At 58.4% G+C, this 57,671-nt stretch carries 51 protein-coding genes and 2 pseudogenes (1 of these 53 running past the window's edge); 17 read left to right on the top strand and 36 right to left on the bottom strand.

Translation table 11 applies throughout. From position 1 onward, the window contains the following. The 4 genes from IPM39_09040 to IPM39_09025 form a co-directional block, all read left to right on the top strand. Positions 1–12, top strand: partial view of a hypothetical protein gene (locus IPM39_09040; GenBank protein MBK8986211.1) — the end only. It extends 285 nt beyond the left edge of the window; 12 of the gene's 297 nt are visible here — the last part of the coding sequence; the start codon falls outside the window, past its left edge; the stop codon is at positions 10–12. 473 nt (positions 13–485) lie between these two features. Then, entirely contained in the window at positions 486–1,148 is a 663-nt protein-coding gene (locus IPM39_09035) for a Type 1 glutamine amidotransferase-like domain-containing protein (GenBank protein ID MBK8986210.1), read from the top strand. 200 nt (positions 1,149–1,348) lie between these two features. Further along, positions 1,349–2,941, top strand: coding sequence for an aspartate aminotransferase family protein (locus tag IPM39_09030; GenBank protein ID MBK8986209.1), 1,593 nt, complete (start codon positions 1,349–1,351; stop codon positions 2,939–2,941). Then, complete coding sequence (locus IPM39_09025; GenBank protein ID MBK8986208.1) at positions 2,917–3,321, top strand: DUF1801 domain-containing protein; 405 nt, start codon at positions 2,917–2,919, stop codon at positions 3,319–3,321. The genes IPM39_09030 and IPM39_09025 overlap by 25 nt, the downstream gene beginning before the upstream one ends. Before the next feature lie 330 nt (positions 3,322–3,651). Here the strand turns inward: IPM39_09025 and IPM39_09020 are convergent, their stop codons facing one another. The 5 genes from IPM39_09020 to IPM39_09000 form a co-directional block, all read right to left on the bottom strand. Continuing rightward, the gene (locus tag IPM39_09020; protein ID MBK8986207.1) at positions 3,652–4,758 is read right to left on the bottom strand and encodes a metal ABC transporter permease; all 1,107 of its coding nucleotides are present in this window, start codon (positions 4,756–4,758) and stop codon (positions 3,652–3,654) included. After that, positions 4,755–5,666 carry a metal ABC transporter permease gene (locus IPM39_09015; GenBank protein MBK8986206.1) on the bottom strand — a complete coding sequence of 304 codons (912 nt, stop codon included), beginning with the start codon at positions 5,664–5,666 and terminating at the stop codon, positions 4,755–4,757. Before IPM39_09015 ends, IPM39_09020 begins: the two co-directional genes overlap by 4 nt. Before the next feature lie 2 nt (positions 5,667–5,668). After that, entirely contained in the window at positions 5,669–6,466 is a 798-nt protein-coding gene (locus tag IPM39_09010) for a metal ABC transporter ATP-binding protein (GenBank protein ID MBK8986205.1), read from the bottom strand. 89 nt (positions 6,467–6,555) lie between these two features. Further along, positions 6,556–7,458: a zinc ABC transporter substrate-binding protein gene (locus IPM39_09005; protein ID MBK8986204.1), complete on the bottom strand. Its 903-nt coding sequence runs from the start codon at positions 7,456–7,458 to the stop codon at positions 6,556–6,558. A gap of 125 nt (positions 7,459–7,583) precedes the next feature. Continuing rightward, positions 7,584–7,847: a hypothetical protein gene (locus IPM39_09000; protein MBK8986203.1), complete on the bottom strand. Its 264-nt coding sequence runs from the start codon at positions 7,845–7,847 to the stop codon at positions 7,584–7,586. Here IPM39_09000 and IPM39_08995 point away from each other — a divergent pair. The 4 genes from IPM39_08995 to IPM39_08980 all read left to right on the top strand — a co-directional run bounded on the left by IPM39_08995 (position 7,846) and on the right by IPM39_08980 (position 13,043). Then, positions 7,846–8,109 carry a hypothetical protein gene (locus IPM39_08995; GenBank protein ID MBK8986202.1) on the top strand — a complete coding sequence of 88 codons (264 nt, stop codon included), beginning with the start codon at positions 7,846–7,848 and terminating at the stop codon, positions 8,107–8,109. The two genes, IPM39_09000 and IPM39_08995, sit on opposite strands and share 2 nt — an antisense overlap. Before the next feature lie 35 nt (positions 8,110–8,144). Beyond that, positions 8,145–8,825, top strand: coding sequence for a hypothetical protein (locus tag IPM39_08990; GenBank protein ID MBK8986201.1), 681 nt, complete (start codon positions 8,145–8,147; stop codon positions 8,823–8,825). A gap of 237 nt (positions 8,826–9,062) precedes the next feature. Further along, positions 9,063–12,332 carry a tandem-95 repeat protein gene (locus IPM39_08985; protein MBK8986200.1) on the top strand — a complete coding sequence of 1,090 codons (3,270 nt, stop codon included), beginning with the start codon at positions 9,063–9,065 and terminating at the stop codon, positions 12,330–12,332. A 108-nt stretch (positions 12,333–12,440) separates the two neighbouring features. Beyond that, a complete protein-coding gene (locus IPM39_08980) occupies positions 12,441–13,043 on the top strand; it encodes a hypothetical protein (protein ID MBK8986199.1) in 603 nt (200 codons plus the stop codon). On the opposite strand, the gene IPM39_08975 is transcribed toward IPM39_08980, so the two are convergent. The 5 genes and pseudogenes from IPM39_08975 to IPM39_08955 all read right to left on the bottom strand — a co-directional run bounded on the left by IPM39_08975 (position 13,036) and on the right by IPM39_08955 (position 17,335). Next, positions 13,036–14,181, bottom strand: coding sequence for a HAMP domain-containing protein (locus tag IPM39_08975; GenBank protein ID MBK8986198.1), 1,146 nt, complete (start codon positions 14,179–14,181; stop codon positions 13,036–13,038). The genes IPM39_08980 and IPM39_08975 overlap by 8 nt on opposite strands. 24 nt (positions 14,182–14,205) lie before the next feature. Beyond that, positions 14,206–14,880: a response regulator transcription factor gene (locus tag IPM39_08970; GenBank protein MBK8986197.1), complete on the bottom strand. Its 675-nt coding sequence runs from the start codon at positions 14,878–14,880 to the stop codon at positions 14,206–14,208. Between the two features lie 83 nt (positions 14,881–14,963). Continuing rightward, a complete protein-coding gene (locus tag IPM39_08965; protein MBK8986196.1) occupies positions 14,964–16,142 on the bottom strand; it encodes a hypothetical protein in 1,179 nt (392 codons plus the stop codon). A 150-nt stretch (positions 16,143–16,292) separates the two neighbouring features. After that, positions 16,293–16,772 (bottom strand): annotated as a pseudogene (locus tag IPM39_08960) (DUF411 domain-containing protein). 32 nt (positions 16,773–16,804) lie between these two features. Continuing rightward, complete coding sequence (locus IPM39_08955) at positions 16,805–17,335, bottom strand: FixH family protein (GenBank protein MBK8986195.1); 531 nt, start codon at positions 17,333–17,335, stop codon at positions 16,805–16,807. Positions 17,336–17,620: 285 nt separating this feature from the next. Between IPM39_08955 and IPM39_08950 the strand changes: the two genes are divergently transcribed. Both IPM39_08950 and IPM39_08945 read left to right on the top strand, forming a co-directional pair. Beyond that, positions 17,621–23,416 (top strand): DNRLRE domain-containing protein, encoded by a 5,796-nt coding sequence (locus IPM39_08950; protein MBK8986194.1) that lies wholly within the window; start codon positions 17,621–17,623, stop codon positions 23,414–23,416. Between the two features lie 28 nt (positions 23,417–23,444). Next, positions 23,445–23,630 (top strand): hypothetical protein, encoded by a 186-nt coding sequence (locus IPM39_08945; GenBank protein MBK8986193.1) that lies wholly within the window; start codon positions 23,445–23,447, stop codon positions 23,628–23,630. Between the two features lie 105 nt (positions 23,631–23,735). On the opposite strand, the gene IPM39_08940 is transcribed toward IPM39_08945, so the two are convergent. The 22 genes and pseudogenes from IPM39_08940 to IPM39_08835 form a co-directional block, all read right to left on the bottom strand. Continuing rightward, positions 23,736–24,098 (bottom strand): hypothetical protein, encoded by a 363-nt coding sequence (locus IPM39_08940; protein MBK8986192.1) that lies wholly within the window; start codon positions 24,096–24,098, stop codon positions 23,736–23,738. 12 nt (positions 24,099–24,110) lie between these two features. After that, entirely contained in the window at positions 24,111–24,395 is a 285-nt protein-coding gene (locus tag IPM39_08935; protein ID MBK8986191.1) for a hypothetical protein, read from the bottom strand. 83 nt (positions 24,396–24,478) lie between these two features. Next, positions 24,479–25,243: a dienelactone hydrolase family protein gene (locus tag IPM39_08930; protein ID MBK8986190.1), complete on the bottom strand. Its 765-nt coding sequence runs from the start codon at positions 25,241–25,243 to the stop codon at positions 24,479–24,481. A gap of 232 nt (positions 25,244–25,475) precedes the next feature. Next, positions 25,476–27,584, bottom strand: a complete 2,109-nt coding sequence (locus IPM39_08925) for an AAA family ATPase (GenBank protein ID MBK8986189.1) — start codon at positions 27,582–27,584, stop codon at positions 25,476–25,478. Positions 27,585–27,697: 113 nt separating this feature from the next. Further along, positions 27,698–28,135 carry a hypothetical protein gene (locus tag IPM39_08920; GenBank protein ID MBK8986188.1) on the bottom strand — a complete coding sequence of 146 codons (438 nt, stop codon included), beginning with the start codon at positions 28,133–28,135 and terminating at the stop codon, positions 27,698–27,700. Between the two features lie 220 nt (positions 28,136–28,355). Further along, positions 28,356–28,973 (bottom strand): hypothetical protein, encoded by a 618-nt coding sequence (locus tag IPM39_08915; protein ID MBK8986187.1) that lies wholly within the window; start codon positions 28,971–28,973, stop codon positions 28,356–28,358. A 192-nt stretch (positions 28,974–29,165) separates the two neighbouring features. After that, positions 29,166–30,212 (bottom strand): hypothetical protein, encoded by a 1,047-nt coding sequence (locus tag IPM39_08910; protein MBK8986186.1) that lies wholly within the window; start codon positions 30,210–30,212, stop codon positions 29,166–29,168. A gap of 13 nt (positions 30,213–30,225) precedes the next feature. Then, the gene (locus tag IPM39_08905) at positions 30,226–30,720 is read right to left on the bottom strand and encodes a hypothetical protein (protein ID MBK8986185.1); all 495 of its coding nucleotides are present in this window, start codon (positions 30,718–30,720) and stop codon (positions 30,226–30,228) included. Continuing rightward, the gene (locus IPM39_08900) at positions 30,717–31,598 is read right to left on the bottom strand and encodes an ABC transporter ATP-binding protein (protein ID MBK8986184.1); all 882 of its coding nucleotides are present in this window, start codon (positions 31,596–31,598) and stop codon (positions 30,717–30,719) included. The genes IPM39_08905 and IPM39_08900 overlap by 4 nt, the downstream gene beginning before the upstream one ends. Beyond that, positions 31,582–32,166 (bottom strand): hypothetical protein, encoded by a 585-nt coding sequence (locus IPM39_08895; protein ID MBK8986183.1) that lies wholly within the window; start codon positions 32,164–32,166, stop codon positions 31,582–31,584. The genes IPM39_08900 and IPM39_08895 overlap by 17 nt, the downstream gene beginning before the upstream one ends. A gap of 11 nt (positions 32,167–32,177) precedes the next feature. Further along, positions 32,178–32,384 carry a hypothetical protein gene (locus IPM39_08890; protein ID MBK8986182.1) on the bottom strand — a complete coding sequence of 69 codons (207 nt, stop codon included), beginning with the start codon at positions 32,382–32,384 and terminating at the stop codon, positions 32,178–32,180. Between the two features lie 89 nt (positions 32,385–32,473). Continuing rightward, on the bottom strand, positions 32,474–33,049 hold the full coding sequence (locus IPM39_08885) for a hypothetical protein (GenBank protein ID MBK8986181.1): 576 nt from the start codon (positions 33,047–33,049) through the stop codon (positions 32,474–32,476). Next, positions 32,958–33,950, bottom strand: a complete 993-nt coding sequence (locus tag IPM39_08880; GenBank protein ID MBK8986180.1) for a cyclic nucleotide-binding domain-containing protein — start codon at positions 33,948–33,950, stop codon at positions 32,958–32,960. The genes IPM39_08885 and IPM39_08880 overlap by 92 nt, the downstream gene beginning before the upstream one ends. Before the next feature lie 118 nt (positions 33,951–34,068). Next, positions 34,069–34,659: a DUF3267 domain-containing protein gene (locus tag IPM39_08875; protein MBK8986179.1), complete on the bottom strand. Its 591-nt coding sequence runs from the start codon at positions 34,657–34,659 to the stop codon at positions 34,069–34,071. A 15-nt stretch (positions 34,660–34,674) separates the two neighbouring features. After that, entirely contained in the window at positions 34,675–35,391 is a 717-nt protein-coding gene (locus tag IPM39_08870) for a beta-lactamase family protein (GenBank protein MBK8986178.1), read from the bottom strand. 226 nt (positions 35,392–35,617) lie between these two features. After that, a complete protein-coding gene (locus IPM39_08865; GenBank protein ID MBK8986177.1) occupies positions 35,618–36,415 on the bottom strand; it encodes a CPBP family intramembrane metalloprotease in 798 nt (265 codons plus the stop codon). Positions 36,416–36,597: 182 nt separating this feature from the next. Beyond that, a complete protein-coding gene (locus tag IPM39_08860; protein MBK8986176.1) occupies positions 36,598–39,204 on the bottom strand; it encodes a hypothetical protein in 2,607 nt (868 codons plus the stop codon). A 528-nt stretch (positions 39,205–39,732) separates the two neighbouring features. Next, positions 39,733–41,229 (bottom strand): xylulokinase, encoded by a 1,497-nt coding sequence (gene xylB / locus IPM39_08855; protein MBK8986175.1) that lies wholly within the window; start codon positions 41,227–41,229, stop codon positions 39,733–39,735. Positions 41,230–41,352: 123 nt separating this feature from the next. Next, complete coding sequence (locus tag IPM39_08850) at positions 41,353–42,522, bottom strand: xylose isomerase (protein ID MBK8986174.1); 1,170 nt, start codon at positions 42,520–42,522, stop codon at positions 41,353–41,355. A 133-nt stretch (positions 42,523–42,655) separates the two neighbouring features. After that, positions 42,656–43,861 (bottom strand): sugar ABC transporter permease, encoded by a 1,206-nt coding sequence (locus IPM39_08845; GenBank protein ID MBK8986173.1) that lies wholly within the window; start codon positions 43,859–43,861, stop codon positions 42,656–42,658. A gap of 14 nt (positions 43,862–43,875) precedes the next feature. Beyond that, entirely contained in the window at positions 43,876–45,417 is a 1,542-nt protein-coding gene (locus tag IPM39_08840) for an ATP-binding cassette domain-containing protein (GenBank protein MBK8986172.1), read from the bottom strand. Positions 45,418–46,735: 1,318 nt separating this feature from the next. Further along, positions 46,736–47,899: pseudogene (locus IPM39_08835) on the bottom strand (substrate-binding domain-containing protein). Positions 47,900–48,323: 424 nt separating this feature from the next. Between IPM39_08835 and IPM39_08830 the strand changes: the two are divergent. After that, positions 48,324–49,559, top strand: coding sequence for an ROK family transcriptional regulator (locus IPM39_08830; GenBank protein MBK8986171.1), 1,236 nt, complete (start codon positions 48,324–48,326; stop codon positions 49,557–49,559). A gap of 409 nt (positions 49,560–49,968) precedes the next feature. On the opposite strand, the gene IPM39_08825 is transcribed toward IPM39_08830, so the two are convergent. Then, on the bottom strand, positions 49,969–50,130 hold the full coding sequence (locus IPM39_08825; GenBank protein MBK8986170.1) for a GTP-binding protein: 162 nt from the start codon (positions 50,128–50,130) through the stop codon (positions 49,969–49,971). 362 nt (positions 50,131–50,492) lie between these two features. Here IPM39_08825 and IPM39_08820 point away from each other — a divergent pair, with 362 nt between their 5' ends. From IPM39_08820 to IPM39_08795, 6 genes are all read left to right on the top strand, one after another. Beyond that, entirely contained in the window at positions 50,493–50,672 is a 180-nt protein-coding gene (locus tag IPM39_08820; protein ID MBK8986169.1) for a hypothetical protein, read from the top strand. A 9-nt stretch (positions 50,673–50,681) separates the two neighbouring features. After that, positions 50,682–51,149 carry a flavodoxin domain-containing protein gene (locus tag IPM39_08815; protein MBK8986168.1) on the top strand — a complete coding sequence of 156 codons (468 nt, stop codon included), beginning with the start codon at positions 50,682–50,684 and terminating at the stop codon, positions 51,147–51,149. 137 nt (positions 51,150–51,286) lie between these two features. Continuing rightward, the gene (locus IPM39_08810) at positions 51,287–51,553 is read left to right on the top strand and encodes a hypothetical protein (protein ID MBK8986167.1); all 267 of its coding nucleotides are present in this window, start codon (positions 51,287–51,289) and stop codon (positions 51,551–51,553) included. 78 nt (positions 51,554–51,631) lie between these two features. Continuing rightward, the gene (locus tag IPM39_08805) at positions 51,632–52,072 is read left to right on the top strand and encodes a nitroreductase family deazaflavin-dependent oxidoreductase (GenBank protein ID MBK8986166.1); all 441 of its coding nucleotides are present in this window, start codon (positions 51,632–51,634) and stop codon (positions 52,070–52,072) included. Positions 52,073–52,132: 60 nt separating this feature from the next. Then, positions 52,133–53,026 (top strand): alpha/beta hydrolase, encoded by an 894-nt coding sequence (locus IPM39_08800; GenBank protein ID MBK8986165.1) that lies wholly within the window; start codon positions 52,133–52,135, stop codon positions 53,024–53,026. Positions 53,027–53,057: 31 nt separating this feature from the next. Continuing rightward, a complete protein-coding gene (locus IPM39_08795; protein MBK8986164.1) occupies positions 53,058–53,456 on the top strand; it encodes a hypothetical protein in 399 nt (132 codons plus the stop codon). A gap of 322 nt (positions 53,457–53,778) precedes the next feature. On the opposite strand, the gene IPM39_08790 is transcribed toward IPM39_08795, so the two are convergent. The 3 genes from IPM39_08790 to IPM39_08780 all read right to left on the bottom strand — a co-directional run bounded on the left by IPM39_08790 (position 53,779) and on the right by IPM39_08780 (position 57,322). After that, complete coding sequence (locus tag IPM39_08790) at positions 53,779–55,065, bottom strand: DUF3179 domain-containing protein (GenBank protein ID MBK8986163.1); 1,287 nt, start codon at positions 55,063–55,065, stop codon at positions 53,779–53,781. A 270-nt stretch (positions 55,066–55,335) separates the two neighbouring features. Beyond that, the gene (locus IPM39_08785) at positions 55,336–56,151 is read right to left on the bottom strand and encodes a response regulator transcription factor (GenBank protein MBK8986162.1); all 816 of its coding nucleotides are present in this window, start codon (positions 56,149–56,151) and stop codon (positions 55,336–55,338) included. Continuing rightward, the gene (locus tag IPM39_08780) at positions 56,144–57,322 is read right to left on the bottom strand and encodes a GAF domain-containing protein (GenBank protein ID MBK8986161.1); all 1,179 of its coding nucleotides are present in this window, start codon (positions 57,320–57,322) and stop codon (positions 56,144–56,146) included. The genes IPM39_08785 and IPM39_08780 overlap by 8 nt, the downstream gene beginning before the upstream one ends. Between the last annotated feature and the right edge of the window lie 349 nt (positions 57,323–57,671).

Here is a 57,671-nt window from a genome sequence, read left to right as displayed (position 1 = left end):
CTAAAGAATTAGCGCCTGTCCAGGAGGAAGTTGGGTCACAGAATAGGTATAGGATATCCGTGTGTGACTGGCGTGGCGAGGAGGTTTCTCTGGTGGGGGAATGCCCCGCCAGGCATGGGAGGCTCCCGTTGACGGCCTGTCCTGAGCAGCGCCGAAGGGCTGGCGCGAGTCCTCAGGTGGTTGGCTTGTTAGCTGCGATTGAGATTTTGGCTGACCGCGCCAGCGCGGCTGAACCGGGCGTAGGGCGGGCAGACATAGCAAAGAAAGAATTTCTGAAAAGAAATGGTATTTTCTCCCTTGAAAATGGGAGCGCGGACGTCCCGTCCGCCCCGGCAGGCGAGACGCCTGCGCTCCCAGGGTTTTCATTCGTGGTGGTGAGTGCAGCCCACTCATGAGGTCTCTTGTGTTATTGGAAATGTTGATTGTCGTACAATTCAAGCGGGATGGGCCGTTCGGGCCTCATTCTATTGGCAAGGAGTGTGATCATGAAACTTCTTCTCACTTCCGGGGGTATCACAAACAGCAGCATCCACGATGCGCTGGTCGCCCTGCTGGGCAAGCAGATCGACGAGTGTCACGCCCTCTGCATCCCGACCGCACAGTGGGGGCACCCGATGTGCGGTCCAGCATCGGTGCGAGGCTTCATAGCCGCCGAGACCGAATTCCGATACTTGTCCGGCCTAGGCTGGGCATCGCTCGGTGTCCTCGAACTCACCGCGCTGCCCACCATCGGCATGGAGCGATGGATCCCCTGGCTCCAGGAGGCAGACGTGCTCCTGGTTGACGGCGGCGACGCGACGTACCTGTGCCACTGGATGCGGGAGTCCGGGCTGGCCGATCTGCTGCCTTCGCTGCCCGACACGGTTTGGGTGGGAGTGAGTGCTGGAAGCATGGTGATGACGCCCCGGATCGGAGCTTACTTTGTCGAGTGGCCGTCCGCGCCGGACGACCGCACCCTGGGAGTCGTCAACTTCTCAATCTTCCCGCACCTGGACGCTTTCCCGACGAACACCCTGGCTGACGCAGAGCGGTGGGCGGCCGATATTGGCATCCCGTCCTATGCCATTGACGAACAGACAGCCATAAAGGTTGTTAACGGAACCGTCGAAGTTGTCTCTGAAGGCCATTGGAAGCAGTTTACATCCTAATTGGGTGTGGGAACTTGTTCATTTTGAATGCCAAACGAACGAGAGGCGGCGCAAGATTCCATTTAGCAGGAGAAGGCGAGCAAACACTCTAATGAAAAGCCCAACAGCCGCCCAAAATCCGCTAACGCAATCCGTTGGGCGGCATACTTACTTTGCGCGTCTGTCCCTAAATCGGTCACCATTATTTTAGAGGAGCGAAAATGAACTTTAGCAATCAAACACCTAATCTACGCAATCGGGAAGCGCCGCTAGAAATTCACGGCGACGAATTTCGCAAGCTTGGCCGTCAGCTTGTAGACCAAATCGCAGAATTTCTTGATGAATTACCTCAGCGACCTGTGACAACCGAGGAGTCTCCTCAAGCGATACGGGAGCTGCTAGGCACAGACATCCTGCCTGAGCGCGGTTCGCCCGCCAATGACTTGTTTGGTGAAGTAGCAGACCTACTCTTTGACCACTCGCTGCTCAACGGCCATCCGAGATTCTGGGGATATATTACATCGTCTGCGGCACCCATCGGCGCACTGGCTGATTTATTGGCGGCGGCAATTAACCCAAACGTCGGAGCATCTATACTGTCGCCGATTGCAAGTGAGATTGAAGCCCAGACGATTCGCTGGATTGCTGATCTAATGGGTTACCCAAGAGCCTGCGGCGGACTGCTGGTAAGCGGCGGCAATATGGCAAATTTTGTCTGCTTCCTGGCCGCTCGCAAATCAAAAGTTACATGGGATATTAACAGTGAAGGCTTGTCTGTAGGCAACCAACGTCTCATCGCGTATGTTTCGAAAGAAACCCACACATGGATAGATAAAGCGGCCGAACTCTTCGGTCTGGGCGCAAAATCTATTCGCTGGATTGCCACCAACGCCAATCAGCAGATGGACATGGATGCTCTTGAAAAGCAGATCTTAGCAGACCGCGCGGATAACCACCTGCCTTTCCTCGTCGTCGGCACAGCAGGTACAGTCAGCACGGGTGCAATCGATCCGCTGCCTGAAATTGCGGCCATTTGCAAAAAGTATGATCTATGGTTCCATGTAGATGGTGCGTACGGTGCTCCTGCCGCCGTATTGCCCGAAGCCTCCGCCCAGCTGCTGGGATTGCGCGAAGCGGACTCTATCGCGCTTGATCCACACAAATGGCTGTACAGCCCACTTGAAGCTGGTTGTGCGCTGGTCCGCGATCCTCATCATCTGGTAGAAACCTTCAGTCATCATCCTGCATATTACAACTTCGATGGAACGCAGGATGATCCGCCAATCAACTACTACGAATTCGGTTTACAAAACTCGCGTGGTTTCCGCGCCCTGAAAGTCTGGCTTGGATTGCGTCAGGTAGGGCGAGAAGGCACCATCCAAATGATCAGTGATGACATCGCACTTGCGCAAGCGTTATATAAGATTGTTGGCACATATCCAGAATTGCAGGCTGTAACCCAGAGCCTGAGCATCACAACTTTTCGCTTCGTTCCGCTGGATATGCCGAATGACGTAACGGCCGTTGAAGCTTATTTGAACAAACTCAATGAAGAATTGCTCAATCGCCTGCAAAAAAGCGGCGAGGCTTTTATTTCAAATGCAGTGATCGAAGGCAAATATCTCTTGCGTGCATGTATCGTCAACTTCCGTACAACCTTGTCTGATGTTGAAGCATTACCAGAGATTGTTATGAGACTCGGAAAAAAACTTGATTCCGAAATACGTCCTAAGGAGTTAATAGAGGAAGTGAACTATAATTTGTCTTCAATCAATGCAAGGAGTCAAAAATGGCCGAGATTAAAACGAAGGTGAACGATGCGAGCGTTGAGGAATTTCTGAATGAAGTCGAAGACGAGCAAAAGCGCAAGGATAGCTTTGAGATCGTAAAGATCATGAAGCAGGTGACGAAGGAAGAGCCAAAAATGTGGGGACCTGCCATTATCGGCTTTGGCTCATATCATTACAAGTATGAAAGTGGGCGGGAAGGCGATATGCCGCAGATCGCCTTCTCCCCCCGCAAACAGAACCTCACGCTCTATATTGGGGTAGGCGACAACTCGGACAACCCACTGCTCAAGAAACTTGGTAAATATACAACGGGCAAGGTTTGCTTGTATATTAAGAAACTGGCCGATGTGGACAGGAACGTTTTGCAGGAACTGATTGCCGACTCATTTGCAAGGGCTCCTTGATCTGGGTACGCTGTCATTTTTGAAGGTTTATGGTCGTAGTTCTTTTGCAAAATGGCGGCTGGTTCTCGTGGTATAGGTTTGGCGAGGGGCAAACGGTTTGGAAAGGAAACGGCCGTTCGCTTTTTTCCTGTTTTCTCGTGGCGTAGGCTATGTTGAGAAACGGCCGTTTACATCGCCGTCAATTTCTGGTGGTTGACGTTGTTGGGAGTTGCAAAGGGGTTGGATGGAGAACGGTGGAACCACCTTAACAAAAATGAGTCAATCCATGACAGTCAGATCAAACAGCCAGCCGGAGAATTTGATTGAGACATCATGCCTTCCACCACCAGCCTAATACACCAACGCCTGCTCCGCCAGAGAACGGCCGTTTTCCGTTAACCGCAGCAGCCCATTTTCCCGGCTGATAATCTGCCCCTTCTGCGCCCGCTCCAACACCTGCGCGGCAAATGCGGCCTCCCAACGCAGATGGTCTTGCAAGTGGGCGGCGCTGCACTCCACGGCAGCAACGGCCGTTCCCTCATGATTCAGCAGATGGATGGCCAGCGCTGCCTGGGCAAAGGCCCACTTTTGCCGCTGCCGCCGTCGGGCGATGGCCACGATCCCCCGCTCCGGCGCGAAAACAAAAGCCAACAAAAAGAGCAGCCCGGTCATGGTCGCCATCGCCCCGGCGATGTTGGCGTCCAGGGCGCGCGCCAGCCAGTACCCGCTGATGGCGCTGGCCGCGCCGATTCCGGCCGCCAACGCCAACATCCGTGGCAGGTTGTCGGTCAGTAAATAGGCCGCCGCCGCCGGAGCGATCATCAGAGCGACCACCAGAACAGAACCCACGGCGTCGAAAGCGCCAACGGCCGTTACCGACACAACCCCCATCAACCCGTAATGGATCAAGGCCGGGGAAAAGCCCAATGCCGCCGCCAGGTTGCTGTCAAAAGTCGCCAGCTTCAACTCTTTATAAAACAGGCCGATGAACAGGATATTCAGCAGCAAAATACCGACCATTACCGCCAACGAGCGGGGCAGTTCCAACCCCAAAACGGTTAAACGCTCGAACGGGGCGAAGGCCAGTTCGCCCAACAGCACCGCGTCCACGTCCAGATGCACCCCACTAGCAAACCGGGAGATGAGGATCACCGCCAGACTGAACAGAGCCGGAAAGACCAAGCCGATGGCGGCGTCTTGCCTGACCAACTGCGTTTTGTGCAGCATTTCCACCAAGGCGACAGTGATCAATCCCATCGCCGCCGCGCCAAAAATCAGCAAGGGCGATTCGAGCGATTGGGTCACAAAAAAGGCCAGGACAATGCCCAACAACACCGTATGGCTGATGGCGTCGCTCAGCATCGCCATGCGCCGCAGCACCAGGAAAACGCCGGGCAAGGCGCAAGCCACCGCCACGACCACGGCGATCAATTGAATTTCTAACTGCGCGCTGCTCATCGCCTGCCTCCTCCCGCCTCAATCAGGGCCAGAGGTCGGCGCGTTTGCCGCAATCTGGCCCAGAGCAAACCGCGATTGGCGGCAAAAAAGAGAGAGAAGAGGACGATGGCGCTGGCCACCAGCACCACCACCGGCCCGGTGGAAAGGCCGCGCCCCAGGCTGCTGATCGTCGCCCCCACCACTCCGGCGAAGGCCCCGAACAGCGCCGCCAGGGCCACCATCCAACCCAGGCGATCGGTCCACTGCCGGGCGGCGGCGGCCGGGGCCACAATCATAGCACTCATCAGCACCACCCCCACCGCCTGCAAACCGATGACGATGGCTACCACCAACAGTCCGGTCAACAGCACGTCGAGCAGGCGCACTGGCAGCCCCAGGCTGGCGGCGAAATCAGCGTCAAAGCTGAGCAGCTTGAACTCTTTCCAGAATAGGGCCATCAGCGCCAGCGCCCCGCCGCCAAAAGCGGCCATCACCATCACGTCGCGCATCAGTAAGGTGGCCGCCTGGCCGAAGAGGAAAGTGTTCAGGCCGGCCTGCCGCGCCTGCGGATTTTGCTGCAAAAAGGTGAGCAGCATCAGGCCAAAGCCAAAGAAGGCGGAGAGGATGATACCCAGAGCGCTGTCTTCTTTGATGCGGGTGTAGCGCGTGATGCCCATCATCAACAGCGTGCCGAGCAGACCGGCAGCCGCCGCCCCCAGCAGCAAAACCAGCGGCGACTTGCTGCCGGTGAGCATGTAGGCAATGACGACGCCGGGCAGAGCAGCATGGGAGATGGCGTCGCCGAGCAAGCTCTGGCGGCGCAGCACGGCAAAGGAGCCAAGCGCCCCGCTGACCAACCCCAGGATGGCTGCGCCCAGGGCAACGGTGCGCAGGGTGTAATTGAAAAGGAGATCGGAAAGAATGTCCATTATTACTCTACGGGGGTCAGAATCGGGCTGATTGGTGCGGAGACAAAACGGCCGTTTTCCCCCTTCCCCAGCGGCAAAAAAGCCATGCGGCCGCCATAGGTCCGGCGCAAATTCTCTTCGGTAAAAACCTGTGCCACCGGTCCGCTGGCGATGCGCCGCACGTTGAGCAGCGTCACCCAATCAAAGTATTCCGCCACCGTCTGCAAATCGTGGTGGACGACGACCACCGTTTTGCCCGCTTCGCGCAGTTCCTTGAGCAGGGCGACGATGGCGCGCTCCGTGATCGCGTCTACCCCCTGAAAGGGTTCGTCCATAAAGTATACCTGGGCGTCTTGCACCAGGGCGCGCGCCAGGAAGACACGCTGCTGCTGCCCGCCGGACAACTGGCTGATTTGTCGCCCGGCGAAGTCGGCCATGCCAACGCGCTCCAGGGCGGCCAGAGCAGCCTCTTTTTCGGTGCGGCCAGGGCGGCGGAACCAGCCGAGGCTGCCGTAACGCCCCATCATCACCACGTCGAGGACGCTGGTGGGAAAGTCCCAATCCACGCTGCCCCGCTGCGGCACGTAGCCGACGAGATGGCGCTGCTGTTGGTAGGAACGGCCGTAAATCTGCACCCGGCCGGCGGCCGGTTTGAGCAATCCCAAAATCGCCTTAATCAGCGTGCTTTTGCCCGCCCCATTCGGCCCGACAATGGCCAACAGCGTCCCTTCCGGCACATGCAAATCCACGTCCCACAAAACCGGCTTTTCGTTATAGGCCAGGGTCAAATCTTCAACTTCAATGGCGTAGGGTTGTTTCATTAGTTTCTCCAGAAGGTGACTGGGAGCTGGTATCTGGTGGGTGTTAAACTTCTCTAACCAGCAACCAGCAGCCAGCGTCCAGCGTCCAGTTACCGGCTTAACGCCTCCACAATCGTGTCTATGTTGTGCCGGACCATGCCTACATAGCTGCCTTCCGGTGTCTCCTGGTCGCCCAGGGCGTCGGAGAAGAGTTCGCCGCCGATGGCTACCTGGAAGCCCTGGGCGGTGACGGCCGCCTGTACCGCTTCAACGGTGCGCACCGGCACGGATGACTCAATAAAGATGGCCGGTATTTGGTTGGCAGCAATGAAATCGGCCAATGATTGCACGTCGGCGGCGCTGGCTTCGGCTTCGGTGCTGATGCCTTGCAGCCCCATCACCTCGAAACCGTAAGCCCGGCCAAAATAGCCAAAAGCATCGTGGGCAGTGATCAGGACGCGCTGCGCCGGGGGGATGCGTGCTGCCTGATCCTGCACATATTGCTCCAGTTCGGCCAGTTCGCTCAGGTAAGCGGCGGCATTGGCCTCATACAGCGCGGCGTGATCGGGATCGGCGGTGATGAGCGCGTCGCGCACCGCCGCGACGACGATTTGCCACAACTTTACGTCGAACCAGACGTGGGGATCGTAGGCGTCGGCATATTCCTGGGAGAGCAGCCGCTGTGTCTCTGGAACCGCCTCGGCCACCGCAACAGCCGGTTTTCCCCGGCCGATTTGCTCCAACACATTGCTCATCCGTGCCTCCAGAAAGAGGCCGTTGTAGAGAATCAGGTCAGCGTCGCTCAGGCGGCGCACGTCGCCTTCGCTGGCGACGTAGAGATGGGGGTCGAGGCCCGGCCCCATCAGAGAAGTAACACGCACCCGCTCGCCGCCGATGATTTTGGCGGCATCGCCGATATGGCCGGTGGTGGTGACGACGTTGAGACGGCCGTCGGCAACGGCCGTTTCCCCGCCTCCGCCACACGCCGCCAATAGCAGCAGCACAGTTATCATGAGAAAAATAGAAATCAGTTGTTTCACAGCGGAAACTCCATAAATAAATAATTTAGATTCATCTAAATTATATATTTATCAATTCTAATGTCAAGCAGGTGCGCTGGCTTCTCATTTTGAGTCCGCTACAGCAGTGCCTGCCGCAGCCGCCAGGCCAGGTTGGCGTTGCTGGACTCGTCGTCGCTATCGGTGTTGTCGGCAATATCCACCAGGCTATAGTCGCGGGCGACCAGTGATTTCCAGCCGCCGTTCAACCCGCGTTCGGCCAGTTCTACGTCCATCACCCGCCGGGCGTCTTCGCCAACGGCCGTTCCCCCACACAATTCAGTCGCCATCGCCACACCTCCATCGGCCACAAAAAAGGCGAGGACACGGCCGTTACCGTCCATGTCCTCGCCTGACGTCCCAAGGCTTTCGCCCCATCCGGCGCCCACCCCCTGGCGTGGGCCGCCCGCAGCGACTGGTCAGATGGCGGGGGCGGTGGGCAAAACGGCCGTTTTCGCGGTACACTACCGTCGTTCAGAAACGCCCGTTCAAGCGACGCCTTACCCGATCAAGGTCGCCAAACACCCCGACAGCCGCCAGCCCCTCGCCGTTTCCCCGGACACGCCGGAGCGGGCTATCTGCCCCCACTGCGATGGCTGGCTGTAGCTACAATAGACTGCGAACGAAGGAGCTTACTGCCGATGAAGTTTCTTGTTAACAACTGTCTGCTGACCAATGCCCGTACCGCTCTTAGTCAACGCCACAATCTGTACTGGCTCTTAGGTGGGGCAGGAGCGGGCAAGACCACAGTTTGCCACCTGCTGGCCGAACAGACAGGTCTGCCCATCTACGATATGGACGCCCATATTTACGGCAGCTATCACGACCGTTTCACGGCCAACCACCCTGTCAACGGCGCCTGGACCGCCGCACCCAATGGTCTGGCCTGGTTGTTGCAAATGTCCTGGGAGACGTTTAATCAGTTCAACCAGGCGGCGCTGCCGGAATACCTGGATTTGTTGGTCGCCGACCTGGAGGGGCCGGAATATGCGCGAGGTGTCCTGATTGACGGCGGCATTTGCAACCCGGCCTTGCTGGCCCAGGTCATCCCGCCAACGCAACTTGCCTGCCTGGCCGCGCCAGAACAATCTAGCGCCCAGGTCTGGGAAGCAGGCGGTGAGCGGGGTGAGATGAAGTTGTTTATTGACCAACTGCCACATCCAGAAGAATTGTGGCGCAAATTTCTGGAATTTGACATGCGCATCACCGAGACGCTCTGGCAGGAAAGTCGGGCCTGCGGCATTCCTGTCTGTATCCGCAGCCGCGAAGACTCGACAAAAGCCTTCGCCTACTGCGTCGGCCAGACGTTGGGTATCATGTGAGTTTTGCTGCTGTCACCGGTACAATACAGTCACAAACAGGAGATGACCCATAACCCGCGAAAAAAGTGCGCCCCCGTCGCGTCTTATGGACAGTTGAAGCTGGCGGAAACGGCCGTTGCTCTGCCGATTTCGGCGCTTCTCTGCTAAACTAGATTAGGCAGTTCCTCTTTTCATGGCTGCCCTCATAACGGATCACGTGGCGCGGTCAACCGCCAGCGCCCCCAACAAAGGAATCCCATGCGCCAATCCGCTTCTTTCCTGCTTATTGCCCTTACCCTCTGCACCCTCAGCCTCGTGTTCAGCGCCACATTTCAGGCTACGGCCATGCCCAACGCCCCCACTCTGGAGTGGGATGCCGCCTTTGGCGGTCTCGACGCCGATTTTGCCAATGATGTACAGCCCACCAGCGATGGCGGCTATATTGTCGTTGGCGTCGGCAGCCAGGGCAATAATCAAAATATGTATGTCGTCAAAACTGACAGTCTGGGGCAGCTTCTCTGGCAGCATAGCTTCAGCCTGGGCAATCACGCCGAGCGCGCCTACAGCGTCTTGGAAACGCAAGATGGCGGTTACCTGGTGCTTGGCAGCGCCTATCTGCCAGCCGCCGCCGCCTTCCGCCCCTGGCTGGTGCGCTTAAACAGCGAGGGCAGTCTGCTCTGGTCTACGGAAAACGGGTTGACAACGGCCGTCACCGTGCGGTCTGGTATTGTGCGCGGCCTGGAACTGGCCGACGGCCGTTTTCTCATCGCCGGCGCCAGCAACAGCTTCAGCAACGTCCAGGAGCCGTGGATCATGACCGTCACCCCCACCGGAGACCTGGAAAGCCTTACCCTTTATGACCCTCTTGCCTTCGGTTACGGCACGGGCACTTACTTTGAGGACCTGATCCCCACTGCCGACGGCGGCTTTGCCCTGGTCGGCGCCTCTTCTCCCCCGGCGACGGGGGAAGCGTTCCTGTGGAAGTTCGACGCCGCCGCGCAGCCGGAGTGGAGCCGCCTGTATGGCGTCAGCGAACCCTATTACTTGCGCGCTGCTTTTGGCGTCACGGCGCAGAGTGATGGCGGATACCTGCTGGCTGGCTGTGAATTGCCCAACTGCAACCACGCCGTGCTGCTAAAAACAGACGCACAAGGGGATGTCGTCTGGACACGCCAATACCTCACAACCGATTACAGCCAGGCGCGCGCCGTCTTGGAACGCGACGATGGCTCGCTGCTGCTGCTGCGCGTGCGCTACGCCGCCGCTGGCTCCACCAGCTACCGCAGCGAACTACTGGAGCTAGACGCCGACGGCGCGCTGCTGGGCGTGACCCCCATCCCCGGCGGCGCCTTCAGCACGTCCCTCACGCGCCTGCGCCCCACGCTGAATGGCGCTGGCTTTGTCGCTGCCGGCAATAAATCGGAGACGAATGGCTATGCCCTGGACCTGTATCTGATTAAAGGATCATTCGCCGCCGGTGGCAACACGCCGCCAACGGCCGTTGCCGATGCCTTTACCACCTCTGAGAGCAGCCCGCTCATCCTGCCCGCACCCGGCGTGTTGGGTAACGACAGCGACGCCGACGGGGATGAATTGACGGCCGTTCTCATCGCCCCACCCGCGCAAGGAGAGCTAGAGCTATGGCCCGACGGCAGCTTCAGCTACACCCCCACCCTGGGTTTTGCTGGGCAGGCGGTCTTCCTCTATCGCGCCGCCGATGGCAGCGCCGTGAGCGCCACGACTCCGGTCACCATCACCGTGCAAGAGGCGCTCAACAATGTGCCCAATCCACAACCCGACAACTACGAAACTCCCTTTGCCACGCCGCTGGTTGTTACCGCCCCCGGTGTGTTGGGCAACGATAGTGACCCTGATGGGGATGCGCTGACGGCCGTTCTCATCACGCCACCCGCGCAAGGGGAGCTAGAACTGTGGCTCGATGGCAGCTTCAATTACACGCCCACCCTCGGCTTTTTTGGCGACGACTTCTTCGCCTATGCCGCCGCAGATGGCACGGCCGTTAGTGCGCCCGTGACCGTCACCCTGCGCACTGGCCCGCCCGCCGGTTATGCCCTGGCCTGGGAAGCGACCTTTGGCGACGCGGATGCGGACCTGGCCTATGACGTCTGGCCCACCAGCGATGGCGGCTTTCTCGCCACCGGCGTTGGCAGCGCTGGCAACCTGCAAAGTCTGTATGTGGTCAAAACCGATGCGCTGGGTCAGCTTCTCTGGCAGCAAATCTTTAGCCTCAGCAATTACCGCGAAGCCGGATTTAGCGCCATGGAAGCGCCCGATGGGGGTTATGTGATCATTGGCAGCGCCTACCTGCAAAGCGCCGTTGCCATCCGTCCCTGGCTGCTTAAGCTAGACGCCACAGGCAACCTGCTCTGGTCTACCGAAAATGGTTTAACGCAAACGCTCGATGTGGATTCGGCCGTCGTGCGTGGTCTGGCGCTGCCCAATGGCAACATTGTGGTTGTGGGGGGCAGCAATACCTTCAGCAGTGTGCAAGATCCCTGGCTGGCGCTGGTTACGCCGCAAGGGGAGGTGTTCAGCTTCACGCCGCTGCCGCCCCTAGTCACCGATTATGGCGCGGGCACGTTCATTGAAGCCATTGCGCCTGCGGCCGATGGTGGCTTTGTGCTGGCGGGCACGGCCTCACCTCCGCTGTTGGGATATGCCTTTTTGTGGAAATTCAGCGCCACGGCCGAGCCGCAATGGGCGCAACTTTATGGCGCGGCTGGCTTTCGCGTGGCGCATGGCGTACAGCAAACGGCCGATGGCGGCTACATCCTCACCGGCTGCGAACTGCCCAACTGCACGCGGACGATGGTGGTCAAGACCGATGCGCAGGGACAACCTGCCTGGGTGCGAAGCTATGCCGGGGAGGGCAACACGCGCGGCACAGACGTTGTGCCCCGGCCAGACGGTGGGTATTTGCTGGTACAACTGCGCCAGACGGCCGTTGGCGCAATAGATGTGGCCAGCGACCTGTTGGAACTGGATGAGGCGGGTAATGTGTTAACAGCGGCCCAATTGGGCAGCGCGGCGTATGCCACGCAGGTGGCGCGCCTGCGTCTGTCTGGGGGCGGCGATGGTTTTGTCCTGGCCGGATATCGCCGCGAAACGGCTACTGCTGCGCCGCAACTCTATCTGGCACGCGGCCTGTTTGTGGCGCTGCCGCCGCTGCCGCCGCAAGCGATGCCGGACAGCTTCGCCGCGCTCACCGACATCCCCCTGACCGGCCACAATGTGCTGTGGAATGACCACGACGCCAACGGGGATACGCTGACGGCCGTGCTGGTGAGTGACGCAGCGCATGGCGCGCTCCAGCTTTGGCCCGATGGTACATTTAGCTACCGTGCGCCCGCCGCTTTTGTGGGCGTAGATACGTTTAGCTACCGCGCCAGCGATGGCCTCCACATGAGCGCGCCGGTACTGGTGACATTGGGGGTAACGGCCGTTGCCGACCCGCCGCCCACTTATTCCCTTTATCTACCTTTTCTCAGCGCCATACCTGGCGAGTGACCAACTACCCAACCTGCAATAGAAAGACGCACCGGACTGCCCATTGCCCTGGAAGGCTTTTATAAATGGATTGCCTTTCTCCCCTCAAAAATGGATGTGCGGATTCCAGTGCCCAACCGGTACTTCGGGGCCTTTGAGGATGGCGCCCTGAAAGTGCGGGGCATCGAAATGCGGCGGCACGATACCCCGCGTTTTATAGCCGATATGCAGCAATATGTTTTGGAGCAACTGGCAGGCGCCGCCGATATGGATACCTGTTTAGCGCAGGTGATTGCCTCTATTCGCGGCCGTTTGGCTGCTTTGCGCGCTCGCCAAATTGACCCCTCAACCCTGCTGGTCTCACAGATATTGAGCCGCCCGCTGGAGGAATACGCTGTCTCATCGCCGACAGCAAGCGCTGCTAAACAATTGCATGAAGCGGGTAAATTGAGGTTTCCCGGTCAGCGGATTCAATTTATATGGACAATAGGGGAGCCGGGCGTGTTTGCCTGGGATTTGCCGGAACGCCTGGATCCCGCGCGGATTGACGCCGCCCGTTACACAGAACTGTCTCTGCGCGCCATGTCCACCATTTTGCAGCCCTGGGGCATCCAGCAGGAATGGCTGGCTGAAAGTGTTTTGCATGATTGGCATCAGGCGTGTTTGCCCGACTGCCTGGGTCCAGAAGGAAAGCTTATCATGGCCGCACAGGGAAAAGACGCCCTCACCTGATGGGCAGCGTAAAGGTAAACCGGCTGCCCTGCCCCACCCCGTCACTTTCCACCCAGATACGTCCCCCATGCGCTTCTACCAGATGGCGGGCAATCGTCAGGCCGATGCCGCTGCCGCCACTGGCCCGCGCCCGCGATTTGTCTACGCGGTAGAAGCGGGTGAACAGGTGGGGCAGATGTTCGGCGGGGATGCCTTCCCCCGTGTCGGCGATGGTGATGCAGACGTTGGGCTGTTGGCGAACGGCCGTTACCACCACTTCTCCCAGCGCCGGCGTATATTGCAGCGCATTGCCGATCAGGTTAATCAATACCTGAGCGATCCGGTCGCTGTCCGCCTCGACCATGAGCAAGCCGGGCGGGAGCTGCACGCGCAGACGTACCCCTTTGTCGTCAAACTGGCGGTGCAGACCGACACCTACGTCGGTGATCAGTGCGCCCAGGTCCAACGGACGGCGATGCAAATCGTAGCTGCCAGCCTCTACCCGGCTCAGTTCCTGCAAATCGGCCACCAACCGCTGCAAACGAGCGGCTTCTTGCTGGATTTGCTGGAAAGTGGCGGCGTCCGGGGGCAGCACCCCATCTATCAGCCCTTCCATCGAGCCTTTAATGACGGTCAGCGGCGTACTCAACTCGTGGCTGACGTCGCCGATGAGTTGGCGGCGCAGGGTGTCGGACTCGGCCAACTGCCCGGCCATCTGGTTGAAGCTGTGGGCCAACTGCCCCATCTCGTCCAGGTCGGCCAGGGGACGGTCGGGCAGCGGCACGGTACGGCTGTAATCGCCCTGAGCGATGTCGCGGCTGGCTTCCATGATCTGGCGCACGGGGCGCACAATGCGGCGGCTCATCAGGGCGCTGAAGGCCAGGGCGACGAGGCTGGCGGCTGTCAGGGCGATGAGGGTGGCTTCGGTAACGGCCGTTCTAAAGTTAATCACCAGATCGTCTGCCAGATGCCCATCGCCCACCATCTCATGGCTGCCGTTGGACAAAAGGGCCATCTCCATCGCTGCCAGGTGGCGCGTGAAAGCACGCGGCAGCGTAAACTCCATCGCCGCTATCAACACAGCCGCGCCCAGCAGCACCACTGCCAGATACGAGAAAAACAATTTCCAGCCCAAACGACGACGTAACGGATTGATCATGTTAGATATAGTCCGGCCTTCGGGTTATGGCTCAAAACGATACCCGACGCCGCGCACCGTGACAATGGCGTGATGCGGCCCTAACTTTTGGCGCACATGCCCCAGGTGAACGTCTACCACACGGATTTCGCCGAAGAAATTTTGCCCCCATACTTTTTCCAAAAGCTGTTCCCGGCTGATGACCAGACCGCGATGTTCGGCCAAGACTTTGAGCAGGTCGAATTCGGTGCCGGTCAGCTCAACTTCTTGCCCATCAGCCCAGACGCGGCGGGCGGCGATGTCCAGGCGCAGGTGTGCAAACTGCATTACCTGGCTTTCCGGGACGCCGCCGCCGCTTTGCAAACGGCGCAGGGCGGCCTTGATGCGGGCCACCAATTCACGCGGGCTGAATGGCTTTGTCAGGTAATCATCCGCGCCAACAGCCAGCCCCACCAGCTTATCGGTCTCCTCGTTTTTAGCCGTAAGCAGGATAACGTACACATCGGATTCGCGGCGCAGTTGGGCCAGCAGTTCCAGCCCATCCATGCCGGGCAGCATGATGTCCAGCACCACCAGGTCAGGCTGGAAGCTGCGAAAGAGGGGGAGGGCAGAACGGCCGTTCACGGCCGTTTCCACCTCATACCCCTCTGGCCGCAAATAAGCCGTCACCAGATTGAGAATGCTTTGTTCATCGTCAACAATCAATATTTTTGCGGACATCATCCCTCGGAAGCTAGAGTATAGAGCAAGAGCTAGAGGCAGCGATTATATCAGCCTCTAGCTCTTGCTCTGTACTCTCGCTCTTACTCATTCAACGTCCGCAAAAAGGCCAGCAGTTGGTTTAATTCGGTGGCGGTAAGGGCGAGGGGTTCCAGTTCGCTGTGACCGGCGGGGGCGGCGGGCGCGGCGTTGTAGTGCGCCAGCGTTTCTTCCAGGGTGGCAAACTGACCGGCGTGCATGTAGGGCGCCCGTTGGGCTGCGCCGCGCAGACTGGGCGGTTTGTAGGCGCGCATTAACTGCTCCCCTTCACTGAGCATAAAGCGCAGTTCGGCGCACTGCTCCGGCGCGGCGTCGCTGTAGGGGCTGAGGCAGTTGAACTCGTCGGCCAACACCTGCACGGCGCCGGCGGCGCGGCCTGTGTCTTCCGGCAGATTGGGGATGGCAGGAACGGCCGTGTTGTGAAAATCATTGTCGGTCAGCAAAGGGCCGTTGTGGCAGCGGATGCAGTTGGCTTCGCCCATGAACAGGCGCAGTCCAGCCGCTTCGTCATCCGTGAAGGCGGCGTTCATTGCCCGTGTATCTCCGGCCAACACCGCCGCCACATAGGCGTCAAAGCGGGTGGGGGCGGGCAGCAACGTGCGCTCGTAGGCGGCAATGGCTTTGCCCACGTTGACAAAGATGCGGGTGATGGTCTCCTGGTCGGCGGAGGACAACGCTTCCCAGGCGGCGCGGGCAGACGGTTCGTCCACCGGGCCGGCAGCAGTGGGCAGGCCGCTTAGATTGGGCAGCGGGCCAAACAGCGCTTCATATTCGGCGCGGTAATGGGCGGCGATGAGGTGGGCGTATTGCGCCCGCGTGCCGCCATGCTCCACCGGATTTTCCAGCGGACCCAGCGCCTGCGCCCACTGGCTGTCTTTACGGCCGTCCCAAAACAGCCACGGGCTGTAGGCGGTTCCAGCGATGGGCATGGTGCGCCGGTTGGCTGTGCCCACGCCCTGCGCCAGCGGCAGCCCATCCTGAAAACCCAACTGCGGCAGGTGACACTCGCCGCAAGAGACTTGCCCATTACTGCTGAAACGCACATCAAAAAACAGGCTTTCGCCCAGAGCGGCGGCGGCCGGATTGTCGGCGAATTGGTTGGAGGGATCGGCGGGCAGCGGCGGCAGGCTGCCGAGCCACAGGGTGCGCAGCGTGGCGGTTTCGGCCTCTGTCCAGCGGTCAGCACGCGGCCAAAAAGCGTAGAGCGCCGCGCCTATACCCATCACGATAAGGATGGCAAGCAGAATAAGTGTTAATTTGGATCGGAGCATGAGGGTTTACCGGCAGTTACCAGGTCTGGCGTGGCAAAGATTGGACCAATCTCCAAGATTGGTCCAATCTAGAAAAGGGTATGTTGTTCTTACGACGATTGTTTACTGTCCATAACTGGCATATACCTCGGTATTGCCGTTTTGGTCGAAGGTGAACACATCATACGGCTGCACTTCACCGCCGGGAACTTCCATGCCGGGTGAACCAATCGGCATTCCGGGCACGGCCAGGCCCGCTACAGCGGGTCGTTCAGCCAGTAAGCGGTTTATTTCAGCGGCGGGAACATGTCCTTCTATCACGTAGCCATCGACGATGGCGGTGTGGCAGGAATAGAGTGTCTTTGGAACCTGGTGTTGTTCTTTAATGGTGTTGGCGTCTTGCACCGGAATTTCTTCTACATTAAAACCATTTTCCAACATGTACGCTATCCAATCGCCACAGCAGCCTCAGGTGGGTGGGTGGAAAACCTGTACCACCGGCCCATCCGGGTTGCTGACAGGTTGCGGTTGGTCAGCGGCGCAGGCGGCCAACAGCGGCGCTGCCAGCAGCAGAAAAGCGAATAAACGGAGCAATTGTTTCATATGTTTTTCCTTGTGGGTTATTCGAAAATAATTTATCCAGCCAAAGCGAGGTTGAAGGTGATGGCGTCGTTTTGGTCAGCGGCGGTGATGTCGAACTTGACTTCCCACCAGCCGCCCATCTGGAAGCGCAATCCTTCGACGCGATAACGGCCGTTTCCCAAATATTCCGTCACCTGCGGCTGCGTCGGTAGGCCGTGACCGTGTTGGGGCATACCGCCGTCTACCAGGATGATGGCGTCTGCCACCGGCTGTCCGTCGGGCGTGGTCACCAGCAGCGTCCAACTGTGCATCTGGTTGATGGCGATGGGGTCGAGGTCGCTGCTGTAGGAGACGTTGAACAGGCCATTGTCGGTGAGGCGGTCGGCGGCGGTGTCCAGTTCGGCCGGCGCGGCGCTGTTCATCATGGCGGCCATGGCCGCTGGCCTGTTTTCAGGCATATTTCCGGCCATCAGGGGGTGCATAAAGCGCGGGCCGAGGGTGGGCATGAGGAAGATAAAGAGGATGAAGAGGAGAACGGCCGTTACGGCCGCGGTGACAAAGATGGTCAGAGCTGATTTTTTCATGCGGGCAGTATACGTCCTCTGTTTAAAGAAAAGGGCAAGCGTTTTTAAAGATTGTGTAAAGAATCGGAACTGAACTCTCGAAACAATTCCTGTGACCGCGCGGAGGAAGGCGGCAATACCGGGCCAAGACAAAGATCGGATTTGACGATTCTTTGACGACAACTTGTTAATCTAACCGCATACTTGCTGTTTACTGTCCGGTCAGGGAGCGCCGGTGTGTACGGCCATCCCCTTGACCTGCAACTTATCGCCGCCATCTGATGGTTGGCCCAGGAGGATGCCTGCATGAAACAAACCCGCTTTCTGCTCTGGTCTGCTGGTTTTTGCGCCTTTGTAGCGTTGGTTCTATGGAGTTTTTTTGTCACGCCTGCCAGCCAGGCGCAAACCATCGCGCCGCCGCCTGTTAACGAGACAACACCGGCAACGGCCGTTCCCCTCTCCCCCACCGCGCCCCAATTCCAAACCACCCTCTTCGCCACCGCCGATACCTACGTCTCTTCAGCCAATCCCAACACCAACTACGGCACGGCCGCCGACCTGCAAGTGAGTCTCAGCGGCGTTTTCCCCGCCAATGTCTTCAAACGCACCCTCGTCGCGTTTGACCTGAGCGAACTGCCGGAAAATGCCGTGATCCTCACTGCGACCCTGCGCCTCTATTCTGAGTTTAATATGGCGCAAACGGCCGTTCCCCACTCCCCCGCCGACTCCACCATCAACGTCTACGCCATAGACGCGCCCTGGAGTGAGACCACCGTCACCTACGGCAATCGTCCTGCAACCTCTTACCACGGGGACCCGCCTGCCAGCTACGTCCTCACCGGCTGGACCGAATGGGACGTGCGCAACACCGTCGCCGGCTGGGCGGCCGGCGACTATCCCAACTACGGTTTCTGGTTGACGACCGGCCTGCAAGAATCCGCCTACTGGCAGTCGCGCAACGCCGGCACGCTCAACATGCCCCGCCTGCAAATCACCTACACCACCGCAGGCTCGCCCCTCTGGGTTCCGGTGCAGGCCGACACCTGGGTCAACCAGGCTGCGCCATCCACCAACTACAACGGCGATACCACCGTGCGCGTCGGCCGCGTCAGCAGCACCGGCAGCCAGTCCCACACCCTGCTCAAGTTCAACCTCGCCGATCTGCCCGCCAACGTGCAGGTCACAGACGCCCGATTGGAGCTGTACTCGGAGCTGAATCTGGCCTCCGCGCCCGATGCGCCGCTGGCGCTCAGCGTCTACCCGGACGCGGTCCTGGCCGATTGGAACCCGGCGACCGTGACCTGGAACAACAAGCCAACGGCCGTTAACGTCGGCGACCCGCCCACCACGCCCATCTACAACAGTTGGAGCCAGTGGGACGTGACCAACATCGTGGATGGCTGGGCCAGCGGGCTGCGCCCCAACTATGGCCTGCTGCTGCGTCCCGGCGGCAGCGACGACCATATCCACTACTTCTACGCCCTGCCCGCCGTCAAATCGGCGCGGCTCATCGTCAGCTATGAGCCGATTTGCAACCCGCCCACCGGCGTCACCATCAGCGGCGTCACCCAGGGCAGCACGGGCGTGGCCTATACGTTTGACACGGCCGTTACCGGCGACCCCACCCTGCCCATCACCTACACCTGGAGCGCCACCGACCAGACGCCCAGCAGCGGGCCGGAAACGGCCGTCACCTACACCTGGAACAGCCCCGGCGCAAAAACCGTCGCCGTCACCGTCACCGGCTGTGGCGGCAGCGTCAGCGACAGCCACGCCGTCACCATCAGCACCCCGCCGCCGGCCTGCTCTACCCCCCTCACCGATTTAAGCCTGAGCGGGCCAACGCAGGGCATCACCGGCACGCTCTATACCTTCAACGCCGCCGCCAGTCCGGCCGGCGCTACCCTGCCCGTCACCTACACCTGGGCCGCCACCGGCCAGACGCCGCAAACCATCGTCGGTGGCCTCACCGCCGACAAGCAGTACACTTGGCCCGACGCGGGCAGCAAGGAGATTGTCGTCACCGCCGCAAACTGCGGCGCGGCCTTCCAGCGCACGCACACCATCGCCGTGCAGTCCCGCGCCGACCTGCCCGACCTGACGACCGGCAGCCTGTGGTACGACAGCGCCGCGCAGCGCGTGGGGTTGATTCTGGGCAACGTGGGCGGCTCGGCGGCCCCGGCCGGCCACGTCGTCAAGCTGTTCCGCAATAACGTGGAGGTGGGGCAGAGTGTGTACACGGGCCTTATCCCCGCCGGCGGCCTGCGCGATGCTTACGTGGACTATGCCTGGCAGTGCACCGGCACGACGGCGCAAATCAAAGTCTGCGCCGACGCCACCGGCCTGATTGACGAAGGCAGCGAAACCAACAACTGCCGCGAAGAAACCTGGGCCTGCGACCTCAACCCGCCGGCCTTCATCAGCGGCCCCACCGTAGACCAGATCACCGAACACACGGCGCGCATCACCTGGCAAAGCAGCGAAGCCACCACCGGCGAAGTTTACGTCAGCGGCCAGGGCTTTAGCTACGGCCCGCCCGTCCTCAGCAGCACGCCGGGTTTGTCCCATCAGGTCGTCGTCAGCGGCCTGCAAGCCGACCGCGATTACCGCTTCCAGGTGATTCTGGTGGATGGCGGGCAAAATCGCAGCAACAGCCCGGAGCAGTTCTTCCGCACCGCCACCCTGTGCAGCGACGCGCCGGTCGTCAGCTCCCTGACCATGACCAAATATCTGGACACCCCCTACGAGTTCTGGGCTTTGCGCGCCAGCGTCACCGATCCCGCCTGCATGGACCGCCTGAGCTTCTTCTGGGATGGGCAGGTGGTCGGCCGCGACTACAGCCCCGACGGCGACGTATTCGAGGTGTACCTGTCGCCCCACGCCTTGGGACTGACCCCGGCCCAATTCTTCGCCCAGAGCAAAGATCTGCGCGTCCAGGCGTACAGTTTGGGCGGTGCTGTAACGGTCCAGACGACGACTGTTGTTGTGCCCAACCGGCCCGCCCCGGCTACCGTCCACGGCCCGGCCGATGAACAGTTGGTCTACACTCCCGACCCCACCACGCCCGCCGACGCCCGCCTGCCGGTGACGGCTTATGGGGCGAAGTTTGCCTGGGGCTGCACGTCGCCTTACGTTCCGGTGGCTAATACGCCGCCCGGCGTGTCGCCGGTGCTGTGCAGCGAAGTGGTGTCGCCGGTGAACTCGCTCCGCTTTAAGCTGAATGGCGTGACGCAAAGCACGCAATCGCCCGCCGGCCTCATCACCACCTACGACCTGAACGTGGGCGGCCTGAGCCTGGGCGACCACACGCTGGAAGTGTGCGGCCTGGTGGGCAGCGGCAGCGATTGGCGCTGCGACCAACAGGTGCTGCACGTGGAACAGGGGTCGGCCAATCTGGTGGTTTCGCGCAGCGTGACCCGCGTGGGCAGCTATTTTCAGGTAGCCGTGCGCCTGCGCAACCAGGGCGTGATGGCGGCCTACATCGAAAACGTGTTCGACAACGCCACCGGTTTCCAGCACGCCAGTAAAGCCTTTAGCGGCGATTATGCGGCACGGCCGTATACCTACACCCCCACCACCCGCGCCAGTGTCATCAACCTGGAAGCCAGCGGCAGCCCGGTGCGCATTCTGCCCGGCCAGGAATACATCTTCCAATATATCATGTCGCCGCTGCTGTTTGAGAACAGCGCCAGCTACGCCATCGGCAGCCAGCCGATGCTGATTGTCTGGCGCAATGGCAGTCCCACTGCCACCGTGCAGCACAAAAGTCTGGTGCGCGTGAATCAGTTCGTCTACGATGGCGACGGCGGCCCGCTGACAGCCCTGACCGACATGGTGGCCGCTGCCTTCAGCGGCAGCGACTACGTACTGGTGACAAATCCCGCCCAACTGCTGTCCCTGTACGGAATCAATCAGGTTCCCGCCTTGCTGGGGCAGATGGCCCACCTGGCCTCGCTGAAAAACGGCGTCTTGGGCTACCTGGACAGCCAGAACAGCTTGCTGCTGGACCGGCTGGTAGACCCGCGCAAAGGGCTGCATTGGACCGCCAGCCTGCATCCCAACTTCGGCGTGAAAAACAAAGGCTACATGCTCATCGTCGGCGAGACGGAGATTGTGCCCTCCTTCTACGTGGGCGAGAGCCACTTCACCACCTACGCTGGCATCCCCGACCACGTGTACGAAAGCGACCTGCCTTATGCCAACACCGGCGGCAACACGGCGCGGCCGGAACTGGTGGTGGGGCGCATCATCGGCAACGATGCGGCGGCGCTGCAAACGCCGCTGAGCCTGATCATCAACGTCTACGAAGGCACGGGCGGGCGCACCTTTAACCGCTCCCACGCCCTGCTGGTCAGTGGCAGCGGCGATGGCGATGAGAGCCAATTTATACCGACGGTCAACATCATCCGAGACATTCTGCAAGGCGAAGGTTGGGCGGTGACGCGCTTCCACGCGGCGCAAAACCCTGGCGGTGATGAAACCGACTTCAACGTCTGGAAGCCGTGGGCCATCAACCAGGATGTGCTGCTGTTCCGCGACCACGGCAATACCGACAATTGGGGCGGGATGCTGACGTCGGGCAATGTCTCGTCGCTGAATCTGGCCCAGGGCAACAGCGCTCCCTTTGGCTTTGGCGTGGCCTGTCTGGCGGGCAACTACGAGCGAGACGGCGATTACAACCTGGCCGAAGCGTTCCTGGAATATGGCGGCGCGGCCTATATCGGCTCGACGGAGATTTCGGAGCGGAGTACCAACAGCTATGCGGCCAAGGCGTTTTTCCGCCGCTGGCCGGTGACGGATTCCATCGGCGTGGCCTTCAACAATACCAAGATCGCCGTTTGGGACACCGACAGCGGTTGGGAATCGTTTGACCACGAGAAGTTGTGGGCGTATGAGTACAACCTGTATGGCTGCCCCAAGTATGGGCAGACGAGCGGGAGTGTGCTGGCAGCTGTGACCCCCACTTCGGCCCCCGCCGCCCAACTGCCCCTCCAAATCCCCAACTTCACCGTGACGACGGTGGACGGTTACGACCAGGTGGAAATCCCTGGCGGCCTGCTGCGGCTGACGCCGGGCGGCTTCCAGACCCCGTACTGGAGTGCGCGGGTGGATTATCCGGCGGGGCAGCGGGTAACGGCCGTTCACCTCACTACCCTGGGCACGCCCACCGTCATCAGCGGGCTGAATCTGCCAGTGACCGCGCCGGGCATGGACTGTGAAGGCTGCCCTGTGCTGCCCGCGCCCGACCCGCTGGACACGGCCGGCTGGGTTCCCGACCTGGCGCAAAAGTTTGACTGGCAGGTGGAAGAAAACAGCGACGGCAGTTCGACGTTGTGGCTGGCAGTTTATCCCTTCTTCTACAACGTGGACACAACCGACGCCCTGTATTACCGGGACTTCCTCTTCACCGTGGACACGCTGGCCGCCGACGTGCAGATTGACGCCTGGCTGGCGGAAATTGACGCGGTGGGGGTGGGGGAAACGGCCGTGTTCAACCTCAGCCTGCACAACGACGGCGCGGCGCAGGACGTGGTGGTGGAAGCGGCAATCAAACCGCTCGTCATTGAGGAGAGCGTGGGAGGGCTGCCGCTGCGCCTGCTGAGCGACCTCAGCGGTCCGGCCAGCCTGGACCTGGCCTGGGACGCCGCCGGCGTCACGCCGGGCGTGTATCGCGCCGAAGTGCGGCTGCGTGACTTGCAGGGCAATCTGCTGGACAGCGAAACGACGGAGTTCCGCGTGGGCGTGCTGGCGGGTGAAGGGGTGGCGCTAACGGCCGTTCCCGACTTCTTCCAGCCCGGCGATGACATCATGCTGGCGTTTAGCTTCCGTAACAGTGGGGATGTGGCGTTGACGGGAACGGCCGTGATTCAGGTGCAAAGCGCCGACGGCCTGCTGGTAACGGACGAGTTCACTCATACCATCACGGCGCTGGCTCCAGGGGCAACCCTGAACCTGAGCGATATTTGGGATACAACGGCCGTCGCCGGTGGCAATTACCGCGTGGCGGCCTACGTGAAATATGGCGGCGGCGTTTCCGAGCCGCTCCAGGCGCAGATCAGTACGCAGCGGCGGGTGTATCTGCCTCTGATAGTGCGCCCCTAGCAGTCTGTCGGAGAACTCGCGTGGGATTTTGGAAAGCCGCACGCCTATTCCGGCTATCTTGCATAAAAGGCTGAGTATTGACTGGTCGGATAAGGAAAAACGCCCTCCCCTGCCTCGCGCCAGCGGTATGGCCGGGGGTAAACTGCACTGGTTGGATCGGTTGGAAGCTGGCGTGAAGGCCCACATCCAGGCGATGCAGGCAAAGCGAGATTAACTTGTTAGTCAGGCACGGCCGCCGCAGGTAGTGCTGGATGCGGCGCTGGCCGATTCGGAGGCAGTGCAGTTGGGTGCGGGCTTGAATAAAGCGTACGTGGCTGCCTTACGGTTGGGTTAGGGCCAATATGCCAACGTGTTGGAGCGGGCAAAGGTTTCGGCTGAAGATTATCTGGCCCATTTTCCTCCACAACAGCGTGGCGCGATTTTGCTGGGTGCATTGGCCAGTGTGTATAGGAAGGAGGATGGTGGGTCGGATACGGCCGTTTGGCTGGCGAGAGATAAGGAGCTGCCCGTCAGTGATTCGTTGGCACACCAGACGATCCTGGCCCTGCGGGCGATTGGACTGATAGGGCGTCACAATTTCCTTCCGCTCATTGTGCAAGATGCCCCGGTTACCCATGAACAAGCCCCGTTCCGATGTGGCAATCATCGTGCCAAAAGGCGTCACGCGATTTTGTCTAGGCATGGTCATGTACCGTTACAACGCCACCGCTACCTCATCCAGATGGCCGCCAGCTTCAGCCTGCGCCAGAACGGCAAGAATTGTCTCGGCCAGCGACCGGGCTGCGGCGGCACTCAGTTCCACTGAGACCCGGGCGCCCAAACCCTGCCCTTCGTTGACAAAATCAATGTTCAGAGCATGTTCCAGCGGCACGTGAAAGGGATGATCATAGGAAACGTTCGCCTGCCGAAGCGGGAACCAGCCCCCTGCCCCCTTACCGCTGCCGTCAATGGTCGCTTGCTGCACAATCATCGTACACATCATCACACTCCTGTTTGGTCCTGGGATTAGGCAATCCGCCGAAAGGTTTTGTCCCGGAAATGGCCCCCTTCCCCAGGTTTTGCTCAAGCCGGCGCACCCAGATGTTTTTCCAGAAAGGCAAAAATCTTTTGCCAGCCATCAACCGCCTGTTCCTGCCGGTAATTGGGCCGGTGGTAGTAGAAAAAGCCATGCCCGGCGTTGGGGTACATGTGAAACTCGTATGGCTTGCCATGTTTTTGCAGTTCCTGTTCGTGGAGGGCCACTTGCTCAGGTGTGGGATTGTGATCTTCAGCGCCAAAGAGGCCCAGCAGCGGGCAGGGCAAGTCGGCGGTGTAATCGAGAGGGGCAACAGGGCGTTTGGGCGACAGATCTTTCGGGGCCATGACCACATGCCCACCCCAACAGTCCACCACGGCCGTAAAACCGGGAATGCGGCAGGCGGCCAGGTATGCGTGGCGACCGCCGGAACAGGTGCCAAACACGCCGATTTTGCCGTTCAGGTAAGGCAGGGATTGTAAATAGGCCAGTGCGCCGGCCATATCGCCCACCGCCTGATCGTCGGCCACGCCGCCTTCGGCGCGCACTTTGACGGCGACGTCTTCCGGCGTGCCGTGCCCGGCACGGAAATATAGATTGGGTGAAAGAGCGGCGTAGCCGTGGTGGGCAAATTTGCGGGTGGCTTCCCGATACCACTCGTCCCAGCCGGGCATATGGTGGATAACAACCATGCCCGGAAAGGGGCCGGGGCCTAAAGGCCGGGCAAAATAGGCGTTGATAAGGTCCCCGTTCATTCCGGGAATCATGACGGTTTCGGCGAGCATGCCTTCGTACATATCTGTCTGGTACATAACTGCCTCCTCAAGCAATGGGGGACGATGGCCCTTCATCGTTTCTTTCCGGCCAGTTTACCACCATTTGACGTTGGGCGGTTGTCTCTGGAGATTGTTTCGTGCCTTGACGCCAGGCGGGTGTAATTGCCCGCTTCGGTCAAATTCAGGAAAAAGGAGACGCCGCAGTCGGTGGTGAAGTCAGAGTAGTCGAGGAAAGGATCTGTCTGCGGGCGCCACGTGATACCCACTCTCAGGCCAGCTCTTCCCAGACCGAGCGATACGCGCCGATGGCGTCAAAATAGTCCAGCAAACGGCCGTAAAACAAATCCCCACCAATCGTCGCGCTGTCGCCAACAACGATCAGCTTGCGCCGGGCGCGGGTGAGCGCCACATTCATGCGCCGCGTCTCGGCCAGAAAGCCCACCTGCCCTGCCCGATTCGACCGCACCAACGAGATGATAATCGCCTCCATCTCGCGCCCCTGAAAGCCATCTACCGTGCCAACACGAATGCTGTCGGGCAGCAGTTCGCGCAAACGCTGCACCTGCGCCGAATAAGGGGTGATGATGGCGATGCTGGCGGCGGGAACGTTGGCCGCCAAAAGCTGGCGCACCTTTTTGGCCGCCAACGCCGCCTCTTCCGGGTTGTGGCGGCTGTCGCTGTCGGCGGGCTGGCTGTCGTCGTAGCCGGCGCCGGCGGTGTCTATGAAGGTCACGGCCGTTGCCGTCAACTCATTGCGCTCCACCCCCGGCAAATCACACAGCAGATGATCTTGCACCGAAACGTCCGCTTGCAAAGCGCCATCGTAAAACACCGCCGAACTGAAAGCCATGATCTGCTGGTTCATGCGGTACTGCACGTCCAGGCGGCGGGCCAGGTGTGCGCCACCCTGCCGCATAAGTCGCTCCAGCAGGCTGACGCCAAAACCCTGCTCTTGGGCTGGCCGCGAGACAATCGTCGGCGGCAGTTGTTGATGATCGCCGGCCAGCACCAGCCGGTCGCTGCGCGTGACCGGAATCCAGGCCGCCGGTTCCGTGCTTTGCCCCGCTTCGTCAATGACGCACAGGTCGAACTGCCGTTGGCCTAAAATGGCGCTGTCTATGCCGGTGAGCGTGGACAAAATCACCGCCGCGCCGTCCAGCGCCTGCTCGATGGCGTGGGCTTCAAGCTGGCGCGCTTCGTCGAGCATCTGCGCGGCCTCCTCGCGCAAGGCTTGCTTTTCGCCGGGCGCGGGTCGGGCGCGGCGGAATTTGCCCGCCTGGTCGCGCAGGCCAAACGCCTGACGGCGCAGTTTTTGCGCCTGGCGGTAGCTCTCTTGCCGCTCGACCAGCGCGTCCAGGGTGTGCGCTTGCAGTTCAGGCAAGATGCGCGCCGGATGGCCCAATCGCGCCAGCGACACACCGGCGGCGGCCAACTGTTCGGCCAGATTGTCAACGGCCAGATTGCTGGGGGCGCAGGCCAGCACGCGGTCGCCGCGAGCAACGACCGTATGAATCAGCGCCGCCACCGTGGTTGTTTTGCCCGTGCCCGGCGGCCCGTGAATGATGGCGATGTCCTCGGCGGCCAGCGCATGGCGCACGGCGGCCTGTTGGGAAGGGTTAAGATGGCCGGTATAGGCGGCGGTGTTGGCGGGGATACGGCCGTTGGCGAAGGTGGCCGGTTGCTCGCCCAACAGGATGTCGCGCAGAACGGCCGTGCGGTTCCCCCGCGCCGTCTCCACCCGCGTCAGGGCGCGCTCCATCCGCTGCCGAGCAATCTCATCGTTCGCCAGGGCGATGCGAAACGATTTGGCCGCCGATTCCGGCGACTGGTTGAGGGCGATTTCGCAGTTTTTGCCGCTCAGTCGGCTGACAACGCCGCGCCACGATTGGGGCTGGCTCTCCCCTTCCTCGCTGAGCATGATGGGCGAGCCGGTGGACAGGCGGCTGAAAGGCAGCCGCGCCTGTTCGTTGCGCGGCGACAATTGCAGCAGGATGCGCCCACCCAACCCCACATCCTCGCTGCGGATGACCAGCCGGGTGAGGGTGTGTTCGGCCTGGGTCTGGGGGTCTGTCTGGAGCTGCTGCTGTTCCGCGTCGGCTTCCAGCGCCAGCCAGTGGCGCAGTTGGGCGAAGTGGGGCTGGCTTTGTCCATCCACTTGCTGCCAGGCGCGAATGTGGCGCGTTTCGAGGGAACGGCCGTCTAACAGGTGGGCCAGACGTGACGCACGGCCGTCGGCGATTTCGATGGTTGCCAGGCCACCACTAAGGGTGATTTTGCCGATGTGGTTTTCGTTCAGCCGGCCCACTTCGATGAGCAGCCGCACGATGCCGCCTTTGCCAACGGTGGGCGGCAGTCCATCAATGAAGAGAAGTTCCATGCCGGGAACTGTAGCGGAAAATGGGTGATGCTGCCAGAGGGAACGGCCGTTTCTCCCCTACCCCAACGCCAGCGCCCGAATCCACACTGTCGTTCCGGTAGCAGATGGCGCGTTCAACGGCTGGCTGGCTGCGTCAACATCTCTGGCAGCGGCCCGACATAGGTGATCACCAGCCGCTGCCCGGCGCGGGTAATCGCCATATACAGCTTGCGCGTATTGTCGCGGATCAGTTCCGCCCGCTCCTCGTCCGCAAGACGAATGCTCTGTTCCTGTTCATACAGTTCGTGCGCCCCCATCAGGAAGACGATGGGGCTTTCCAGGCCGGTGGCAGCATCGAGGGAGCAGACGCGAATCTGGTTTTTAGGATCGGTCTGGCCGGGGTCAACGGTCACTTCGAGGCGCTCAGTGCTGGCCGTTCCCGCCCCAAACGCCCTGTTCACCCGCGCCAAAATCGGCCCAATTTCCTCGCGGCTGGCATGGATGAGCAAAATATCCCGCCAGGGCACGTCACCCTGCGCCAGTTGGCGGATTTCATTAATTATCCGCGTCACCTCGTCTTGCGGGCTGCTCAGGGGAATGACCACCGGCAGGACATTGGACTTTTGACAATTTTATTGACATAAAAGTGTCAAAAGTCCAATACCAGTCATTGCCCAGGAAAATGTATCAGAAGGCATTGTTGGGCGCGACATCTTGAATGACTTTGTATTGACACTGAACGGACTGGCTCATGTGACAGAAATCCCGATGGAATGATAGGGCAGCCGTCCCTCACTCCGTCGAGCGCGTTAGCGATGTCGTTGAAGCAGGCAGAAGGCCAGCAGACTCGGCCGCTTTCTCCTGGGACCGACCGAACAAAGCCAGGCCAAAGAGCAGCTTAATACCCCCATCCACCAGCCCCAGGTACAGAAATGGGATTTCAGGCAGCAGGATACCGGTAACGGCCGTTACCGCCAGCGGCACCGCCATCACCACCATCGCCGGGCCATGAACCAGGGCGAACGGGATAAAGTGGACGGCTGTGGCCAACAGCGCGCCCAGCCAGATCATCCGAAAATCGAGGGTAGCGAAGGAGCGTCCGGAAAACAGCCCCATCAATACAAACATCAGCACAATCGCAAAGTTGGAGACCTTTTCCTGGAAGGGAGACGCTGGCCCCAGCGAATACCGTTGCGCCAGAGCTTTGGAATTGAAAATGATCGCCATCCCCGCTGCATAACCAACCACAAAAATAACGGGCTGGATGCCATATTCGCCTCCCAACAGCGTACCCACGATGATGACCAGGCCAATCCAGATCAGCCACAGACCCGCCAGCCGCTTGTTAAGAAATTGCAGCGGTTCCGTCTGCCGGTAATTCAGTTTTGCCAAAATTTGTTCAAACAACATGTCGTTCACCTCACATTTGATTTAGATGTTTACTAGAGTTGTTCCTATTTAATAAATACCCATGATTGTCATGCCTGCGAAGGCAGGCATCCATCTTCACTACAAGAGTGGATTCCCGCCTGCGCGGGAATGACAAGAGCGAAATTTTATAAAGGAACAACTCTACTAAAGACCCGAAGGGTTGTTTTTCCGTCAAGACATCTGCCGCCACCGGATGAGCAAGCTCAGGCCGAACAGGATGGGGGTGAGGGCCAGGTAGAGCCAGGGCACACCCTGGGCCAGCGCCGCGTGGGTCGCGCCGGTAATGTCAAAGAAGGCCAGTCCGTTCAGCGGGCCGAGATACCAAAAAACAAGCAGTACAATTTGCAACGGCCGTTCCGTCCCCCCCATCACCCCCAAAAACAGCGCCAGCGACGGGATAAACAGCGCCCCGGCCACAAAGCCGATCAGCAGTTCCGGTACGGCCAGAAAGCGGAGGAGCGCGCCGCTGCCCAGAACGACGGCCATAACCACCCCGGCCGCCCAGGCCGCCGGTAACTGCCGCCACAGCGGCGCAGGGGCGCTGAAAAGCAGCTGATCCACCCGGTAACGCCTTTCGCGCACCCCCATTTCCGACCAGAGCAGCAGCGGCCAGAGCCAGGCCAGCGGCAGCAGCCAGCGCTGCGTCGTCTCCAAGGGGGCCAGCAGGCAAGCCAGGATCAGCCCCACAGCCCCGGCATACCAGAAAAAGGCGCGGCCTTTGAGCAATAACTTAAGTTCGGCGGTGACAAGCGCCGTGAACAGGCGCAGTGGGGCAGCGGCCGCAGTAACGGGGGTGAGTTGGTCGGGCGTAACCGGGGACATAACGGCCGTTTCCCCCCTATCACCTGGCTGCCATATCTGGCTGAGTCGCTCACGGACAAAGCGGGAAATAAGTGGTGACCGGGCGCGGGCGCGGGCCGGATCGAAACGCTCAAACGGCACAGAGGCCAGCCCCACCAGCAGCAGCGCTGCCGCCAGGTAAGGCAGACGTGTGGCGGCGACGGCCGTCCAGTCGAAACCGGTCCAGAAAAAGGTCTGCATTTCGGCTGCCTCGGTCGCGCCCAGGACGATGCCGCCCTGGTAGTCGGCGCCCTGCGCCCGGAGAGCGACGGTCATCCCCTCTTCCACAACGGAGAAGGCCAGCAAATCGCCGCCAATGGCCGGTACCATGAAGAGCCAGAGGAAGAAAAAGATGACATTCCCAGCGGGTTGGCGCAAAACGGGGGTGCATTCAAAAAACGGCCGTTGCCGCCACCAGCAGCGCCACTGGCCCGGCAAAAACCAACAGCGGCAGCAGCAGTTGAGCCAAGTCGAGTGTCTTGTCCTCGCCGTGAATCAGCAGCATGGCCAGGGACGCCAGGCCCAGCACACCCACGATAACGAGCAGAACGGCCGTGTTGCTGCCAAATTTGCCCAGGACATAGGCCAGTTTGCTCAGGGGCGTAGCCGTCAAAATCTGGCCAACACCCGTCTGCCGGTCTTGTTCGATGTTGCCGCGCACCAGGTAAAAGCCAACCAGCGACAGAAAAAAAGCAAGGGTGAGACCCATCAGCGTGCCGATCCAGGCGGCGTTGAGCAGGCCGCGATAGCTGCCCAGGCGCAGCTCAAACAGCCCGCCAATCACCTGGTAGCCCAAAAAGGCGGCCAGGGCGATGACGATCAGGAAGCTAAAGCGGCGCACTCGCTCGCGGAAGTCAGCCAGGGTCAGGTGGGTGATGGCATTCATGCGCTGCCTCCCGGCTGGTCGGCGATCAGATAGAGGTAGGCGTCTTCCAGCGTAACCGGGAGCGGTACGGCCGTCGGGTGCGGCGGCGTGTCGCTGACGATGCGGGCCAGAACGCCATCGGCGCGGCGGGTGGTGTTGGCGATGAGGTGGCGGGCTTTGACGGCCGTTACCTCATCACCGGGCACAACCCAACCCCATACCTTGCCCTCTACCGCTGGCAGCAGTTCTTCGGGCCGGGCGTGGCAGCGGAGACGGCCGTTGTGAATCAGGGCAATGCTCGTCGCCGTCGCCGCCACGTCGGAGACAATGTGGGTGGAGAGCAGCACGATCCGCTCACCCGCCAGATCGGAAATCAGGTGGCGGAAGCGCACCCGCTCTTCTGGATCCAGGCCAACGGTTGGCTCGTCCACAATCAGCAGGTGGGGGTCGTTGAGCAGCGCCTGGGCAATGCCCACCCGCTGCCGCATGCCACCGGAAAAGCCGCCGATGGGCCGGTAGGCGGCTTCGGCCAAATTGACCAGTTGAATCAACTGGTCAATGCGCCGCCGCGCCTGCTTCGGGTTCAGCCCTTTCACCGCCGCCAGGTAGGTGAGGAACTCCATGGTGTTCAGATTGGGGTAGACGCCAAAATCCTGCGGCAGGTAGCCCAACACCCGGCGCAGGGTGTCTGGCTGCGCGGCAATGTCAGCGCCATTCCAGTAAATTGCACCGCTGCTCGGTCGAGTGATGGTGGCGATGATGCGCATCAGGGTGGATTTGCCCGCGCCGTTAGGGCCTAGCAGCCCCAGCACGCCTGGCCCCAAGTGCAGGCTAAAATCCTGTATACCCCATAGGTTACGGCCGTACTGTTTGCTCAGGTTCTCAATTCGCAATTCCATCAGGTGTTCCTTTTGGTTGTGTCACTGGCAGCTTTAGCGTCCGACGGGACAGCGTGTAGATTGAATAGCCGTAGGCGACCACGACACCCAGAGCAACGGCCGTAATGGGATTGGTCGGCAAGAGCCACCACAACGCCGTTGCCAGCACCGTGCGCAGCACGGCATGAATGGTGCCCACCGGATGGCCGATAATCCAGGAAAAAACGACCCAATGCAGCCCCAGCCCAATTCCCAGACTGAGCGGGAAAAAGCTGCCCCCGCTGAACAACAGGGTCAGGTGCAAGGCCCACAGCAGGTTAACCATCAGCACACACAACCCCATCAGGCGGCTGAGTGGATTGTTATTGGCCATTGGATTTTCGCCCAGGAGCCGGGCTGCCACCAGGCCTATGGGGAAAATTGCACCGGAGCCGAACAGCAGAGCATAAGTGGCTATATCGGCCGGCAAAAACAGAGCGGCAATACCAACAATAAACCAGACAATTGCCCCGGCAATAGGCAGCGCCAGGGAGCGGCCAGCTTCTTTTTCAAATTCAGTGCGCAGGGTGAGCAAAGCCTGTTCATTCATCATTCCCTTCCTTATGGTTCAGATTTTTGTACGGTTATGAGAGGCAATCCCAGATCGCGGATGCGGGCCAGGATGCCGTGCAGGGCGGCCTGGTCGGCCACCGCGCCTTGCAGCAGGGTCGTGCCATCCTCCAGATGGCTCAGGATCAGGCCGTCAAACTCGGCGGCCCAATCCGGATCCAAATGACCCTTGATGCGAATTTGGTAAATTTCGGTCATCGTCTGTTTCCTCAAGTTAAGGTCTAGGGCGGCGGCTTCAAGCCCGGTCGCCATCTACGAGCTAAGACTGGCCCAATCTAAAACGGGAGTCACGAGGCCAGCGATTCCTGCGGCCGTTCCCGGATAGGCTTTTCGGCCACCAGCTGGGTTCGCGGCGCACGGCGCAGTTCCAGAAAAAATGCCCCTGTGCCCAACAGGCTCACAACCAGGCCAATCAGGAAACCTATGCCAAAAGGCAGGGCGCGCAGAAGCATCAATATCACGACGCCCACAAGCAGGGCCACAAAATCCATCCCCGACAGGGCCTTGGGCAACGGCCGTTGCCTCAACAAACGCCCGCCCAGATAAGCCACGATGATCTTGCTAACCATGCCCACCAGAAAGACGAAGGCCGCAGTGGCAAAACTTAAGCCCGTCAACCCCAGGCCGAGTACCGGGATGGCCAACTGACCCACACCAAGCCAACCGGCAACAACGGCCAGCAGGATAATCAGCCCCAGCAGCAACGGGACCAGGAAGAAGGCGGCGCCGTTGGCCAACAGCCCCACGTGCAGGCTGTACAACCAGCGTTCCTCAACGGCCGTACCCGTCCGGCGCAGCCAATCGGGTCGCAGCCAGAGCAGCAGGCAGCCCACCAGCAGCAGCAAGGCCAGCAAAATACGCACCCCCTGCTTGTTCAATTTTCTGTAGACATGTTTGTTCTCCTTGTTCAGTTTGTTTGTGCAGGTATTCGATATTGATCAATTCCTCTTGCAGTTCCCGGGCGGTACCCAGGCCAGCGGCCTGCCTCAGCGCCGCCACGCTTTGCCAGGCTTCGCGCAAATCGGCGGCCAGGTCATCCAGAACGATACCCAAGGGCTGGCTGCGGCCGCCCACGTCGGCGATGAGCTTGTCGTAGTCCAGGCGGTAAAGCTGAACGGCCGTTTCCGCTACCACAGTTGTCACCAGAGGTTCACGCAGAATTTCTTCCAGCAGGCCAAACATCTCGCCCGCATGTTCCCGCGTCACCAAAACCTCAGCGCAGTTTTCCCGCCGGTAGAGCGCTACAGTGCCCGCTTTGATCACGTAAAATTGGTCGATCTGCTCACCTTCCTGCACAATCACTTCGCCAGGGTTGAATGAAAGCAGGCGGTAGCGGACCCGGTTTTGCAGCAGTTCCGTTTTTAGATACCCGTAGCCCAACCGCACCCCCAGCCCCACCATTGCACCAACGATCACACCGGTCCCATTGGCCACCACGTCGCTCCATTCAAAAAAGCGCAGGTTCAGCGGCTGCAGCAGTTCAATTAACCCGCCCAGGCCAAAAAGCCCGGACAAAGCTGGCAGCCACCAGCGAAGCGGTAAAGACAGCACAAAAACGGCCGCCAGGGTGGCATACCCCCCTAAATGAAGCAGCTTGTCCACGCCGATTGTCTCTGGCTGGTTGCCAACGAGGCTGGCAACCACGATGAGCACAGCGCCGCTGATACCGACCAGCGCCAGAAGCTGCGCTTTGTGGGGATGCAGGTCTAGCACCCGCCGGGAACGCAGTACCAATTCCCGATTGGAGATGGCCTGGTTTGTCATGATTAACTCCTTTTCTATTCAATCGATTTATTGCTTGAATGGTAACGGCCGTTCAGGCGTAGCCGCATGGGGCAAAGGGCGTATTACTCACGCTCGCTCCAACAAAGCAACGCGCCGCTTAAAAATAAATGTAGACGGCCGGGCCGGTATCCCGCACCAGGGAGTGGGGCGGCTTAAGCAGCAGCCAGCCAACCATCGCCAGATCGCCAACCGAGCCAGCGGCATTAAACAGCAGCGCAACAAAGAGATAGGGGAAAACGGCCGTGGGTAAAAACGGCAGCAGCGCCAGCCCCAAGAGCGAAATTAGCAGCAGCGGGGCCAGAGCAATCACCGTATGCTGGCGGCGCGGCAAATACCACTCCGGCGCGGCGGCATAGGCGTAACCGATGCCCAGGCCAAAATGGAACCGGCTGCCGGTATACCACCAGATAAAGAGACCATGTACCAGTTCGTGCAGAAGGACGATGCCGACAATGACAAACAACATCTGTCCGCCAAACAGAAGCACGCTGCCCAGCCCGGAAAACTCCAGGCTAAACCTTGTTACATCCGGTCGCAAGATGGCAAACAGGGTGGCGAAAAGCCAGCCGAAGGGAATCAGCAGTACCAAACCGGCCAGATTCAGGAGCAGCATCCACTTTTTGTCGGCGGATAGGTCCAGGCTGGCCTGTTCTTGATAATTGGGCGGTAACTGTTGGGTCGCTTGCATGGTTTCTCCTTGTGGTTAAGCCAACAAATTCCAGTAGGTGATGGGTTCCGGGAAGGTGGCGGGGATGGTGAAATCCAGGTAACTGTTGACGTCGGCGTGCAGGTCGAGCCGCTCCTGCTCCACAAGCTGCATAACGGCCGTCCAGGTGATCAACTTACCCACCGACCCGGTGCGGAAAAGGGTGCGCCCGCCATCGACCGGGCGGTTTTGTGCCTGGTCGGCCAGGCCGTACCCTTTGGCCAGCAAAAGCTGACCATCGCCCACCACGGCCACGGCCGCGCCGGGTATATCGAGTTGGTCCAGCTGGGCCACAATCGCCTGGTCTAGAAATTGTTCCAGGCCTGTTGTATCGTGTGGGCCAGCATCAGCCCGGGCCGATCCGGCCGACAGCAGGATAATCCCTAGCAGGAAGAAGAAGCCTAACGTATCCTGGACCGCCCGTGACAGCCGCTGGCGAACAATTGCCACGCCCAGCGCTGCTCCGGCGGTTCCGCCGATCAGGTAAGCTCCTCCGGCCAACGTTGTACGCAGAGCAAAATCGCTGGTGACAACGGCCGTTGCCAACGCCAGCAAACCGGCAATCAGACCAACCAGGATACCGGGGCGTAACGCCTGCGACTGTGCCAGCCAGGCAGCGGTGCCGCCACCGGCCAGCGAACCGACAGTCAGCAGCGCCAGCCAGACCCAGGCCCCCGCCTCTGGCCACAGAAAACGGACCACCAGCAGCGCCATCAAGGTGACGGCACCGGTTACCAAAACACCTGCGGTGACGGCCGTTATTTCATTCCTATTTGTACGCATGGTTCAATCTCCTTTGGATAATCAACGCAAAGACGCGGCGCAGAGAAGAGAAAACAGATGAACGCTGATAACAATCTGTGGAAATCTGTGGTTCATTCAGTGGACTCATCCCTTTCATTCATGGTGGGAGGCCCACTCACGAAATCGCGCTTAAAAACTAATCGCGGGCATCGGGCATCAGGACGTCTGTCACCCCAGCGCCGCGACGGAACATCTCGTGCCGGTTCATCCAGACCACCACCACAGCCGCCAGGAAAAACAGCAGGGTGTCCCAGGGCTGGGCATTGGGAAAGATGGGGTTCATCATTTGGAAGTGATACAGTGCGGCGATGAGCAGACTACCCCGAGCGGCATTGAAGAGAGGCGTCAGGAGCACGGAAATTGAGACAACACCGATGAAATAGGGGCCAAAAGCCCAGGCGCTCTGTGGCGTGCCGCCGATCAGGAAGGCGGGAATGTGCCAGGTGGCCCAAATGACGCCGAGGATCAGACCGGCCCAAAACGGGGCAAAGCGGCGCTGCAGCAGCGGCAGAGCCACGCCCCGCCAGCCAAACTCTTCGATTGGCCCGATGAATAAAGCAGTTGCCATCGCCGACAGGGCCAGATACCAGGGTGAAAAAGGAAAGGGATCGTTGAAGGTACCATTCAAGGCGGCCCCGGCGTAGACCAGAACGGGAATGCCCACTATCAGAAAGAGCCACCAGGTGGCCGTTGTGCGCCAGAGAGTCAGGCGGCGGAAGAAGCTGCCCAGCCCCTTGAGTCCATAATGCCACCAGACCAGAAGGACACCGGCAATGCCAGGGGCGTATACCGCCAGAATGAACAGGGGATTGGTCATGGAAATCTCGCCAAATTGGGCCACCACCTGGTCATAGAAAAAGACAAGCAGGGCGGCAATCCCCCAGGTCAGGCCGAAGGAAATCGCCAGGAAGGGAACCAGGGTTTTGGCCCCCATCGTGCGGATATTGACGCTTGAAGTTATTTGAGCCATTGCATTTCTCCTTTAATTTTCGGGGTTGAGTAATGGCTGCATCATAACGGCCGTTTAGACGTAGCCGCATGGGGCGAAGGGCGTATTGAGGGCGTATTCGGTTATAGAATTCAGGTAGAGGATATGCCTGTGGCGGCGATGAGGCGCTACAGCAGGCCCAATTCGCGGGCGCGGGCCACGGCCTGGGTGCGGTTGCTCACGTACAGCTTGCCGTGAATGTTTTCCATGTGCTTCTTGACGGTGTAGACAGAGATGACCAGCCGCTCGCCAATTTCCCGGTTCGAAAGCCCTTCGGCTACCAGGCGCAGCACTTCGGTTTCGCGCTCGCTGAGCGGTTCGGCCAGCCATTGGGCCAGCTGGGGGGCCACGGCCGTTTCCGTTTCTGCGGCCACTGCTGTGGATGGCGGCGCGGCCAGCTGCGGGGCGTCGAAGGCGGTTAATAAGTGGGTGACGTAGGGAGCAACGGCCGTTTCTTGCAGCGCCGTCCGGGCCAACAGCTCCCCCATTGGCCGTCCCTCATCGGCAAACAGGCGGGTGTACCCTTCCGGCTCGGCCAGCCGCAGGGCGCGGATCAGCGCCACTGTGGCCGCCTCTACCTGACCCTGCGCCTGCAGGGCCAGCGCTTGCAGACACAAGATTTCCACCGCCTGCCCCCACCGCCCCATCTTTTCCGCCGTGCCTGAAAGCTGCCCCAACAGCGCCGCCGCTTCCGCCGCTCGCCCCTCGGCCAACCAGATTCGGGCCAGAATGGCATATTCAAAGACAAACCAGTCACCCGAATCGGCCGCGCGTTCCAGGCCAAAATCGGTCGTGAAGCGGGCCGCCCAGGCCGCTGCCCGGGTCAGCTCACCCTGCCGCAGCCGGAGCAGCGCCACGGCGGCCCCCAGACGTACATCCAGCAGCGTCATTTGCGCCCGCTGCATCGTCTCTTCGGCCAGTTGCAGCACCGCCCGCGCCCCGGCAAAATCACCCTGCGCCTGTCTCGTCTGGGCCAGGGCAATGGCCCCGTTTAACACGATAGGCCCTATTCCGGCCTGGCGGCCCAGTTGAATGGCTTCCTCCAGGCAGACGGCCGCTTCGTCCAGCCGGTTCCACTCCAGGTAGATCTGCCCCAGACCCACTTTAGGCATACCGTGAAGGGGCAGCCGCTGCCCGCGACGGCCGTAGGTCAACCCCAGCCCCTGCTGCCAAAAAGTCTCAGCCTGGCGCAAACGGCCGCTTATCATGGCCAGATTTGCCTGTGAGATAAGTGCCGACAGCGAGGTGTACCGGTTGTTGTCTTGGGCAGCAATTCCAGCGGCCGTGGCATAAGCCTGACCCGCCGCCGCCAGGTTGCCCTGCGCCCGATATGCATGGCCCAGCATCAATTCCAACGAGCCGCGGAAGCGAAATTGCGCGTCGTGAATTTTCGCCCGTGCCTCCAGGCAGTAAGTCAGGGCTTCGTCAAACTGCCCATGGTTGAGGGCGATTTGCGCGCGCAGTACGGACAATTCTATCGGCCACTCACTGTCTAGCGGTGCCTGGGGTAACAACGGAAAAACAACACGCGCCAGGTACGCTTCCGTTTCGGCCATTCTGCCGCTGAACATGAGCGTCCAGGCTCGGCCCATGGCCAGCGAGCCGCTGGCTTCCACAACTTCCGTCGGCAGCAAGTCTAACCAGCGGCGCAAGGTGCTGACCTCACCCCGGTTGCGCAGCGTCCAGCGCGCTTCATCAACCAGAGTGGCGGCGCGGGCCGCGTCTTTGGCGGCCAGGGCGTGGTGAATGGCTTCGTCTGTCAGGCCATGCTGCTCAAACCAGCGGCTGGCCCGTTGGTGCAAGGGAGCCAGCTGAACCGGCTGTGACTGCTTGAGGCGATGACGCAGCAAATCGGCAAAGAGGCGGTGGTAACGGAACCATTCGCCCCGGTCATCAAGCGGCACAAGGAAGAGATTGGCCGCCTTCACCTGGGCCAACAGCGCCTGGGCATTGTCAATTTCCAGGACGGCCTGGCACAAATCGGCGCAGAAGCGGTCCAAAATGGCGCTTTGCAGCAGAAAATTCTGCACGGCTGGGGGCTGCCAGTGCAGCGCTTCGTCTACCAAGTAGTCGAGGATGTAGCGATGGCTGCCGGTGAAGGCGGCGACAAAGTTAGCGATCTCCTCAGGGGTCGTTAGCTGCCGCAAGGCCAGTACCGCCAGGTGCAAACCGGCGACCCAGCCTTCGGTGCGAGCTTCCAGGGCGGCAACCTGCTCCGGGGAAAGCTGAATGCCCCACAGCTGACGCAGGAAGATGGCCGCTTCGTCACTGGTAAAGCGCAAGTCGGCGGCGCGAATTTCGTCCATCTGCTGGCGCACGCGCAGGCGGCCAAGGGGGAGAAGCGGATCGGCGCGGCTGGTGATGATCAGATGGAGTTGGGGCGGTTGGTGTTCGAGCAGGTAAGCAAGGGCATGGTGGATGGCGGGGTTATCAATATGGTGATAATCGTCCAGGATGAGGACGATACGGCCGTTTTGCCCCGCTATTTCGTTGATCAGGCTGGCGATGACGTAGCGTGGGTCTGGGGATTCTGGCGCTTCAAGGAGGGAAACGGCCGTTTCCCCCAACCCCTCGTCTACAGTTTGCAGCGCCGCTGCCAGATAACCCAGCAAGCGCGGCAGATCATTGTCGTAGGCGTCCAATGACAGCCAGGCGCAGCAAGCGTCGGTCTGCGCCAGCCATTCGGCCAGCAGCGTGGTTTTACCAAACCCCGCGGGCGCAGCGATCAGCGTCAATTTACAGCCAAGGTTACCATTAATTTGATGAATGAGGCGAGAGCGTGGTACCAGATTGGCTTGCGCAGTTGGCGACCAAAGCTTGGTGGCCAGAATTGGATCAGCCATGGAGTAGATTATAGTGTGACTATCAGCCCTCGATCAAGCTAGAGGCCCAAAATCAGAATATGGCAGAAAATGTGCCACATTAAGCCTGATTGACTGACAAAACTTCTCTAACCGCGGAGAACGCAGAGAGCGCGGAGGCTGTACCAGAGATAATCTCCGCGTCCTCCGCGCTCTGCTCTGTTGCGGCAGCAAGCGGCCGTCGGGCATCAACTGGCCTGTTTGCACCAGGCGCGAAACATTCTCCCAATCGTGCTGCCTTGTCTGGTGGCCGCACCATCACCCGCAACGGCCTGCACTATACCGCCAATTGCTAGAACCTTATCGCGCTAATTATGTTGCGAATCCGGCTCAGCAGCCGAAGTAACTGCCCCAACCCCTATTTTTGCAGCACGCTCACGAATTCCCAAAGACCCTTGTTTTTCAACCCGATTGCTGTGTCGCGTCAAATGTCGGTTTGAGGGCGGGATAGAGTTGGCGGTAGAGCGGGTAGAGTTGGTCGTAAACGGCCGTATCCTTCCCCGGTCTGGCGCTGCCGGTCACCCGAATGAGCTGCTGGCAGGCCGTTTCTACCGACTCGAACGCGCCTGTGCCCACCGCCGACAGGATGGCCGCGCCGTAAGCCGCGCCCTCGGTCGTGTTGATCGTCACAATCTCCGCCTGGAGTACGTCGGCCAGGATTTGCCGCCAGAGGGCGCTCTTAACGCCGCCGCCGGAGGCCCGTACCTGGGTGATGGCGGGCAGACCAGCATGTTTCATCAACTCAAAGCTGTCGCGCAGGCCAAAGGCGACCCCTTCCAGGACAGCGCGGGTCAGATGCGCCCGCGTATGGCGCACCGTCAGGCCGACGAATGCGCCGCGCGCCAGCGGATCGGGATAGGGCGTGCGTTCGCCGGTGAGGTAGGGTAAAAAGAGCAGCCCTTCGCTGCCGGGTGGGACGTCCGCTGCCGGGGTCAGCAAGGCGTCGTAACTGGCGCCAGGGGCCAGCGTATCGCGGAACCAGCGCAGGCTGCCGGCCGCCGAGAGCATGACGCCCATCAGGTGCCATTTGCCGGGAACAGCGTGGCAGAAGGCGTGTAGACGGCCGTCTGGCTCCACAATGGGTTCATCGCTGCTGGCAAAAGCCACGCCCGACGTGCCCAGGCTCAGGGCGACAATGCCATCCACGACGGCCCCGGTTCCTACGGCGTTGGCTGCCTGGTCGCCGCCGCCAGCGACCACGGGAATGCCGGCGGGCAGGCCGGTGACGGCCGCGGCAGCCGGGGAAAGATGGCCGGTAACGGCCGTGCCCTCAAACGTCTCTGGCAGCCAGTCCCGGTTGATGCCCAGCGCCGCCACTACCTCATCGGACCAATCGCGCTGCCGCACGTCGAACAGCTGCGTGCCAGCCGCGCCAGCCTTGTCGGTGGCGTACTCGCCGGTCAATTGCAGCCGCACGTAATCTTTGGGCAGGAGGATGTGGGCGATACGGCCGTAAACCTCCGGCTCGTGGTTTTTCACCCACAAAATTTTAGGCGCGGTAAAGCCGGGCAGGGCATCATTGCCGGTGATGGCGATGAGGCGCGCCTTACCAATCATGGCGCGCATCTCGTCGCATTCGGCTCCGGTGCGTTGGTCGTTCCACAAGATGGCCGGGCGCAGCACATCGCCCGCCTCGTCCAGCAAGACCAGGCCGTGCATTTGCCCGGTCAGGCCGATGGCCTGGATGTCGGTGGGGGGAACGGCCGTTTCGGCCACCACCTGGCGGATGCTATCTACAACGGCCGTCCACCACAATGCCGGACTTTGCTCGCTCCATAACGGCCGTGGCGTTTCGTACTCATAACTGGAGGAGGCGACGCCGATCACTGTGCCATCCGCCGCCAACAGCAGCGCCTTCGTCGCCGTCGTCGAGCTGTCAATACCCAGAAAATAAGCCATCCCAGCCTCCTTCAAAAATTCAAGCCGTTATGATGCAAGATTGCTCGCCAAAGCGCCAGTTTTTAGATTGGACCAATCTCCAAGATTGGTCCAATCTGGGCGATGTAATTTCTAGATGATCACTTAGCGCACGCCCAACAGCAGTTCCACGACAAGTTGGTCGAGGCGTTCGTAGGGCTGCCCCCGTTGGCCCAGCGCGGCGCGGTCGAAAGTGTAGGCTTTAAGGGCAGTGGCTCTGGCGGGTGAATAATGGCCCTTGAATTCATCCATACTGCCATCATCGGCCAGAATTTCGGCCAGCAGGCTTTGGATTTCGCTGTCGGCGTTGAATTGAGCAGCTTTTTCTTTGAGGATAAGGTAAGTACGCATACAACCACGGGCGAACGCTTTCACATCCTCGTAATCGCTGGTGCGGTAGGCATGGGCGTCGAAGTGGCGGCTGCCATCGTAGCCCACATCTTCCAGGAATTTGACCAGGAAGAAGGCACTCTTAAGATTTACCGCCCCAAAGCGAAAATCTTGATCGTAACGGCCGATAGACTGATCGTTCAGATCGATGTGGAACAGTTTGCCTCTATCCCATGCCTGGGCCACGTGATGTAAGAAGTTCAGCCCGGCCATTGTCTCGTGGGCCACTTCGGGATTGACGCCCACCATTTCGGGATGGTCCAGCGTTTCAATGAAACCCAACATAGCGCCAGTTGTCGCCAGATAGATATCGCCACGCGGCTCGTTGGGCTTGGCTTCCAGAGCAAACTTCAATGGGTAGCCCTGGTCAATGGCATAGTCGCACAAAAAATTCAATGCCTCACGAAACCGTTTACCGGCATCCAGTGGGTTTTTGCTGGCATCGGTTTCTACGCCTTCTCTGCCGCCCCAAAATACATAGGTGCTGGCGCCTAATTCCACGCCCAAATCCATAGCATTCATGGTTTTCTGCAAGGCATACGCGCGGACTTTGGGATCGTTAGCCGTAAAGGCCCCGTCTCTAAAAGCCGGATCGTAAAACAGATTGGTTGTGGCCATGGGCACAACCAGGCCGGTATCGGCCAGGGCCTTTTTAAAGTCGTTGAGTATTTGTGCCTTCTCTGCCGCAGTGGCATCAATAGGAATCAGATCGTTGTCGTGGAAGTTAACGCCATAAGCGCCAACCTCGCCCAAGAAGTAAACGATTTCGGCTGGAGTCATAGACGGCCGTACCGCAGCCCCAAACGGATCACGGCCAACATTGCCTACTGTCCACAAACCAAAGGTGAACTTATCCTCCGCTTTGGGTAAAAATCTGTCTGACATGCGATCTCCTTTTGTCAAGTGACAAGACAAAGTTGTAGGGCGATTTGGAAAACCGCCCAGAGAACGATTTGGAAAATCGTTCTACAAATTACGTGAAGTTTTCTCTGGACGCCTATATTCGTAGGTTAACCCCCTACCCGCGCTTCTTAAATGTCACATCCGCATAAACTGCCAGCACCAACACCAACCCCTTCAACAAATATTGCCAGGACGGCGCCACGTTCAACAGCTGCAAGCCATTCGACAAACTAGACATAATCAAAGCGCCAATCAGCGCCCCCCAAACTGTGCCAACCCCTCCCAAAGTAGAAGTGCCACCTAAAATTGCCGCCGCAATGGCATCAAGCTCATACCCCTGGCCGGCAGCAATCGTGCCATAACCTACATATGAAGCCAACACGACACCGGCAATACCGCTCAGTAATCCCATGAGAACAAACACAAAAAAAATGTTATTCCGAATGCTGATACCCGATAAACGAGCCGCTTCTCGGTTGCCGCCGATGGCATAAGCATATCGCCCAAACCGGGTGTTATTCGCCATATAGGAAATAATCACCGACGTAACAGCCAGCAACAGAACGGGAATCTGAACACCATTGTATTGATTCACAATGTATACGTAGCCGGCAACCAGAATCGCAAAGAAAGTCGTCAACGCCAGGTCAAGGTACATGCTGGAAAGGGCAAAGCCATGCGCTCGTTTCTTCTGCCGACTACGAAACATGTTGAAATACAGATACGCCACCACCAACAACGCCATAATCCAACCGGCGGCAACCGGTAAATAGCCCTGAGCGATGACTGAAAAATATGGCTGATTAGCCGGAATCGTCTTTCCTTGCGTTACCAGCAAGATTGCCCCATTTAGCACGAACATACCACCCAGAGTAACAATAAACGATGGTACGTTTAGAAATGAAATAATGTAACCCTGCATAACACCAAACAGTGCGCCTACGGCAATCCCCACAAACACGGATAACGTCGCGGCCGCCAACGCCTGGTCTGGCAATACTTTGGTCCAGACCGTAGCCTGAAAATAGGCCACGACCACGGAAACAAAGCCAGCTAACTTACCCACCGACAAATCAATATTGCCGGTCACGATAACCAACACCATCCCAATAGCCAGGAAACCCGTCACAGTCATTTGCCGAAACAAGTTAGAAAAATTCTGTGGTTTTAAATAGTTCCCATCTGTTAAAAAGGCAAAAAATATCCAGATGAAGATGAGAGCGAGAATAATGGCATAGGTCTGAATGTTTTGCCGAAACATTTTTCCCAATATAGAGCTTGTTTTGTCTGAGGGTTTGATTTCGGGGACAGCTAATTTCATGGAAGCCTCCTTGATTAATTGTTTTTGTGCGAGTCAATGCCCGTGGCAAGCGCCATAATTTTTTCTTGTGTCGCGGTTGCAACGTCCAGGGTGCCGTTAGATTGACCTTCGTGCATAACCATAACCCGGTCGCTCATTCCCAACACCTCCTCTAGCTCGCTAGAGATCATGATAATGGAGACCCCGCGTTCCGCTAATTCGTTCATCAATTTATAAATTTCATATTTTGCGCCCACGTCAACACCCCGTGTCGGATCATCCATAATCAATATCTTTGGCCTGGACATAAGCCATTTGGCAATGACGACCTTTTGTTGGTTGCCGCCAGATAATGTGTTACAAGAGACTTGTAGGTTGGGCGCTTTAATTGCCAGACTCTTCGCCTGATGCAGGCTTGCCTGCAATTCCGCATCTTTATCCAGGCGAAAAAATCCCGCGAACTGACTCAGGTTAGGCAAGGAAACGTTCTTCAAAACAGATTGCATAAGGACAAGCCCCTGCCCTTTGCGATCTTCGGGCACCAGGCTGATGCCGTGTTCGATGGCATCGCGGGCGCTGTTTATCTTTAAATCTTGCTTTTCCAGAACGAGCTTACCACCGGTAATTTTGCCGTACTCGCCAAATATCGTCGTAACGAGTTCGGTGCGGCCAGAACCCATCAGACCAGCAATGCCCAAAATCTCGCCACGACGCAGGTTGAAATTAACGCCATTCACCACTTTGCGCGAGGGATCAGTCGGGTCTTCGGCATGAAGATTCTCTACCTCGAAAATGATTTCGCCAGGCTGCCGGCTGCCTTTGGGGAATCGCTCCTTCATCTGGCGGCCCACCATGTATTGAACCAGTTTCTCTTCCGTTAAATTCTGCGTCGGCTGGGTTGTTACTGTCTCACCATCCCGTAAAACCGTAACGCTGTCGGTTATACGGAAAAGTTCATTCAGTTTATGGGTGATATAAATGATCGTGACGCCATTTGTCTTGAGAACTGCCAAAATCTCCATTAACTTTCTGATTTCGACTTCATTCAGGGCGCTGGTTGGTTCATCTAAAATGAGGACTTTGGCATCTTCAGAAAGGGCTTTGGCAATTTCTACCATCTGCATTTTGCCAACGCCCAGGGTGCGAACCACAGCATGTGACTTTACATCCAGGTTATACCGCGCCAGAATTTTATCTGTGTCAGAATAAAGTTTGTTCCAGTTGATGACCTTTCTTTCAACCGGTTCTTTGCCCAAGTAGACGTTTTCGCCGACGGTCATACTGGGCACCAGGGTCAGTTCTTGGTGGACAATGGAGATGCCTAATTCACTGGCATGCCGGATAGAACTATGCTCCAGCTTAAGCTCTTCGTCGTTATAGAAAACTTCACCCTCATATGTGCCGTAAGGATAGATGCCTGACAAGATTTTCATCAATGTAGACTTACCGGCTCCGTTTTCGCCGCATAGTCCATGAATTTCGCCCCGCCGAATTTTGATGGATACATTGCTTAACGCGGTAACACCGGGGAATTTCTTGGTCACGTTTCGGATATCGAGGATGATGTCGTCACTCACGGAATTCTCCTCTCAACTTTGATCTGTACTTCCGCCTGGTATCTGATGATGAAACAACCAGGGTTAACGCTTAGTGAGCATCTAGAAATTACATGGCCCAGATTGGACCAATCTTGCAGATTGGTCCAATCTAATACTTAGCAGAAGCCAGCTTGAATTTTACACTCTTTTGGGAGAGTCAGGTTCGACTTCCTGACTCATCTGAGATAGATCCATCTCAGATGAGAGGAAGTCGAACCATTGTCAATTACGCTTTATTCAATTATGGACGAGCCGGCCGTTGATCTTCAGGAATATCCCGGAAAACGTCATCAAAGGATTGGAACCCACTGACGACTACCAGCTCGTAAGCATTGTCTATGTTCACCTGCTGCACCGGCAAGAAGTAGGCGCGCACTTCACCGGCCTGGGCCGCATCATTGGTGAGTTCGGCCATGGTGTAGGTGTCCAGACCTTCAATCGCTTCACCCCTGATGAGTTTGTCCATCATGTCCACAGCCAAGGGGGACAGGTTACGGATGTCTTTCAGGATAGAAACTGTCAGTTCACCCTTAACGATGCTGTTAACACCGTCGGCGGTGGCGTCTTGCCCGGAAATCGGCACAACCCCGGCCAAACCCTGGGCTTTCATCGCTTGCAGCGCGCCCAAAGCCGTACCGTCGTTGGAAGCAACCACTGCGTCAATGTCGTTACCGGCGGCTACCAGGATGTTTTCCATGGCTTTCAGCGCGTTGGCGGCATCCCAGTTGTCCACCCACTGGTCGGCTACAACTTCGATTGTGCCGGCGTCCACATAGGGCTGCACAATCTCATCTTGCCCCTGACGGAAGAGAATGGCGTTGTTGTCGGTGGGGCTGCCGCCCAGTTTGACCAGGCGCACCGGCCCATTGGCCGCCACGTCCCAGTTCTCGATGTCCAGGGCTTGCATGACGCCCAGCGCCTGCTGCCGTCCTACTTCCACGTTGTTGAAGGAGAGGTAAGCAGCGATGTCCGGCGATTTGATGAGCCGGTCGTAGGCTAACACAGCTACCCCGGCTTGTTTGGCGCTGGAAACGGCCGTTGACAGCGCATCACCATCCTCAGCAATGATGATCAGACCCTTCACGCCCTGGCTAACCATGTTGTCAATCTGGTCAATTTGCAGTTTGACGTCGTGGTTGGCTTCCTGAGAAAGCACAACGTAGCCTTTCTCTTCTAGCAGTTGACGCATCAGAACTTCTTCGTTCTTCCAACGCTCGGTCGCAAAGTCAGAGAAAGAAAGACCGATTTTGATACCTTCGACAGATACGGTTTCACCAGCCGAAGCTTCAGCCTCCCCTGGACGAGCTGGCCGTTGATCTTCAGGAATATCCCGGAAAACGTCATCAAAGGATTGGAAACCGCTGACGACTACCAGCTCGTAAGCATTGTCTATGTTCACCTGCTGCACCGGCAAGAAGTAAGCGTGCACTTCACCGGCCTGGGCCGCATCATTGGTGAGTTCGGCCATGGTGTAGGTGTCCAGACCTTCAATCGCTTCACCCCTGATCAGTTTGTCCATCATGTCCACGGCCAAGGGGGACAGGTTACGGATGTCTTTCAGGATAGAAACTGTCAGTTCACCCTTAACGATGCTGTTAACACCGTCGGCGGTGGCGTCTTGCCCGGAAATCGGCACAACCCCGGCCAAACCCTGGGCTTTCATCGCTTGCAGCGCGCCCAAAGCCGTACCGTCGTTGGAAGCAACCACGGCGTCAATGTCGTTACCGGCGGCTACCAGGATGTTTTCCATGGCTTTCAGCGCGTTGGCCGCATCCCAGTTGTCCACCCACTGGTCGGCTACAACTTCGATTGTGCCGGCGTCCACATAGGGCTGCACAATCTCGTCTTGCCCCTGACGGAAGAGAATGGCGTTGTTGTCGGTGGGGCTGCCGCCCAGTTTGACCAGGCGCACCGGCCCATTGGCCGCCACGTCCCAGTTCTCGATGTCCAGGGCTTGCATGACGCCCAGCGCCTGCTGCCGCCCCACTTCGACGTTGTTGAAGGAGAGGTAAGCAGCGATGTCCGGCGATTTGATGAGCCGGTCGTAGGCTAACACAGCTACCCCGGCTTGTTTGGCGCTGGAAACGGCCGTTGACAGCGCATCACCATCCTCAGCAATGATGATCAGACCCTTCACGCCCTGGCTAACCATGTTGTCAATCTGGTCAATTTGCAGTTTGACGTCGTGGTTGGCTTCCTGAGAAAGCACCTGGTAGCCTTTCTCTTCTAGCAGTTGACGCATCAGAACTTCTTCGTTCTTCCAACGCTCGGTCGCAAAGTCAGAGAAAGAAAGACCGATTTTGATACCTTCGTCATTTGCTATTACTTCCGTAGTGGCTGCCGGAGCAGTCGTATCTGTCGTTTCGGTTGGGGTATCGGTTTGCGAACTACAGCCTGTTAATGCTGCAAACATCAACAAAGCGATCATTGTTATAATTAACCATGCCTGCCTGGATCTCATTTCTTATTTTCCTCCACATGTTGACTTATTGGTAAAATAAAACCCTGTTTTTTGCACGATAGACCAGAAGTTATAATTGATACACCTCCTTTTTACTGGTTAGTTCGATGGTTTGGTAAACCACCTCGGTTGGGCTAATAAATCGCTATATAAGCGGCTTATAAATAATAATTACCTGTATTAGTTTATAATACAAACTATTTCGCCAGAGTATATAATGCTTTTCCAATGCGTCAACATCTGCCCGGCCAATTGTGACAAATGTCATATTTTTGACGTGACAATTATAATATGTTGCCCAAAATCGCGGTAAGCAGGCCTGGTATGGGGATTATCTGCCTGCCGCAGCCTTGACGCTATTCAGCTTAAGTAATAGACTTTTAATTAGTTAGTAGCGAATACAAACTAAGATGGACAAGCAATTATGACGCAAAAAAATTCGGTTGGTCATGCCGTGATGCGCGACATGAATCTGACTCTGATTCTCAACACCTTGCGGTCCGAATCCACTTTATCTCGTGCTGCGTTGGCTAATATCACTGGATTAAATAAAGCCACAGTATCCAGCATGGTTAAGGAATTGATTCAGAACAATCTGGTTCGAGAAATCGGGTCGGATGTTTCCAGCAGTGACGTAGGGCGACCCGCCATCAATCTGGAATTGGACCCAGAGGCCGGATACATTATTGGTCTGGAGATTGGGGTTGATTTTATTTCCGTTGTTACGGTCAATTTTGCGATTGAGGTGGTTGCCCGACGGTTTGAAAGCACTACCAAATATTTCAATCGGGAAGCTATTCTGGATCGCGTTTTGTTTTTGTTGCAAGAGAGTTATAAACAGGTGCAAAAGCGGCAGCGGCCGCTGCTCGGCATTGGCGTCGGGGTACCTGGTCTGGTTGACGTCAGCCAGGGTTCCCTTCTTTTTGCCCCTAACCTCAATTGGTCTGATGTACCTCTGCGCGATATGATTCGGTCCGTTATCCCCGTGCCTGTCTACATCGCCAACGAAGCCAATCTGGCGGCCCTGGGCGAAAGTTATTTTGGCGCCGGACAGGAGAACGATTCCTTGCTCTACGTTAGTTCTGGGGTTGGTTTGGGTGGGGGCATTGTCTTGAACGGCCGTCTGATCGAAGGCGCCAGTGGTTTTGCCGGTGAGGTGGGTCACATGACCGTGGAAAAAGATGGTTTAAAATGCAACTGTGGCAATAGAGGCTGCTGGGAAACCGTAGCCAGCCAGCGCGCCCTGTTCCACCTCGTGGCCGAAGCCCTGCAACAAGGGCAACCCTCGTGGATGACAAGTATAATCAGCGACGACTTTAGCCGTATTTCGATACCGCTTATTATGGAAGCGGCTGGCAAAGACGACCCCGTGGCCCTCAACGCCCTGGCTGAAACTGGCAAATGGTTGGGAATCGGCATTGCCAGCCTCATGAACGTCATCAATCCTCAGCGCGTGATCTTCGGTGGGCCTTTATGGGCGCTGCACCAATATTTGCTGCCCAGCATCCGGGAAACTGTCACGCAGCGAGCCTGGCATTGGGTTCAAGAAGGTGTACAGATCATCCCCGCCGCCAACGGCGAAGATGCCGTTGTGATGGGTGCAGTCGCCATTGTTTACCGGGATGTGCTGAACAAACCACGCCAGTGGGGGGTTTTATAGCAAGTGGACGGAACTATTCGCAAGGAATGGATCCACATGGAAATTGCAATGGCAGGTCCTGGGTAAGATGGGGCCAACATGACAGGCGCTTGCTGTAAGGCGGCCACCTCAGAATTTGCCTGGCTGGTCGGGGCGCCAGTAGTAGCTGGTTCGTGTCAGAGTGTTGGCGTCATAGTTCCTTTTCAGGGATTTTGGCCAATTTCGGATGTCGGATTGGTTGGCTGTTTGTTAACCGCGACCCTCACGCGCCACCCGCTACCCACTGCCTCCTGGCGGCGGTCGCCGTAGGGTTCGGCCCAGACTGCGGTGATTTCCAACTGGACTTCAGCGTCATCGGGCCAGTTTTCGCGGGGTTCGACGGCCCACCAGTGGCCCACCAGCGGCCCACCAGCGGCCCACCAGCGGCCAGTCAGTTGGAAGCAGCCATGTCGGTATCGCTGGCGAGCCAGAGAAAGCCTTTGGAACGCAGCAGTTTCTTGAAGCCGCCACCCTCAATGAAGTCCAGCAGTCCCTGGGCAGTAAGTTTCTGGGGAAGCTGCCGACGAGGATACACCTGGCTGCCCTGACGCAAATCGTGGTGTTGCTGCTGTTTGGCCCAATTGTCCTGGCCCTTCAGCTCTGGCTTTGAGTGCGATCTACCCGTTTAGCCGTGTCGCCGTCTAGTTTGTAGTCGGTTTCCTTGTGCTGGGGACCATCGCCAACCCGACCATGCCGAGCAGGAAAGAGCGGCTGCTCTGGGGCTGGCTAACGTCATCATGTTGTTGTCTGCAATCTTGATTACGCTCAGTCTCTAGACGCCGCCGAACGCTTATTGTGCAACTTTTCACGATGGGTGGCGTAGTAAATAACGGCCGTTGTCCGCAAAAATTATCTGCCCCAAAAGCAGCCGGTGAAGCGGCCTGCTTACAAGGTATAAAACCGAAGGAGATTGACATGAGTACACAAACGCAACCTACCGACGAAAAGAGCCTCCCCTGTGAAACCTGCGCCATGCGCCACAAAGCTGAAACCAACCCCAAATCGTTCCGGGCGCGGCTGTGGCGCTGGCACACCACCTGGTGTCCCGGCTGGAAAGCATACCAGGCGCACCTGGCGCAGCAGGCAAAGGAGTAAACAGCCGCCATGAAAGCTTTGGTCGTCTACGACTCAGTTTTCGGCAACACGGAAAAAGTGGCCCAGGCCATTGCTGCGGCGCTGCAAACAACCGCTGTGCCAGTCGGCCAGGCTGCGCCCGATCAACTCGAAGGACTGGATTTGTTAATTGTTGGCTCGCCTACACGCAGCTTCCGCCCCACGGAGGGTGCCTCGCAATTGCTAAACGCCCTCTCTAAGAACCATCTGGCCGGCGCTGGCGTGGCCGCCTTCGATACCCGCATCGATCTGACGACAATTGATTCGTCCGTCTTTCGCTTTATTGTGGATAAAGGTGGTTACGCAGCCAATACCATTGGCAAAATGTTGGAGAAGAAAGGCGGCCGTCTACTGGCATCGCCGGAGGGTTTTCTCGTTACCGGCGAACAAGGACCGCTAAAAGATGGCGAATTGGAGCGGGCTGCGGCCTGGAGCGCGCAAATCGTTCTTCACGGATAGCGGCATGATATCTTCTCTTGCAAAGCAATGCTCAAACATTATCTTGGCGGTATCGCATTGGTGATGAGTCTGGTTTGTTTTGTGACCGGCACGCTTTTTGGGCGTGTGGTCTGTTAAGTTGAAAAAAGAGGTGTTTCGTGAAGGAAAAATTTACAGCCGCCGGTAGGAATGAATTAGAAAACACAGCCAACGAAAAAGGTGAAATTGCCGGGTTTTGGCGCGGGTTGTGGCACGGCCTGATCGCGCCGGTTGCCTTTGTGATGTCGTTGTTTAAGGACAACGTGGGCGTGTACGAAGCCCATAACAATGGCAAGTGGTACAACTTTGGCTTTGTCCTGGGCCTGATGATCACGCTGGGTGGCAATAAAGGCGTTAATATGCAGGCCAATATGCCCAAAGAGTAAGTTGACGACCAGGGCGGCGTAGCGGTTTTGATGATAAACGTTGGAATTCTGAAACGTTTAGGTGGTACGCACGTGGGAGTGTGGGCTATCAGGCACGTGGTAGCGCCGTTGGACCGCCGGTTGTATCTGTGGACGAACGGCCGTTTCCTCACCACCGGACGTCCCCTCGCCCCCACACTGCTGCTGACCACCACCGGTCGCCAAAGCGGCCAGCCGCGCACCACGCCGGTCTTTTACCTACGCGACAGCGGCCGCATCATTCTCTGCAATGTCAACCCCGGCTTTGAACGGCCAAACCCGTGGACGCTGAACATCCGCGCCCAGCCTGCTGTTGACGTGCAAATTGGGGGGTGGAACGGCTGTTACCACGCCAGGGATGCCACCAACGAAGAGGTATCCCACTACTGGCCGCAGTTGGTGCAGATGTGGCCAGCGTATCAGCAGCACTTTGCGCGCAGCGGGCAGCGTTCTATTTTTGTTTTAGAAGAAAATCACCGAGCCGATGCGCCAGTTCAATGATTAGGACAGCGCAAGTTTTGTTGTTTTTTGAAAATCTCGACATTGGAGAACCCTGGCCGCATGTCAACGAAGCAAACTCGACACACTTTCATGGTAGAGGGCCATCAATTGGTCGCTTATGGCTTTAACACCCATCTGTCACAAACACCGATCGTTCTTTTACATGGCATTACAGCCTCTGCCAACTCCTGGTTAGTGGGACCGCCGCCGGTATTGGCGCACTATCCCTGGTATTCGCTCAGCCTGCCAGGGCATTTTCCGGCACAGTTTCCTCTGGGATTTGCATCAGCCGATTTGACGCCAGAATTAGTGGCCCGCTTGTTGAGTACGGCCGTGCGCCAGTTGGTCGGCGGGCGACCTGTCATCCTCATCGGGCACTCGACGGGTGGTTTTGCCGCGCTGGCCGTGGCTGCCACAGCGCCAGAATTGGTGGCCGGTGTGGTGTGTATCTCTGGATTTGTGCAAGGGCGTTGGACGGGCGTTTTAGGAATGCTGCAAGGACTGGCTAGAAACGGCCGTTTCGCCCAAAGTCTGTTCAAAGCCAATTTCAAGCTCTTGGGGCAAAACAGATGGTACTATCGGCAAGCCCTCGGGTTCTATGCCCGAGACAAAAAAGCCCTTTACACGCATCCTGAACTAGCCGCCTTCATCGCCCTAAACCACCCAGACGCCAGGCGGCTGAGCAGTGCGGCCATGCTTACCTGGTTTCAGCGGATGCCGCAAACCGACATCACCGATTGGTTAACGGCCGTTACCGCGCCCACGCTGGTTCTTTTTGGCGACAGCGACCCCATCGTGCCGCCGGCGCAAGGCGAACGGATTGCCGCTGGTCTGCCGCAAAGCCAAAAGGTGGTTTTTTCAGGCGTGGGTCATTTACCCACGTCAGAACGGACGCCTGAGTTTCGTCGTGTCTTGGCCGACTGGTTGAACGACCATAAAAATCGAACCGGCTGACAGGTCGGCTGTCTGTACCATGGAGGTTTTCATGAACCGCCCTCTGGCCCCACCCCATCCCGGCCGATTTCCTGCCTCGCCCGGGAAAAATAGACGTCAACTCCTGCCGACCGTTCTGCGTCACTATCTGCTGGTACATTACAACCTCGCCGATCTGCGGGAAATCGCTGCGCGCCTGGGCATTGATTGTGAACAGATCGGCGGTGACAATAAAAAGGCCACTGGCCTGGATATGGCCGCCTTCGTTGTCAGAGAGCGGTTGGCGCTGACTCACCAGTCGAACCGACTTTACGATGTCTGGGCGGGCGACCGCCATCTCATTGCCAAAGAGTATTTGCAGCCGGACGAACTGGCCGTCGCCCCCGCGCGCGAATTGAACGCCTTACAACGATTGGCCGGGCTAGACGTTGCCCCGCAGCCCGTTTTCTAGGACCCGGCGCTCGGCCCGGTGGTCGTTTACGCTTACATGGAGGGGAGATGTGGAATAGAAAACGGCCGTCGCCCGATCAACTGCGAGAACTGGCCGAACTGTGGCGGCAAATAAACGCTTTGCCAGTTGACGGCTTGTGGCTGTCGTGGGTCATTATGCTTCACCTTTGGAACTGGCGAGCCAGTTTCGCGCCTGGCTGCAAACGTACCGGGCCTGAAGCGTGGCTCACTACCCGCCGGCCATGCCGTTGACCGATTTGCCTCTTGTATGTCCACTTTTTTGGGGGAACCCCAATTTTTATACCTGGTTCGTAGCTGCGCCGCTACGGCTGTTGATAGATGCGTGTGTCAGGCCGGAAAGCAGCCCAAGAGAACCAAAAATGGTCTACTTTGACAACGGCCGTTAATGTCTGCCCGGCCAACTCGCCAGCAGTGGCCTCGCCCAAGATATTCCAGGTACTGCCTGTTTGTTCATCTTTGAAGGTTGTGCCATTCTTGGCAAAGGTGAGTGTCTGACCATTCAACTCCCTGGCAAAAGCGCCATTGGCGCCCACATCTTCCCCGGCAGCAATATCGCTGTCATCCAGCACTGAGGCCAGACCCGCCTGCCAAAAAATAGCGATGTCTACACCGCCTACAGTGTCATTGATGACACCCACTTCTTGGAGCAGATCGTTGGGATAGGCCACTGCTTCGTCATTTAATTCCACAGTGATCACACGAGCCATTGCCGGTAACTGATCTGGCGTATTGCCACTAAACAGGAAGGGGGAGTTGTTGATATTGTCATAGCCGCTATAGGGATTCTGTCCGTAATTCCGGGAAAAGCCGGTTTCGCGGGAAAGAACCTGGGCTTCTGGATACCTGGCTCGCGCCTCGGCCCAGCTAATGATGTTGGCTGGTAAGAACGCCAGTTGTGTCCCGGTCAGTTCGCCAATGACGGCCTCGCCGCTGGCCTGCTGCCACCAGCTTTCCGTTTGCCGGTCATACATGAGCAGGTTGCTAAAGCGCAGCCGCCCGGTTGTGCCAAAATCGAGAAATTGGCCGTTTACGGTGGCATCGAACACAATAGCTGTGTTGCATAGCGGGCAGAAGGTGACGACGATGGGACGGCCGTTTACCACATCATTCACAATTTCATGCCACATCAAAATTTGGAAAGGGTAAACCCGCACAGTGTCTTGTTCCTGAAAAACGGTCACTGGTTCCAAATCATCCAGCCAGGCGTCGGCATCGGTGATGCTGACAAACTGTGGCCCATCAATGGCCGGAATGCCATCTTTCGGCGGCCCGCCGGAAAGGATTTCGCTGTAGGGGATGGTATGGACACTAAAATCGGTGCGGAACTCTCCCGCAGCACCGGCAGGTGGATCTTCGGCAGGCAGTAAAGCAGGCGACTGTGTGACTTCGGCAACGGCCGTTATGATCACATTGTCTGTTGTTGGGGGCGCAGCGGTTGGCGCAGCGGTTGGCGCAGCGGTTGCTACAGGAAGCTCCGCATTGACGCCGTTTTCCGTCGGGGCAGTCGGCCCAGTTTGGGTACACGCTACAACTGCGAAGGCAAGTCCTGTCAACAACCATGCTAAACGAAAAAGCAAACGAATCTGCATTACCTATCCTTTATTTGTCATAGGCGAATTCCGAGAAATAATCGAGTGAAAATTCGATGTATTTCGGAATTTTCTTGAGGCATTTTCGCATTGAAGGCTTATTTATTATTCCGAAAATGCCATACTTGGAAGCGCTGAAAGTCAAGCCATCTCGTCGCCCAGCCAGATACACATCATCCTGTGCATGACACACATAAAGAGTATAAAAGAAAAACGGCCGTTTCTTTGAAACCAATCAGTAGCCAAACAGTGACGGTGCGGTAACGGCCGTTATCCCCCCACCAACCGGTACCCCACCCCACGCACATTGAGGATACATCGCGGCTCCTCCGGCTGCGTCTCCACTTTCTGGCGCAGCGTATAGATGTGGCGCTTGATCAGTTCCTTCGCTTCCCAGGGTTCTGCTTCATGGTCCAGCGCCACTTTCACCAGCGTCACGTAATCGATCACCGCCCCGTCCCGTTCGGCCAGCGCCAGCAATACCTGATACTCGGCCGGCGTCAGTGCCAGCGGCTGACCCTGGTGGCGCACTTCATACGCCGCCAGGTTAATCACCAGATCGCCAACCCGCAGGATGGGGGGTGGCACGGCCTGGCTAAAAGAGGGCGTGGCCGGCAGCTGCTGCAAACGCGCCAGGCCAACTTGCAAGGTTTCCAGCAGCGCCGCCTGTTCCCGCTGGCGGCGCGATTCAACCAGGGCACGCCCCACCACTTCGCGCAGCGCGTCGGCTTTAGCCGGTTTGAGCAAGTAATCGAAAGCGCCTTCTTTAACGGCCGTTATCGCCGTCTCCAGTGTGCCATGTCCAGTCAGCATGATCACTGCCAGGTGGGGCCACTGCGCCTTGATTGCAGCCAGCAGTTCCGTGCCGCTCATGCCCGGCATCCGAATATCCAGCACCGCCGCTTCCGCGGCAAAGGTCGGCAGCAAAGCCAAAGCGTCCGCCCCAGCAGCCACATCCTGCACCTCGTGACCATCCTTTTGCAAAATCGCCTTGAGACCTTCGCGGATATTGGCCTCGTCATCCACCAGTAGAATTCTGCCGGGGAACGGCTCGTATTGATGTCCGGTCAGTTGATCCTCACCCATCTATCAATCCTCCGTTCTTCATGGCGTAAATCGGCAGCACCACCGTAAACGTGGCCCCCTGCCCAGGGCGGCTGCTCACCAGCAGCTCTCCCCCATGTTTGGCGACAATCTCATGGCTCACCGCCAGGCCCAGACCCGACCCCTCCTTTTTGGTGGTAAAGAAGGGATCAAACAGATGCGCCTGGGCCTCCGGCGACAACCCTGGCCCGGTATCGGCAAATTCAACAGATAGCTTCTCATCTTCGTGGCAGGCGGTAATCGTTAACTGGCCCCGGGCCGGCATCGCTTCGGCGGCATTGAGAATCAGATTAAGAAACACCTGCTTCAACTGATTTTCCACGGCCAGAACGGGCGGCAAATTATCCGGCAAATTTTGTTGCAGCGTGACGCCCGACCGCTGCACTTGCTTTTCGGCCAACATGACCACGTAATCAAGCGCGGCAGCGACATTGACTAGATGCTGCTCTCCCGCTTGCGGACGCTGAAAATCAAGCAGCCGCCCCACAATGGTCGCAATCCGATCAAATTCTTGCTGCACCACGCCCAAACGACGATCTCCGCCCGCTGACAGGGTTTCCTCGGTTAATAATTGCAAATATAAGGAAATGGCTTGCAGCGGATTGTTGATTTCATGAGCCACGGAAGCCGCCAACTGCCCCACCGCCGCCAATCTTTCGGCGCGAATGATTTGGGCTTGCTTTTCTTCCAACTGGCGCGTCCGTTCGGCCACGCGCCGTTCCAACTCGACCGTCCAGCCGCGCAGTTCCGCTACCAGCCGTGCATTTTCCAGGAAAACGGCCGCCTGGTCGGCAAACACCTGAGCCAACTGCAAAGCGGCCGCATCAAAGGCATGAGTTTCGCTCTGACAAAAAAGAGTCAGCACCCCCACAATTTTTTCACGGCAAATAAGCGGCACAGCCAGTACCGATAAGACGCCAGCCGCGACAACGGTGGGATGAACCCGCGCATCCAGGCGGGCATCATCAATAATCAAGGATTGGCGCTGCTGCCGTACCCAACCAGGCACACCCTCGTTAAAGGCAAAGGTAATAGTATCCACCTGCTCTGGCGGGATATTGTGGCTGACAGCTACACGATGGTGTTGTGAAGTCTGGTCAAGAATGAACAGTACCCCCGCGCTTATGGGCAAGGTTTCGGCTGCTTTTTGCATCACCAGGTGCAGGGTGCGGTCTAAATCTAACGAGGCGGCAATTTCACGTCGTTCATGAATAGCAGCCAGCTTTGGCCTGCTCCCAATTTTGTTCTGAACTGATGGCTGCCTGCATAAGCATCTCCGGTGCTGTGTGTGGCCGGGTACTGCTTCTTTGACCCCATTTGCACCTGATTTCTTACAACGCCGCCGAAACAGAAGCGGGCTGGCCTGGGATTGAACAGGGTCAAAACGGTGGTGGAGAAGCATAACGGCCGTTTCTGGGTAGAAAGCCAGCCTGAAAAAGGTTGAGTTAACGAGACGTCACCATTCCGTAACCAAATCGTTTCTGCACTGCCGCGCGGATTGT

It is taken from the genome of Candidatus Leptovillus gracilis, from assembly GCA_016716065.1.
Taxonomy (GTDB): Bacteria; Chloroflexota; Anaerolineae; order Promineifilales; family Promineifilaceae; genus Leptovillus; species Leptovillus gracilis.
Note: the sequence above shows the minus strand (reverse complement) of the source record. Positions and strands in the feature narration are given on the sequence as shown.

Coding starts and splice junctions, on each gene's coding strand:
- IPM39_09035 (MBK8986210.1), top strand. CDS start 486: ATGAAACTTCTTCTCACTTCCGGGGGTATCACAAACAGCAGCATCCAC.
- IPM39_09030 (MBK8986209.1), top strand. CDS start 1,349: ATGAACTTTAGCAATCAAACACCTAATCTACGCAATCGGGAAGCGCCG.
- IPM39_09025 (MBK8986208.1), top strand. CDS start 2,917: ATGGCCGAGATTAAAACGAAGGTGAACGATGCGAGCGTTGAGGAATTT.
- IPM39_09020 (MBK8986207.1), bottom strand. CDS start 4,758: ATGAGCAGCGCGCAGTTAGAAATTCAATTGATCGCCGTGGTCGTGGCG.
- IPM39_09015 (MBK8986206.1), bottom strand. CDS start 5,666: ATGGACATTCTTTCCGATCTCCTTTTCAATTACACCCTGCGCACCGTT.
- IPM39_09010 (MBK8986205.1), bottom strand. CDS start 6,466: ATGAAACAACCCTACGCCATTGAAGTTGAAGATTTGACCCTGGCCTAT.
- IPM39_09005 (MBK8986204.1), bottom strand. CDS start 7,458: ATGATAACTGTGCTGCTGCTATTGGCGGCGTGTGGCGGAGGCGGGGAA.
- IPM39_08995 (MBK8986202.1), top strand. CDS start 7,846: ATGTCCTCGCCTGACGTCCCAAGGCTTTCGCCCCATCCGGCGCCCACC.
- IPM39_09000 (MBK8986203.1), bottom strand. CDS start 7,847: ATGGACGGTAACGGCCGTGTCCTCGCCTTTTTTGTGGCCGATGGAGGT.
- IPM39_08990 (MBK8986201.1), top strand. CDS start 8,145: ATGAAGTTTCTTGTTAACAACTGTCTGCTGACCAATGCCCGTACCGCT.
- IPM39_08985 (MBK8986200.1), top strand. CDS start 9,063: ATGCGCCAATCCGCTTCTTTCCTGCTTATTGCCCTTACCCTCTGCACC.
- IPM39_08975 (MBK8986198.1), bottom strand. CDS start 14,181: ATGATCAATCCGTTACGTCGTCGTTTGGGCTGGAAATTGTTTTTCTCG.
- IPM39_08970 (MBK8986197.1), bottom strand. CDS start 14,880: ATGTCCGCAAAAATATTGATTGTTGACGATGAACAAAGCATTCTCAAT.
- IPM39_08965 (MBK8986196.1), bottom strand. CDS start 16,142: ATGGGTATAGGCGCGGCGCTCTACGCTTTTTGGCCGCGTGCTGACCGC.
- IPM39_08955 (MBK8986195.1), bottom strand. CDS start 17,335: ATGAAAAAATCAGCTCTGACCATCTTTGTCACCGCGGCCGTAACGGCC.
- IPM39_08950 (MBK8986194.1), top strand. CDS start 17,621: ATGAAACAAACCCGCTTTCTGCTCTGGTCTGCTGGTTTTTGCGCCTTT.
- IPM39_08940 (MBK8986192.1), bottom strand. CDS start 24,098: ATGCCTAGACAAAATCGCGTGACGCCTTTTGGCACGATGATTGCCACA.
- IPM39_08935 (MBK8986191.1), bottom strand. CDS start 24,395: ATGTGTACGATGATTGTGCAGCAAGCGACCATTGACGGCAGCGGTAAG.
- IPM39_08930 (MBK8986190.1), bottom strand. CDS start 25,243: ATGTACCAGACAGATATGTACGAAGGCATGCTCGCCGAAACCGTCATG.
- IPM39_08925 (MBK8986189.1), bottom strand. CDS start 27,584: ATGGAACTTCTCTTCATTGATGGACTGCCGCCCACCGTTGGCAAAGGC.
- IPM39_08915 (MBK8986187.1), bottom strand. CDS start 28,973: ATGTTGTTTGAACAAATTTTGGCAAAACTGAATTACCGGCAGACGGAA.
- IPM39_08905 (MBK8986185.1), bottom strand. CDS start 30,720: ATGAATGCCATCACCCACCTGACCCTGGCTGACTTCCGCGAGCGAGTG.
- IPM39_08900 (MBK8986184.1), bottom strand. CDS start 31,598: ATGGAATTGCGAATTGAGAACCTGAGCAAACAGTACGGCCGTAACCTA.
- IPM39_08895 (MBK8986183.1), bottom strand. CDS start 32,166: ATGAATGAACAGGCTTTGCTCACCCTGCGCACTGAATTTGAAAAAGAA.
- IPM39_08890 (MBK8986182.1), bottom strand. CDS start 32,384: ATGACCGAAATTTACCAAATTCGCATCAAGGGTCATTTGGATCCGGAT.
- IPM39_08880 (MBK8986180.1), bottom strand. CDS start 33,950: ATGACAAACCAGGCCATCTCCAATCGGGAATTGGTACTGCGTTCCCGG.
- IPM39_08875 (MBK8986179.1), bottom strand. CDS start 34,659: ATGCAAGCGACCCAACAGTTACCGCCCAATTATCAAGAACAGGCCAGC.
- IPM39_08870 (MBK8986178.1), bottom strand. CDS start 35,391: ATGGCGCTGCTGGTGGTCCGTTTTCTGTGGCCAGAGGCGGGGGCCTGG.
- IPM39_08865 (MBK8986177.1), bottom strand. CDS start 36,415: ATGGGGGCCAAAACCCTGGTTCCCTTCCTGGCGATTTCCTTCGGCCTG.
- xylB (MBK8986175.1), bottom strand. CDS start 41,229: ATGGCTTATTTTCTGGGTATTGACAGCTCGACGACGGCGACGAAGGCG.
- IPM39_08850 (MBK8986174.1), bottom strand. CDS start 42,522: ATGTCAGACAGATTTTTACCCAAAGCGGAGGATAAGTTCACCTTTGGT.
- IPM39_08845 (MBK8986173.1), bottom strand. CDS start 43,861: ATGAAATTAGCTGTCCCCGAAATCAAACCCTCAGACAAAACAAGCTCT.
- IPM39_08830 (MBK8986171.1), top strand. CDS start 48,324: ATGACGCAAAAAAATTCGGTTGGTCATGCCGTGATGCGCGACATGAAT.
- IPM39_08820 (MBK8986169.1), top strand. CDS start 50,493: ATGAGTACACAAACGCAACCTACCGACGAAAAGAGCCTCCCCTGTGAA.
- IPM39_08815 (MBK8986168.1), top strand. CDS start 50,682: ATGAAAGCTTTGGTCGTCTACGACTCAGTTTTCGGCAACACGGAAAAA.
- IPM39_08800 (MBK8986165.1), top strand. CDS start 52,133: ATGTCAACGAAGCAAACTCGACACACTTTCATGGTAGAGGGCCATCAA.
- IPM39_08795 (MBK8986164.1), top strand. CDS start 53,058: ATGAACCGCCCTCTGGCCCCACCCCATCCCGGCCGATTTCCTGCCTCG.
- IPM39_08790 (MBK8986163.1), bottom strand. CDS start 55,065: ATGCAGATTCGTTTGCTTTTTCGTTTAGCATGGTTGTTGACAGGACTT.
- IPM39_08785 (MBK8986162.1), bottom strand. CDS start 56,151: ATGGGTGAGGATCAACTGACCGGACATCAATACGAGCCGTTCCCCGGC.
- IPM39_08780 (MBK8986161.1), bottom strand. CDS start 57,322: ATGCAAAAAGCAGCCGAAACCTTGCCCATAAGCGCGGGGGTACTGTTC.